The sequence below is a fragment of the Streptomyces sp. NPDC007917 genome (assembly GCF_042959105.1).
In the GTDB taxonomy this organism is placed as follows: domain Bacteria; phylum Actinomycetota; class Actinomycetes; order Streptomycetales; family Streptomycetaceae; genus Streptomyces.
In genome coordinates this window covers 285664-343334 of record NZ_JBIBKK010000002.1, presented here as the reverse complement: position 1 = coordinate 343334, position 57671 = coordinate 285664, and the positions used below count along the sequence as shown (strand labels likewise).

The 57671-nt window shown below is 72.1% G+C and carries 45 protein-coding genes (2 of these 45 only partly in view); 32 read left to right on the top strand and 13 right to left on the bottom strand.

Annotation, left to right across the window (positions count from 1 at the left end; all coding sequences use genetic code 11):
* Both ACFZDL_RS04550 and ACFZDL_RS04545 read right to left on the bottom strand, forming a co-directional pair.
* On the bottom strand, positions 1-55 hold the 5' end (the start) of the coding sequence (locus tag ACFZDL_RS04550; protein ID WP_353591346.1) for a sugar ABC transporter permease. The gene continues 995 nt to the left of window position 1, outside the view; 55 of the gene's 1050 nt are visible here — the first part of the coding sequence; the start codon lies at positions 53-55; the stop codon falls past the left edge of the window.
* A complete protein-coding gene (locus ACFZDL_RS04545) occupies positions 52-1389 on the bottom strand; it encodes an extracellular solute-binding protein (protein ID WP_353591345.1) in 1338 nt (445 codons plus the stop codon). Before ACFZDL_RS04545 ends, ACFZDL_RS04550 begins: the two co-directional genes overlap by 4 nt.
* A 373-nt stretch (positions 1390-1762) precedes the next feature.
* Between ACFZDL_RS04545 and ACFZDL_RS04540 the strand changes: the two genes are divergently transcribed.
* The 7 genes from ACFZDL_RS04540 (at position 1763) to ACFZDL_RS04510 (ending at position 11333) form a co-directional block, all read left to right on the top strand.
* On the top strand, positions 1763-2812 hold the full coding sequence (locus tag ACFZDL_RS04540; RefSeq protein WP_353591344.1) for a LacI family DNA-binding transcriptional regulator: 1050 nt from the start codon (positions 1763-1765) through the stop codon (positions 2810-2812).
* On the top strand, positions 2809-3573 hold the full coding sequence (locus ACFZDL_RS04535; protein ID WP_353591343.1) for an SDR family NAD(P)-dependent oxidoreductase: 765 nt from the start codon (positions 2809-2811) through the stop codon (positions 3571-3573). The genes ACFZDL_RS04540 and ACFZDL_RS04535 overlap by 4 nt, the downstream gene beginning before the upstream one ends.
* Before the next feature lie 110 nt (positions 3574-3683).
* Complete coding sequence (gene dgoD, locus ACFZDL_RS04530; RefSeq protein ID WP_353591342.1) at positions 3684-4829, top strand: galactonate dehydratase; 1146 nt, start codon at positions 3684-3686, stop codon at positions 4827-4829.
* Between the two features lie 117 nt (positions 4830-4946).
* Positions 4947-6464 (top strand): alpha-N-arabinofuranosidase, encoded by a 1518-nt coding sequence (locus ACFZDL_RS04525; RefSeq protein ID WP_353591341.1) that lies wholly within the window; start codon positions 4947-4949, stop codon positions 6462-6464.
* Positions 6465-6508: 44 nt separating this feature from the next.
* On the top strand, positions 6509-8947 hold the full coding sequence (locus tag ACFZDL_RS04520) for an alpha-L-arabinofuranosidase C-terminal domain-containing protein (protein ID WP_353591340.1): 2439 nt from the start codon (positions 6509-6511) through the stop codon (positions 8945-8947).
* Complete coding sequence (locus ACFZDL_RS04515) at positions 8944-10260, top strand: glycoside hydrolase family 27 protein (protein WP_353591339.1); 1317 nt, start codon at positions 8944-8946, stop codon at positions 10258-10260. The genes ACFZDL_RS04520 and ACFZDL_RS04515 overlap by 4 nt, the downstream gene beginning before the upstream one ends.
* 41 nt (positions 10261-10301) lie before the next feature.
* Entirely contained in the window at positions 10302-11333 is a 1032-nt protein-coding gene (locus ACFZDL_RS04510; RefSeq protein WP_353591338.1) for a LacI family DNA-binding transcriptional regulator, read from the top strand.
* 36 nt (positions 11334-11369) lie between these two features.
* On the opposite strand, the gene ACFZDL_RS04505 is transcribed toward ACFZDL_RS04510, so the two are convergent.
* A complete protein-coding gene (locus ACFZDL_RS04505; RefSeq protein ID WP_391190495.1) occupies positions 11370-12668 on the bottom strand; it encodes a DUF5933 domain-containing protein in 1299 nt (432 codons plus the stop codon).
* Between the two features lie 131 nt (positions 12669-12799).
* Between ACFZDL_RS04505 and ACFZDL_RS04500 the strand changes: the two genes are divergently transcribed.
* A complete protein-coding gene (locus ACFZDL_RS04500) occupies positions 12800-12955 on the top strand; it encodes a hypothetical protein (RefSeq protein ID WP_353591337.1) in 156 nt (51 codons plus the stop codon).
* A gap of 47 nt (positions 12956-13002) precedes the next feature.
* Here ACFZDL_RS04500 and ACFZDL_RS04495 read toward each other — a convergent pair whose 3' ends face one another.
* The gene (locus ACFZDL_RS04495; protein ID WP_353591336.1) at positions 13003-13767 is read right to left on the bottom strand and encodes a BTAD domain-containing putative transcriptional regulator; all 765 of its coding nucleotides are present in this window, start codon (positions 13765-13767) and stop codon (positions 13003-13005) included.
* Between the two features lie 279 nt (positions 13768-14046).
* Positions 14047-14244 (bottom strand): hypothetical protein, encoded by a 198-nt coding sequence (locus ACFZDL_RS04490; protein WP_353591335.1) that lies wholly within the window; start codon positions 14242-14244, stop codon positions 14047-14049.
* A gap of 180 nt (positions 14245-14424) precedes the next feature.
* Between ACFZDL_RS04490 and ACFZDL_RS04485 the strand changes: the two genes are divergently transcribed.
* The 21 genes from ACFZDL_RS04485 to ACFZDL_RS04385 are packed head-to-tail and all read left to right on the top strand — an operon-like array spanning position 14425 to position 38930.
* A complete protein-coding gene (locus tag ACFZDL_RS04485; RefSeq protein ID WP_353591334.1) occupies positions 14425-15003 on the top strand; it encodes a DUF4255 domain-containing protein in 579 nt (192 codons plus the stop codon).
* Complete coding sequence (locus ACFZDL_RS04480; protein WP_353591333.1) at positions 15000-15731, top strand: carboxypeptidase-like regulatory domain-containing protein; 732 nt, start codon at positions 15000-15002, stop codon at positions 15729-15731. Before ACFZDL_RS04485 ends, ACFZDL_RS04480 begins: the two co-directional genes overlap by 4 nt.
* A 10-nt stretch (positions 15732-15741) precedes the next feature.
* On the top strand, positions 15742-18006 hold the full coding sequence (locus ACFZDL_RS04475) for a phage tail sheath C-terminal domain-containing protein (protein ID WP_353591332.1): 2265 nt from the start codon (positions 15742-15744) through the stop codon (positions 18004-18006).
* A 20-nt stretch (positions 18007-18026) separates the two neighbouring features.
* Positions 18027-18482, top strand: coding sequence for a phage tail protein (locus ACFZDL_RS04470; RefSeq protein ID WP_014173103.1), 456 nt, complete (start codon positions 18027-18029; stop codon positions 18480-18482).
* Position 18483: 1 nt separating this feature from the next.
* Entirely contained in the window at positions 18484-19977 is a 1494-nt protein-coding gene (locus ACFZDL_RS04465) for a phage tail sheath subtilisin-like domain-containing protein (RefSeq protein WP_353591331.1), read from the top strand.
* The gene (locus tag ACFZDL_RS04460) at positions 19974-20492 is read left to right on the top strand and encodes a phage tail protein (RefSeq protein ID WP_353591330.1); all 519 of its coding nucleotides are present in this window, start codon (positions 19974-19976) and stop codon (positions 20490-20492) included. The genes ACFZDL_RS04465 and ACFZDL_RS04460 overlap by 4 nt, the downstream gene beginning before the upstream one ends.
* Positions 20489-20680 (top strand): putative phage tail protein, encoded by a 192-nt coding sequence (locus ACFZDL_RS04455; protein ID WP_353591329.1) that lies wholly within the window; start codon positions 20489-20491, stop codon positions 20678-20680. Before ACFZDL_RS04460 ends, ACFZDL_RS04455 begins: the two co-directional genes overlap by 4 nt.
* Complete coding sequence (locus tag ACFZDL_RS04450; protein WP_353591328.1) at positions 20677-21348, top strand: LysM peptidoglycan-binding domain-containing protein; 672 nt, start codon at positions 20677-20679, stop codon at positions 21346-21348. Before ACFZDL_RS04455 ends, ACFZDL_RS04450 begins: the two co-directional genes overlap by 4 nt.
* A gap of 8 nt (positions 21349-21356) precedes the next feature.
* Positions 21357-22538, top strand: coding sequence for a contractile injection system protein, VgrG/Pvc8 family (locus ACFZDL_RS04445; RefSeq protein ID WP_353591327.1), 1182 nt, complete (start codon positions 21357-21359; stop codon positions 22536-22538).
* Between the two features lie 2 nt (positions 22539-22540).
* Positions 22541-23236, top strand: coding sequence for a phage baseplate assembly protein V (locus ACFZDL_RS04440; RefSeq protein ID WP_353591326.1), 696 nt, complete (start codon positions 22541-22543; stop codon positions 23234-23236).
* Positions 23233-23646: a GPW/gp25 family protein gene (locus tag ACFZDL_RS04435; RefSeq protein ID WP_353591325.1), complete on the top strand. Its 414-nt coding sequence runs from the start codon at positions 23233-23235 to the stop codon at positions 23644-23646. The genes ACFZDL_RS04440 and ACFZDL_RS04435 overlap by 4 nt, the downstream gene beginning before the upstream one ends.
* Positions 23643-25592 (top strand): putative baseplate assembly protein, encoded by a 1950-nt coding sequence (locus ACFZDL_RS04430; RefSeq protein WP_353591324.1) that lies wholly within the window; start codon positions 23643-23645, stop codon positions 25590-25592. The genes ACFZDL_RS04435 and ACFZDL_RS04430 overlap by 4 nt, the downstream gene beginning before the upstream one ends.
* Positions 25589-27649 carry a putative baseplate assembly protein gene (locus tag ACFZDL_RS04425; RefSeq protein ID WP_353591323.1) on the top strand — a complete coding sequence of 687 codons (2061 nt, stop codon included), beginning with the start codon at positions 25589-25591 and terminating at the stop codon, positions 27647-27649. The genes ACFZDL_RS04430 and ACFZDL_RS04425 overlap by 4 nt, the downstream gene beginning before the upstream one ends.
* Positions 27646-29628, top strand: coding sequence for a phage tail protein (locus tag ACFZDL_RS04420; RefSeq protein WP_353591322.1), 1983 nt, complete (start codon positions 27646-27648; stop codon positions 29626-29628). Before ACFZDL_RS04425 ends, ACFZDL_RS04420 begins: the two co-directional genes overlap by 4 nt.
* An 11-nt stretch (positions 29629-29639) precedes the next feature.
* On the top strand, positions 29640-30899 hold the full coding sequence (locus ACFZDL_RS04415) for a hypothetical protein (protein WP_353591321.1): 1260 nt from the start codon (positions 29640-29642) through the stop codon (positions 30897-30899).
* Positions 30900-30901: 2 nt separating this feature from the next.
* Positions 30902-32938 (top strand): hypothetical protein, encoded by a 2037-nt coding sequence (locus tag ACFZDL_RS04410; protein WP_353591320.1) that lies wholly within the window; start codon positions 30902-30904, stop codon positions 32936-32938.
* Positions 32935-34071 carry a hypothetical protein gene (locus ACFZDL_RS04405; protein ID WP_353591319.1) on the top strand — a complete coding sequence of 379 codons (1137 nt, stop codon included), beginning with the start codon at positions 32935-32937 and terminating at the stop codon, positions 34069-34071. The genes ACFZDL_RS04410 and ACFZDL_RS04405 overlap by 4 nt, the downstream gene beginning before the upstream one ends.
* A 2-nt stretch (positions 34072-34073) precedes the next feature.
* Positions 34074-34604, top strand: a complete 531-nt coding sequence (locus ACFZDL_RS04400; RefSeq protein ID WP_353591318.1) for a hypothetical protein — start codon at positions 34074-34076, stop codon at positions 34602-34604.
* Entirely contained in the window at positions 34601-36460 is a 1860-nt protein-coding gene (locus tag ACFZDL_RS04395) for a hypothetical protein (protein ID WP_353591317.1), read from the top strand. The genes ACFZDL_RS04400 and ACFZDL_RS04395 overlap by 4 nt, the downstream gene beginning before the upstream one ends.
* 5 nt (positions 36461-36465) lie before the next feature.
* A complete protein-coding gene (locus ACFZDL_RS04390; RefSeq protein WP_353591316.1) occupies positions 36466-38631 on the top strand; it encodes an ATP-binding protein in 2166 nt (721 codons plus the stop codon).
* Between the two features lie 5 nt (positions 38632-38636).
* Positions 38637-38930 (top strand): hypothetical protein, encoded by a 294-nt coding sequence (locus ACFZDL_RS04385; protein WP_353591315.1) that lies wholly within the window; start codon positions 38637-38639, stop codon positions 38928-38930.
* A 69-nt stretch (positions 38931-38999) separates the two neighbouring features.
* Here ACFZDL_RS04385 and ACFZDL_RS04380 read toward each other — a convergent pair whose 3' ends face one another.
* From ACFZDL_RS04380 to ACFZDL_RS04370, 3 genes are all read right to left on the bottom strand, one after another.
* Positions 39000-39641, bottom strand: coding sequence for a hypothetical protein (locus tag ACFZDL_RS04380; protein ID WP_353591314.1), 642 nt, complete (start codon positions 39639-39641; stop codon positions 39000-39002).
* Positions 39642-44132, bottom strand: coding sequence for a hypothetical protein (locus ACFZDL_RS04375; protein WP_353591313.1), 4491 nt, complete (start codon positions 44130-44132; stop codon positions 39642-39644). It abuts the gene before it with no gap.
* 229 nt (positions 44133-44361) lie between these two features.
* The gene (locus ACFZDL_RS04370) at positions 44362-46242 is read right to left on the bottom strand and encodes an ABC transporter ATP-binding protein (RefSeq protein ID WP_353591312.1); all 1881 of its coding nucleotides are present in this window, start codon (positions 46240-46242) and stop codon (positions 44362-44364) included.
* A 390-nt stretch (positions 46243-46632) separates the two neighbouring features.
* On the opposite strand from ACFZDL_RS04370, the gene ACFZDL_RS04365 reads away from it, so the two are divergent.
* On the top strand, positions 46633-49341 hold the full coding sequence (locus ACFZDL_RS04365; RefSeq protein WP_353591311.1) for a cation-translocating P-type ATPase: 2709 nt from the start codon (positions 46633-46635) through the stop codon (positions 49339-49341).
* Here the strand turns inward: ACFZDL_RS04365 and ACFZDL_RS04360 are convergent.
* Positions 49332-50561, bottom strand: coding sequence for an Acg family FMN-binding oxidoreductase (locus ACFZDL_RS04360; RefSeq protein WP_391190352.1), 1230 nt, complete (start codon positions 50559-50561; stop codon positions 49332-49334). The two genes, ACFZDL_RS04365 and ACFZDL_RS04360, sit on opposite strands and share 10 nt — an antisense overlap.
* Before the next feature lie 188 nt (positions 50562-50749).
* On the opposite strand from ACFZDL_RS04360, the gene ACFZDL_RS04355 reads away from it, so the two are divergent.
* Positions 50750-51625 (top strand): universal stress protein, encoded by an 876-nt coding sequence (locus ACFZDL_RS04355; RefSeq protein WP_353591377.1) that lies wholly within the window; start codon positions 50750-50752, stop codon positions 51623-51625.
* Between the two features lie 192 nt (positions 51626-51817).
* On the opposite strand, the gene ACFZDL_RS04350 is transcribed toward ACFZDL_RS04355, so the two are convergent.
* Positions 51818-54238, bottom strand: coding sequence for a glycosyl hydrolase family 65 protein (locus ACFZDL_RS04350; protein WP_353591309.1), 2421 nt, complete (start codon positions 54236-54238; stop codon positions 51818-51820).
* A gap of 113 nt (positions 54239-54351) precedes the next feature.
* Here ACFZDL_RS04350 and ppk2 point away from each other — a divergent pair, with 113 nt between their 5' ends.
* A complete protein-coding gene (gene ppk2, locus ACFZDL_RS04345; protein WP_353591308.1) occupies positions 54352-55197 on the top strand; it encodes a polyphosphate kinase 2 in 846 nt (281 codons plus the stop codon).
* A 10-nt stretch (positions 55198-55207) separates the two neighbouring features.
* On the opposite strand, the gene ACFZDL_RS04340 is transcribed toward ppk2, so the two are convergent.
* From ACFZDL_RS04340 to ACFZDL_RS04330, 3 genes are all read right to left on the bottom strand, one after another.
* On the bottom strand, positions 55208-55951 hold the full coding sequence (locus ACFZDL_RS04340) for an OBAP family protein (RefSeq protein WP_353591307.1): 744 nt from the start codon (positions 55949-55951) through the stop codon (positions 55208-55210).
* Positions 55952-56069: 118 nt separating this feature from the next.
* Positions 56070-57059, bottom strand: coding sequence for a BtrH N-terminal domain-containing protein (locus ACFZDL_RS04335; RefSeq protein ID WP_353591306.1), 990 nt, complete (start codon positions 57057-57059; stop codon positions 56070-56072).
* A 97-nt stretch (positions 57060-57156) separates the two neighbouring features.
* Positions 57157-57671, bottom strand: the 3' end of a protein-coding gene (locus ACFZDL_RS04330) for an alpha/beta fold hydrolase (protein ID WP_353591305.1). 985 nt of this gene lie beyond the right edge of the window; only the last 515 of its 1500 coding nucleotides appear in the window; its start codon lies off the right edge, out of view — the gene reads right to left on this strand; it ends in the stop codon at positions 57157-57159.

Sequence of the window (57671 nt, the reverse complement as noted above, 5' to 3'; positions counted from 1 at the left end):
CGGGCGGGGATGGCGCGAGCGACTCGGCGGCGGCCCCGGTGACCTCGACGCTCACCCCAGGACCTTCTTTCCGTTGGCCAGCTGCTTGTTCATGTCCGCGTTGAGCTGGTCGGCCACCTTTCCCGCGGCGGTCTTGGACTTGATCGCGCCCGGAAGGATCTTGTTGAGGGACGCGTCCAGGGCCGTGAGCTGGGCATACGGAGAGAAAGTCAGGACGGACAAATACTTCAGCTCCTGCTGCTGCACTGTGTACGCCTGCTTTTGGAACGGTGTGCTCTGGGGCATCTTCGCGTGCAGTGACTTCAAGGTGGGGATGCCCCAGCCGCCGACCGCCCGGTCCTGGGCCGGCTTGCCGCCGAAGAACCACTCGAAGAACTTCCAGGCCAGATCCTTGTTCTTGGCGTCCTTCGGAATCCAGTAGCCGGTGGCGCCGAAGCAGGGGCTGATGCGGTGGCTGCCGAGTTGGGGGGCGGGCGCGAACCGGGACACCGCGGCCATCTTCTTGTCACCGCCGATCGAGCCGCCGAACCAGTAGCCGTCGCCGGCCATCGCCATGCGGCCGGCCTGGTAGGTGGGCCAGTCCCAGCCATCCGGGTTGGGGTTGGCCACGCTCGGGCCGATGTCGGCCCGGGCGTACTCCAGGTACCAGTTCAGTGCCTTCAGCGCTTCCGGCGAGGAGAAGTCCACCGAGGCCAGGTCCTCGGCGAACAGGCTGCCCCCGGCCGAGGCGGTCATCCCCAAGACCGTACAGAAGGTGCTGAGGCCCGTGGCGTTCAGCCCGTACACCTTGACCTTGCCGAGTCGGCGCTTGACCAGGCGCTTGCCCATGTCCAGCCACTCCTCCTGGGACAGCGGCTCGGTCTCGCTGGGCGCGTCCAGCTTCGCCGCCTCGAGCAGGTCGGTGCGGTACCAGAACATCGAGTCCTGTGAGTAGTCCTTGGCCATGCCGTAGCGGGGGCCGGCGCCCTGCTTCTTCCCGTCGAAACGCCACACGTCATTGACCGGGTCCAGGTCGGAGACCTTGAGCGCCTTGCTCTTGGCGTAGTACGGGTCCAGATCGGTCATCACCCCGCGCGCGGCGAAGTACGGCGTGTCCGTCGCGCCGAGACCGCGCACCACATCCGGCGGGGTCTTGCTGGCCAGCATGGCGTTGAGCTTGGTGGTGTCAAAGAGAACGATCTTGACCTTGCAGCCCAGTGCCGCTTCCGCGGCCTTGGTGTCGATCTCCTTGTCGACAGACATGATCGTGAGTGTCTTGCCACCACCCCCGGAACCGCCGTCGTCGACGGAAGCGGCGCAGCCGGGCAGCGCGGTGGCGGCAAGCGCGGTACCGGCCGAGAGGGTGAGGAAGCGGCGCCGGCCGAGGGGGGCCGTGTCGGGGAAGGACATTTTCGTCCGCCTTTCGTGTGCGGGTGTCCGAGCAGGAAGGGAGGAGGGCAGGCCGCGGTGGCCGAGGAGGAAGAAACCGCTCCGGCAGGGGCAGGGGGCACGTGGCGCAGGGTGCCGCCGCGAGATGCCACCGGCCGGGAAGGTTGCGACACAGCTCCGTTCGCGGGGCGGAGCGGTCGTCGACGAGGTGGTTACGGGGTGAAACCTCCGGCTCCTGGGCTTGTATACAGATTATGTATTTCGCCCTAGGAAACCGGTTGACTTGAGCTGCGGCGAACGTTAGGTTGCGCCTTCGTAACGTGTCAAGGGGTTGAACATCGTTCGATTGGTCGCACATCCAGGGGTGTTGAGCCAACGAGAGGGAGAGCTGGAAATGCCGGAGCCACCCGTCCCCGCGCAGCCGGTCCGGGCGAAACTCGTGGACGTCGCCCAGGCGGCCGGGGTCTCCAAAGCCACCGTGTCCAAGGTGCTCAACGGCCGCGACCTGTCCGTTCGGGAGGAAACCCGGCAGCGTGTCCACGAGGCCGCCCGGACACTCGGCTACCGTCCCCACTCCGGAGCCCGGGCACTGGCCGGCGCCAGCACCCACGCCCTCGCCCTGCTGGTACCCGCCCTGGCCAACCCCACCTACGTCACCATCGCGCGCGGCGCCTACCAACGCGCCCGTGAACTGGGCTACCTCTCCCTGCTCGCCGAGGACTTCGACGGGCAGGAGGCGGACGAGTCCTTCAGTGAACTGGTGCAGGAGGGCCGGGTCGACGGACTGCTCATCGCCTCGGCGCGCCCCGGCCACACCCTGGTGGACACCGTGAGCCGCAGCTCCATCCCCCATGTGTTCCTCAACCGGTCGGTGGAGGGATCGGGCCGCAACGTCACCATGGACGTGGCCCGATCCAGCGTCACCGCCCTCGACCACCTCCACAGCCTGGGCCACCGGGCGATCGGCCACATCGCGGGACCGCCCGGGATCACCCCGAGCGACGCCCGCAAAGAGGCGTTCCTGCTCCGCGCCCAACAACTGGGGCTCCGTGCCGCACCCGTCGCCTGCGGCGACTTCACCGAAGACGGCGGTGTGTCCGCGACCCTGCGGCTGCTGGGCGACGCCCAGGGCGGCCCTCCGCCCGTCACGGCCCTCTACACCAGCTCGCTCGCCCAGGCCATCGGCGCCATGGGGGCGATCCGGTCCCTGGGGCTGCGCATCCCCGAGGACGTGTCCGTGGTCGGCAACGACGACCTCCCCGTCGCCGGCCACCTCTGCCCACCGCTGACCACCGTGGCGATGCCCCTGTACGACCTGGGGACCACGGCCGTGGACGCCCTGGTCGCGGCCATCCGGGGGACACCGATGGGAGACATCGTCGTACCCACCGAGCCGCGGCTGGTGTCGCGCGGTTCCACGGCGGCACCAGGAGCAACGCCATGACCTCCGCAGGACTGTCCCGCTTCTTCGGCCGTACGGCGCTGCTCACCGCGGCGGCCTCCGGAATCGGCGCGGCCACCGCCCATCGGCTGGCCGCCGAAGGCGCGTTGGCCCTGGTCACCGACGTCGACGGCGAGGGCGCGCGCCGCGTGGCCGAGGAAATCCGGGCCAAGGGAGGGCAGGCCCAGCACCGCCGGCTCGATGTCACCTCGCCCGACGAATGGGACCAGGCCATCGAACACGCCCGGTCCTGGACCGGGCGTCTCGACGTCCTCCATCTCAACGCCGGCCGCAATTTTCACGGTGCGGCACACGAGTTGGACGACGAATCCTGGCACCACCAGTTGCGGCTGTGCCTGGATTCGGTGTTCTATGGCGTGCGGGCCGCGGTGCCACAGCTCCAAGCGGCGCGTGGCGCGGTGGTGGTCACCTCGTCCATCCACGCGGCCCTGGGCTTCAAGGGCTACCCCGCGTACGCCGCGGCCAAGGCCGGCATCGGTGGCCTGGTGCGTCAGCTGGCCGTCGAATACGGCGGACAGGTGAGGTTCAACGCCGTCCTCCCCGGTTCCGTGTTCACGGCCCTGTGGGCGGACACACCACCCGAGCAACTTGCCGAGGCGGGCGCGCGGGCGCCGGCCGGACGGCTCGGAACGCCGGAGGACATCGCCGCGGCGGTGGCCTACTTCGCCTCCGACGACTCCTCCTTCGTCACCGGTCAGAGCCTGCTCGTGGACGGTGGCCGCACCATCAGCGCCCAGGAGTAGCCCACCCGAGCACCCCGCACCCCGCCGAGCACAGCCCCTCTTCCGCTCGCTCCCCGCACAGCAGCCGCCGGCCTTCGGGCCGTGCGCCACCAGCACCTGGAGACCCGCACGTGAAGATCACCGGATACGAACTCTTCCTCGTCGAACCGCGCTGGCTCTTCCTGCGCATCGACACCGACGAGGGCATAGCCGGCTGGGGCGAGCCCATCGTCGAAGGCAAGGCGCGCACCGTGGCCCAGTGCGTCGAGGAGATGTTCGACTACCTGATCGGGCAGGACCCCACCCGTATCGAGGAACACTGGCAGGTCCTCGCCAAGAGTGGCTTCTACCGCGGCGGCCCTGTCCTCAACAGCGCCCTGGCCGGCATCGACCAGGCGCTGTGGGACATCGCGGGCAAGGCGCTGGGCGTTCCCGTCCATCAGCTGCTCGGCGGCCATGTGCGCGACAGGGTGCGCATCTACGGCTGGGTGGGCGGGGAAACCTTGCAGGAGCTGGCCGAGTCGGCGGCCGAGCAGGTCGCGAAGGGCCTGACCGCGGTCAAGATGAACCCCTGCGGTCAGCTCGAGCCGCTGGACACGCCGGCCACCATCAACGCCATGGTGGCCCGGGTCGCCGCGGTACGCGAGGCCGTCGGACCCGAGTGCGACGTGGCGCTGGACTTCCACGGCCGCTTCAGCGGGGCCATGTCCCGCCGTGTGCTGCCGCTCCTCGAACCACTGCTGCCGATGTTCGTGGAGGAACCGGTCCTGCCGGAGTTCACCCAGGACCTCGGCGCCGTGGTGCGCTCCACCTCGATCCCCATCGCCACCGGCGAACGGCTCTACTCCCGCTGGGACTTCCGCTCCGTGCTGTCCGACGGCATCGCCGTGGCCCAACCCGACATCAGCCACGCCGGGGGCATCTCCGAGACCCGGCGGATCGCGGCCATGGCGGAAGCCCACGACGTCCTGGTCGCGCCGCACTGCCCGCTCGGCCCCATCGCGCTGGCCGCGAGCCTGCAACTCGACCTCGCCGTCCCCAACTTCCTCATCCAGGAACAGGCACTCGGCATCGGATACGGCGACAGCAGCGGGCTGCTCGACTACCTCCTCGACCCCTCGCCCTTCACCGCCGAGGCCGGTCACATCCCCCGGCTGACCGCGCCCGGCCTCGGTATCACCATCGACGAAGACGCCGTGCGGACCGCGGCCGAGCGCGGACACAGCTGGCGCAACCCCGTCTGGCGCAACGCCGACGGCTCCCTGGCCGCCTGGTAGCGGCGGGCGGCGCGGGCGGCGGCGGCAGGTCACCGCTGTCGCCACCGCCCGTCTTGACACCCCCCACAACGCAGTGCAAATTTTTATCGATACAAACACTCACGCTGGAGTATCCCCGTGCCGAACGCCACCGCGGTCATCAACCTCGACATCGAAGGCCCGAAGATCAGCCGACACCTGTACGGCCACTTCGCCGAACACCTGGGCCGCTGCATCTACGACGGCTTCTGGGTCGGGGAGGACTCGCCGATCCCCAACGAGGGCGGTATCCGCCTGGACGTCGTGCAGGCCCTGCGCGACCTGAACATCCCCAATCTGCGCTGGCCCGGCGGCTGTTTCGCCGACGAGTACCACTGGAAGGACGGCATCGGCCCCAGGGAGCAGCGTCCCAGGATGGTCAACACCCACTGGGGCAACGTGGAGGAGAACAACCACTTCGGAACGCATGAGTTCATGGCGCTGTGCGAACTGCTCGGCGCCGAGCCGTACATCAGCGGCAACGTGGGCAGCGGCACCGTCCAGGAGATGAGCGAGTGGGTCGAGTACCTGACCCGGGACGGCGACAGTCCCATGGTGCGGCAGCGCAAGGCCAACGGACGCGATGAGCCGTGGCGGGTGAAGTTCTGGGGCATCGGCAACGAGACCTGGGGCTGCGGTGGGAACATGCGCGCCGAGTACTTCGCCGACCTGGCCCGGCAGTACTCCACGTACTGCCGGGACCACGGGGACAACAAGCTCTACCGCATCGCCTCGGGCGCGAACGCGGACGACTACAAGTGGACCGAGACGCTGATGCGGCAGATCAGCTGCTTCGGCTGCGAGGCCACCCCGCGCAACTTCTTCCAGGGGATCTCCGTCCACTACTACACGATGGCCGGTCCCTGGGAGGCGAAGGGCAGCGCCACCGTCTTCGACACGGACGACCACTACCGGACGATGCTCTCCGCCCGGAAGATCGACCGCATCCTCACCGGCCACTCCACGGTCATGGACATCTACGACCCCGGCCGGACGGTCGGCCTGGTCCTGGACGAGTGGGGCACCTGGTGGGACGTCGAGCCGGGCACCAACCCCGGCTTCCTGTACCAGCAGAACACCCTGCGCGACGCGCTCGTGGCGAGCACCCACTTCGACATCTTCCACAAGCACGCCGCGCGCCTGTCCATGGCCAACATCGCCCAGACCGTGAACGTGCTCCAGGCGATGGTGCTCACCGACGGCGACGCGCTGGTCCTGACCCCGACCTACCACGTGTTCGAGATGAACAAGGGCCACCAGGACGCCACCTCGCTCCCCGTCCACCTGCGCACCGAGAACGCCCGCCGCCGCGTGGCGGACGCCGAACTGGACACCGTGTCCGCCTCGGCCAGCGTCAAGGACGGGACGGTCCTGATCTCACTGTCCAACCTGGACGCCGAGGAGCCCGCCGAGGTGACGCTCGACCTGCGCGGCGGTTCCGTCGGCGAGCCGGTCGCCCGCCTCCTCGCGGCCGACAAGCTCCAGTCCCACAACACCCCGGGCGCCCCCACCGCCGTCGCTCCGCGCCCGTTCGACGCGGTGACCCCCACCGACCGGGGCCTGACCCTGACGCTGCCACCCCACTCGTTCCTCACCGTCCAGGCCCCACTGGCCTGACCGGCGCGCCACCGCCCCATCCCGGGCCCAAGGAGCAGATGACGATGACTGAACCCACCGGACCCGTCGAGACGGTCGTCGAGGTGGACACGGACGCACCGGGTACCACCATCTCGCCCGATCTGTTCGGAGTGTTCTTCGAGGACATCAACTACGCGGCGGACGGCGGCCTCTACGCCGAACTGGTGCAGAACCGGTCCTTCGCCTACAGCCCCGCCGACCGGCCGGAATGGCACGCCCTGACCGCCTGGGAACTGCTGGAGCAGGACGGCGCCGCCGGGTCGGTCACGGTGTCCACCGACGCACCCCTGCACCCGGCCGCCCCGCACCACGCGGTGCTGCGCACCACCGCCGCCGGTGCGGCGGGCCTCGGGGCCGGGCTGCGCAACGAGGGTTTCGACGGCATCGCCGTCCGGGCGGGCGAACGCTATGACCTCAGCCTCTTCGCCCGCCTGGCGGACGGCGCCGCGGACCGTCTGGTGGCGCGGATCGAGAGCCGGGACGGCAGCCGGGTCCTGGGCCAGGCGCGGCTGGGTCCGCTCCACGGGTCCTGGCAGCAGCACACAGCGGTGATCACCTGCGAAGACACCGACCAGGACGCCAGGCTCGCCGTGGTGGCCTCCGGGACCGGGACCGTCCATCTGGACCTGGTCTCGCTCTTTCCGCAGGCCACCTTCCGCGGCCGGCCCGGCGGCCTGCGCGCCGACCTGGCCCAGGCGATCGCGGACCTGAAGCCGAAGTTCGTGCGGTTCCCCGGCGGCTGTGTCGCGCACGGGCTGGGACTGGCCAACATGTACCGCTGGCCCGCGACCGTCGGACCGCTGCAGGCCCGTCGGCAGCTGCCCAACCTATGGGGCTACCACCAGTCGATGGGCCTGGGTTACTACGAGTACTTCCAGTTCTGCGAGGACATCGGCGCCAAGCCGCTGCCCGTCGTCCCGGCCGGGGTCTGCTGCCAGAACACACGGGAGACCGGCCAGGTCGGCATCCCCGAGGAGGAGATGCCCGACTACATCGCCGAGGTACTGGCCCTGGTGGAGTGGGCCAACGGCCCCGCCGACTCACCGTGGGGCGCCCTGCGCGCCGCCGCCGGGCACCCCGAGCCGTTCGGCCTCGAATACCTGGGCGTCGGCAACGAGGACAGCATCACCGACACCTTCCGCGACCGCTTCTCCCGCGTCCACGAGGCCCTGAGCGAGCACCACCCCGAGATCACGGTCGTCGGCACCGTGGGCCCTTCGCCCTGCGGCGAGGACTGGGAGAAGGGATGGGCGTTCGCGCGCGAGCGGGAAGTTCCGGTCGTCGACGAGCACGCCTACAAATCACCGCGCTGGTTCCTGGAGAACACCCGCCGCTTCGACACGATGGACCGCCAGGGCCCGCACCTGTACATCGGCGAGTACGGGAGCTGGGGAAACGACGGCCGCAGCGCGATCGCCGAAGCGGCCTACATGATCGCCATGGAGCGCAACGGCGATGTCGTCCGGCTGGCCTCCTACGCGCCGCTGCTCGCCAAGCGCGGCCACACCCAGTGGGCGCCCGACCTGATCTACTTCGACAACACCCACGTCTGGCCCACCCTCAACTACCACGTCCAGCGGATGCACTCGGCGAACTCCGGGGACACCGCCCTGCCGCTCACCGTCGCCGGAGCGCCCCAGGCGCCGCCCGCCCCCGACGCCGCCCGGCACGGTGTCCACATCGGGACCAGCGCGGACACCCGCGCCGAGTTCACCGACGCCCGTATCGGCCCCCTGGGCGCCGAGCCCGCACCGGCCCCGGATCTCGCCGGCTGGGACACCGAATCCGGCAGCTGGGAGCCGGACGGCGCGGGCGGCGTCCGGCAGACGGCGAACGGCAGCGGCGCCAGACTGCTGCTCGCGGACGCGGTGGACGGCCCGTCGTACGCCTTCTCGGTGCGGGCCAGGAAGAACGGCGGCGGCGAAGGCTTCGTCATCGGCTTCGCCGTGACCTCGCCCGGCAACTGGTACCAGTGGTCGGTCGGCGGCTGGCAGAACCGCTGGACGCGCCTCCAGCGCGTGGACGACGGCGTGCAGCACGACCTCAACGACCCCGTGGCCGTCCCGGTCGAGACCGGCCGCTGGTACGACCTGCGGGTCGAGGTCGACGGCCGGCGCATCCGCTGCTACCGCGACGGCGAACTCGTCCACGACATCGAGGACGTCCGGCCGGACCCGGAGGTCTTCGCCGTCTCGGCCGTCCGCGACAGCGCCGCCGGTGATGTGATCATCAAGGTCGCCAACGCCACGCCCGAGCCCGTCAGCGTCCGCATCCGGCTGGCCGGCGCGGACGCCGACGCCGGTTTCGCGCGGACCGCCCTCGCCGTCGACCCGGATGCCACCAGCCGGTTCGAGCCCGCCCCGGCCACCCCCGCCGAGGACCGGCTGACCGGGCCGGTCTGCGACATCCCGCCCCACTCCTTCACCGTTCTGCGGACTCGACCAGGAGGCGAGCGGCCGTGACCCGATCCGCACGCCCGATCCCCGAGCGAGGTCTGCGCCCCCCGATGGGCTGGAACAGCTGGGACTGCTACGGCACCACGGTCACCGAGGACGAGGTGCTCGCCAACGCGGCCTTCATGCGCGACCACCTGCTGCCCCACGGCTGGGACACCGTCGTCGTGGACATCCAGTGGTACGAGCCCACGGCCCGCGCCCACGGCTACAACCCGGATGCCCCGCTGGTCCTCGACGACCACGGCCGCCAGATGCCCGCGCCCAACCGATTCCCCTCGGCGGCGGGCGGCGCGGGATTCGGGCCGCTGGCCGACCGGGTGCACCGGCTCGGACTCCGCTTCGGACTGCACATCATGCGCGGCATCCCGCGCCGTGCCGTCGCCGCCCGCCTGCCCGTCCCCGGCACCGACTGGACCGCCGACGAGATCGCCGACACCGGCTCCGTCTGCCCCTGGAACCCCGACAACTACGGCCTGAACCACGCCCACCCCGGCGCCCAGGCGTACTACGACGCCCAGGTCGCCCAGTTCGCCGCGTGGGGCGTCGACTTCATCAAGGCCGACGACATGCTCTTCCCCTACCACGAGCGGGAGATCACCGCGTACGCCCGGGCCATCGCCCGCAGCGGCCGCCCCATCGAGCTGAGTCTGTCCCCCGGCACCGATGTCTCCCTCGCCCACCTCGACCACCTGCGGGACACCGCCACCATGTGGCGGGTCTGCGACGACCTGTGGGACCGGTGGCAGGACGTCGAGGCCCAGTTCGCCCGCATGGCCCGCTGGGCGCCGTGGCAGAGCGAGCGAGGGTGGGCGGACGCCGACATGCTGCCCCTCGGCCGCATCGGCATCCGGGCCGAGCGGGGCGAGGACCGGCTCTGCTCCCTCACCCGCCCCGAGCAGATCAGCCTGCTGACCCTGTGGCTGATCTCCCGCTCCCCGCTGATGATGGGCGGCGACCTGCCCACCAGCCCGCCCGAGACGATCGAACTGCTCACCAACGACGAAGCGCTCGACGTCCTGTGGCACAGCCGGAACAACCGCGAGGTCCTCCGCGAGAAGAACCTCGTCCTGTGGACCGCCGACGACACGGACGGGCGCACCCGCTACGCCGCCGTGTTCTCCCTGGCCGACGGCCCGGAGCGGGTCACGGTGGAGCTCGGCTCCCTCGGCGCCCGGCCCGACGACCACATCCGGGAACTGTGGACCCACACCGACACCCCGCACGACGGCCACCACCTGACCGCCGACCTCCCCGCCCACGGCTCGGCCCTCTACCGCCTCACACCACCGGGCACCGAGGGAGGCCGGGCTGAGGTGTAATGGTGTCGAATGGGCCTGGGACCGCAGACCGGGGGTGAAACGTGGCAACGATCCAGGACGTGGCGAAGGCCGCCGGAGTCTCGGCGATGACCGTCTCCAACGTCATCAACGACCACCCGAACGTGCGCAAGGCGACCCGGGAGAAGGTCCTCGAGGCGATGGCCCGGCTCGACTACCGCGTCAACGTGGCCGCACGGAATCTGCGCAAGGGCCGCACCGGAACCATCGGCCTCGCCGTCCCAGAGGTGAACCGCCCGTACTACGGCCGGCTGGCCGCCGCGATCATCGCGGCGGCCGAGCGGCACGGCCTCCGGGTCAGCATCGAGCAGACCGGCGCCCTCCGGGAGAACGAACTGGAAGCGCTGTCCCTGTCGCGCAACCGGCTGTACGACGGGCTCATCCTCAGCACGGTGGGCATGGGACAGGCCGACGTGGAGTGGCTCAAGGTGGACCACCCGGTGGTCATCCTGGGTGAGCGGATCTTCGGTGGCCCCGTGGACCATGTCGCCATGCCCAACATCGACGCGTCACAGGCGGCCACCCGCCATCTGGTCGAACGGGGCTGTCGGCGCGTCGCGATCCTGTGCGGGGCGGTGGACAAGGAGGTCGACCTCTCCAGCCTGCGCCACACGGGCTACCGGCTGGCCCTGGAGAGCGCCGGGCTGCCCGTGGACCCCGACCTGGTGCAGTGCCTGGACACGCTCACCATGCACGCGGGCGCGCGGCGCGCCCGGGAGATGGCGCGGAGCGGGCTCGACTTCGACGGCGTGTTCTGCGTGACGGACACCGTGGCCATGGGCGTGCTGCGGGGCCTGGCCGACGCCGGTGTCCGGGTGCCGGAGCAGGTCAAGGTGATCGGCTTTGACAACGTCGACGAGAGCGCGTACCTCGTCCCCTCCTTGTCCACCGTCGACCCCGATCACGACACGATGGCCGAGCGAGCGGTGGGGCTGCTGGCCGGACGGATCGCCCGGGCCGAGCCCCGGGCGGACCGGCAGGAGTTCGTCAGCCGCTTCTCCGTGGTGGTCCGGGAGTCGACAGGGGCGGCCGCCCCGGGTGCTCAGGGCCGGTGACGCCCTGTTCGAGCCCGGGGGCGACGTGAACACGGCTCAAGCCAGTTCGGGTTGCGGTTCCGGCTGAGGTACCGGTGCGGCCTTCGGTTCCCACAGTTTGGTGGTCCGTACATAGCCGTAGATCACCGAGGTCATCGCCAGAACGAGAAGGGGCCCGAACACCCACGGGTGCTCGGCCATCTCCACCGGCAGATAGCGATACGACACCAAGAGCGCGGCGAAGACCGTCGTGCCGTAGGCGACCAGCTGGAGCCCTGACCGGTCCCAGCCGCGGTCCAGCGAGCGCAGAGCTGTCTCGATCGTGAGGGTGAACACCACGCCGGCGATGAGGTCCACGCCGTAGTGGTAGCCGAAGCCCAGCGTCGCGCCGAGCGTGGCGGTCAGCCAGAACGCGCCCGCGAATCGCAGCAGCCGTGGGCCCTTGCGGGAATGGATGAAGATCGCGGTGGCCCACGCCGTGTGCAGGCTGGGCATGCAGTTGCGAGGGGTGATGTCGTCGTACAGCACGGGGTGGGGGGCGGTGAGCGGCGGTGGCGTGTGCGGCCACAGGTCGGCCACCGCCCACTGCAGGCCGCCGGTACCGGAGGTGCCCGGGCCGTAGGTGAAGATCGGTCCGACCACCGGGAAGATCATGTAGATGGCCGGCCCGACGAGGCCGATCACCAGAAAGGTGCGCACCAGATGGTGGCGCGGGAAGCGGCGCTCGACCGCCACGCGACGCAGCTGGTACAGGGCGACGACAATCGCGGCCACCGCGAGCTGAGCGTAGACCAGGTCGAGAACGTGGGTGCCGATCGGGGCGGTGGCCCGGAGAATCCGGCCTGCCACCCACGACGGGTTGCCCAGCGCGTGATCGGCGGTTGCCACGTACGGGTCGAGCACCATCGGGCGGGTCTTCGAGGTGATGAGCAGCCAGGTGTCGCCCGCCTTGCGGCCGGCCACCAGCAGCAGGCCGAGCCCGACGCCCTTCAGCAGCAGGACACGTTCCGCGCCGGTGCGGCGCGTGACGGCGATGACCGCACAGCCCAACATCACCCACAGCGCGCCATTGCCGAAGAAATGGTCTTCCGGCACCTCGACGCCGACCGCCCACCGCACCACCACGAAGACGATGTCGATGCCGATCGCGGCACCAGCCGCGATGAACCGTTGCCGCCAGGTGAGCACCACCATCATCAACGCCAGACCGGCGTACAGTGGCCCCGGTTTGGGAGGGAATATCACCTCTCGCGCCTGGTTGGTCAGCGGCCCCGGCTGGCCGGTGTAGCGACGCGCGGCGATCTCCAGCGCGATGAGGAACCCGAGGGTTGCCACCCCCGCCGTGGCCCACAGTATCGCCCGTGGCCCGCGCCACGCGGCGAACTTAATTCTGCAATTTATTCGCGACAACACCCCCGATACTATATGCGTCAATTGTTTGGTTGATTTGTTGGGTTTGGTCAAAGGGGGCATCCTTCGCGCCACAGGTGCCCGGAGCGCGGACCTGGACCGGCTGCGCGACGAGCGGCCGGCGGCCGGGGACGGGCCCGAGGATCCGCAAGGGTGCCGACGGCGCCTGGCGCATCGTGCACCTCCACGAGGACGTGCGGCAGCCGGGCGGGGTGCCGGAGGCCGCCGGCTGAGGGCCCGACTGTGCGGGGCGAGGAGCTGCGGCCCCTGGGCAGGCCGTCTACTGAGGCCGTGAGGACATGGGAGGGCCGGCTCCGGCGCGTCTGGATTTCGGGAGGGGGCGCGGCTCGGCCCGGGAGATCGTCACGCGCTCGGTTTCGTCCGTGCCTTCCCTCAGGGCATCACCCGCCGGCCGGCGGACGACCTGACGCGCCGGGGCCTTGGCGGCGACCGCCTCGGTGTGGGGCGAGACCAGGTTCCGCAGTGTCTGGGAGGGCTCCAGGCCCAGCTCCTCGCGCAGGACGCGGCGGCATTGTTCGTATTGCAGCAGTGCCGCGCCCCGGTTGCCGGCGGCGAGATGCGCGTTCATGAGGGCGCGATGAGCGCTTTCCCGCAGGGGCTCCGCGCGGACGGCGGCGAGCCCGGCGGCGACGGCCTCGCCGTGGCGGCCCGCCGCGGTCAGCCGTTCGGTCATCGCCTCCAGGGCGTACAGCCTGAGTTCGTGGTACTGCTCCTGCTCGATCAGCACCCACTCGTTCTCCGACCACTCGGGCAACAGGTCGGCCGAGAGGTCCGCCCGCGTCTGCGCGGTGAGGATGTCGTCGCACGGGCACGACATGTCGAGCAGCCGCTGCGCGCGCCCCGCCGCCGTGTGGAGGTCCACGGCGATGTGCTTGGAGATCGCCAGTTCCTGCGTGGACGCGTCGATGACCTGATGTCCCGTTCGCGTCGCGCGCCACAGGGACGACCTGAGGTTGGCGTTGGCGCGGGAGGCCGTGACGTCCGGCCACAGCGTGCCGGCCACATACGTTCGGGTCCGCGGCATGTCCTGCAGGGCCAGGAACGCGAGGAGGCGCTGGGCGCTGGAAGAAACCGGAACGCGCTTGTGATCGACCAATAGCGCGAAGCCTTTCAGCAGTCTCAACGTGATGACATGGCCTTCTGCGCTCATCGGCCCCCCGGGGCGATATTGGCTTCAGCGACCCATCCCCTGCCGACAAGCGGGATGCCCGGGAGCCATGTTACGAGCAGAACATGATCGTGTATCCGGCTTTCGGCTGAACGACGTTATATGGCCGGGCATCACCGGAACGTCGCGGGATCGTCACCTGTCCGGCTCGAGTAATTGATCGAGCCACGCCTGTACGGCGCTGAGCACATCGTCGACCGCGCTCACCGCGGTGGGGGGCGCCCGGTGCGGGCCGCCCGGCCGCACGATGCGGGCACGGAAGCCGTCCGGCCTGCCGTCTTCCACCCACACCCGGAGGATCAGAACGCCGGTCCGGTCCGAGGGCATTTCCATAAAGGGGAATATGCCTTGTCCGTGTCACCTCGGCGTTGTCGGCGCGTGTCCGGCTACGTCATAACCGACCGTGAAACGGATCGGTGACGCCCGTGTGATGCGCCAATCGCGATCCGGCCACGCCGGGACCGGCATGCTCCCGGTGCACGCTTTCGAGCGCGGAGCCGGGGGAGGATGTGAATGGGTGACTTCGGCGTCATCGCCGACGTCTCGACGGTCATCGTGGAGACCTTGACCCAGGCCCTGCGCGGGCTCAGCCAGGTGGAACCGCCGATCGCGGAACTCAACGATCTCTCCGAGACGGTACAGACACCCCCGCCGAAACTCACGGTGTTCCTTTATGAGATCGCCGAGGACCCGACGTCGCGCAATCGGCCGCCGGTACGCTCCCAGCCGCCCGACCCGCGACACGTCCGCAAGCCGCCGATGGCCCTGCTGCTGCGGTACCTGGTCACCCCCTGGGGCGGCGACCAGGCGACCCAGCACCGGATGCTCGGGCGGGCCCTGCAGACGTTCTACGACGACGCGATCCTGGACGGCGCGCAGCTCTCCGGCAGCCTGGCGGCGAGCACCGACTCGCTGCACCTCAGCCTGACCCCGCTCACCTTGGACCAGAAGTCCTGGGTCTGGTACGCGATCCAGAAGCCGTACCGGCTGTCGCTGAACTACGAGGTGCGCGTGGTCAACCTGGAATCCGCCGCCGAGACGGCGATCCGCCCCGTCCACAGCCGGGCCATCAGCGGGACGGCGATGCCATGAGCCGCTTCCTGCCGCTGGGAGGTTCGACGCTCTACAGCCCGGCCTGGTTCATACCGTTCGACGACTACGCGCGGCGGGTGCGCAGCGCGGGGGTGGCCGTTCAGCTGGACCGGTTCGACGACGACCGCGGCGACTGGCTGCCGCTGGACGACGTGGCGGTGCGCACCCCCAGCGCAGCCCTCGCCTATCCGGGTCTCGGCAGATGCGGTGAGCCGTGGGCGGCCCGGCCGCGGCGCCACCGCGCCCGCTTCACGGCCGCCGGCTACCAGCCGCTGTACCCGGCCGACGACCGGCCGTACTCGGCCGATCTGGTGGGCGTCGAGTTCCTGGTGTACCCGTACGACGACGCCCACCCGCCGGCGGTGGCGACCGAGCCGCGCCTGGTCCGGCTGCTGCCCAGCGTCTCCTTCCCCTACCCGCCGGGCCTGCGCACGGTGCACGGCGCCGTGGTCGACGCGGCCACGGGGGCGCCGGTCGCCCATGCGCTGGTCGAGGCCCGGGGGCGGACCAGCCGGGATCTGACGCCATGGCATGAGCGCACCCTGTCCGACGCCGCGGGCGCCTTCCGGCTGGCCCTGCGGTGGGAGGGCGAGAAGGCCGACGAGCACGCCGTCGAGGAGACGTTCCGCCTGCAGGCCACCGAACGGCCGGGCCGGCTGGGATCGCTGGTCGTGCGGCTGCCCCAGGACATCGAGCGCCGGCACGTCATAGAGATCCGCGAGCAGTGAGGAGCCGTCCATGGCGGAGTATCTGAGCCCCGGGGTCTACATCGAGGAGATCGATGCGGGCCCACGGCCGATCGCGGGGGTGAGCACCAGTACGGCCGGCATGGCCGGGGTCACCCTGCGCGGTCCGTACACCGGCAAGCCCAAGCTGGTCACCAACTTCCTGGAGTTCCAGAACACGTTCGGCGGGTTCCTCCCCGAGCCGGACGCCCTGACCCGGGACACCTGGGCGAACGACCCCAAGGAAGGCGGCCGCTGGTGGCTGTTCCCGCTGGCGGTCAAGGGCTTCTTCGACAACGGCGGTCAGCGGCTGTACGTCAAGCGGGTCGCCAGCAGGCAGGCGACGCCGGCCTCGGGGGTGCTGGGCCACGGCCTGGTGAGCCCGGTCGCCCGTGACGCGGCAAAGGGCGCGACCCGGCTGGAACTCGGCCACCTGATCGGGTTCGCCGGCGTCGGACAGCAGATCCAGCTCTTCCGCGGCGACGACCAGCAGATCATCCACACCGCCGGTGTCGTCGCCTACGACGCGACCGCCCACCGCGTCGAACTGGACGCCGCGCTGACCGCCGAGGTCAGGGCGGGCCGTGGCGACTATGTGCAGATCGGCGAGCGCAGCGCGGAACAGACACTGGAGTTCTCCGCCGTGAGCCCCGGCGCGTGGGGCGGCGCGGTCCAGGTGCGGATCCAGCCGATGGCCTCGGCCGCGCTGCCGGTGCTGCCGGATCCGCAGGAGGGCGCGCTCTTCGTCACGCAGCTCGCCGCGGACGCCGCCGCGGACAGCGAGACGGTCGAGGTCGCCGCGGTCGCCGGGATCGACCCCGACGACCTGCCGCCCGAGGTCTGGGTGCAGATCGGCTCCGGCCGGTTCAAGGTCGAGGTGAGCCAGCCGGCGGACGGGAAGGTCACGCTGACCCTGCCGTCCGGTGCGGCCCATGAGGCGTGGCGCAGGGGGCTGGTGGTGCGCCGGGTGCGCCGGGGCAACACCTCGGCGGGGCCGACGCTCCGGGTCGGCGGGGCGAGCAGGCTGTACGAGGGCGCCGTCGTCCAGCTCGACGACGGCACCCACCTGACCATCCGCACCGTCCAGGCGATCGCCGCGGACCTCGTCACACTCGACGGGAACGTGCCCGGGACGCTGTTCGAAACCGACCGGCTGCACCTGGTCGAGGCGCAGGTCGACGCCCGGTTCACCGATCCGTCCGGCGCGGTGGTGACGGAGAGCCACCCCAACCTCCGGCTCACCGGCGACGCCCCGGCGAACCTGGCGACCACCCTGGCCGGCCGCTCGCAGCTGGTGCGGGCGACTGCCCTGGGGGCGCTGTCCACCGACCCGGCGAAGTTCCCCGTGCCCGCGGTCGGCTCCTGGCTGACGCTGGCGGACGGCGACGACGCCTACGGGAGCCTGAGCGTGGCCGACTTCGTCGGCGAGGACGGCGGCAGCGGCAAGCGGACCGGGATCGCCGCGCTGGAGGACATCGACGAGGTGGCCGTCTGCGCGGTGCCGGGCGTGTGGTCGGGGACGGTCGAATCGGCCCTGGTCACCCACTGCGAACTGCTCAGGGACCGGTTCGCGATCCTCGACCCGCAGGACGGCCTGGACATCGAGGGCGTCCAGGCGTTCCGTGAGCCGTTCGACACCAAGTACGCGGCGCTCTACCACCCGTGGCTGGTCACCCGCGACCCGGCCACCAACCGCGATGTCGAGGTGCCGCCCTCGGGCCACATGGCCGGGATCTACGCGCGCGTGGACGTGGAGCGGGGGGTGCACAAGGCGCCGGCCAACGCCGTCATCCGGGGCATCCGGCTCACCGATGGCATCGCCCAGGACATCACCAAGCGCCATCAGGACCTCCTCAACCCCAAGGGCATCAACGCGCTGCGGTTCTTCCCCGGGATGGGCCACCGGGTCTGGGGCGCCCGCACGCTCTCCTCGGACAGCTCGTGGAAGTACATCAACGTCCGGCGGCTCTTCCTCTACCTGGAGGAGTCGATCGACGAGGGCACCCAGTGGGTGGTGTTCGAGCCGAACGACGAGGCGCTGTGGGCCCTGGTCCGCCAGACGGTCAGCAACTTCCTCACCACGGTCTGGCGCAGCGGCGCGCTCGCCGGCACCACCCCCGACGAGGCGTTCTTCGTCGCCTGCGACCGCACCACGATGACCGAGGACGACCTCGCCAACGGCCGCCTCATCTGCGTCATCGGTGTCGCGCCGGTCTTCCCGGCGGAGTTCGTGATCTTCCGGATCCAGCAGAAGACCCGCGAGACCCAACTCGCCTGAGCGCCCGAGGAGAGGCCACCATGCCGCCCGTTACCAGGGACGATCCGTACGCGTCCTACAACTTCCAGATCATCGTGACCAACGTCAGCGACGACGGTGTCGCGGTGAGCGGGTCCTTCACCGAGGTGAGCGGTCTTGAGCTGGAGGTTCCGCCGATCGAGTACCGCACCGGGAGCGAGGACATCACCGTCCGCAAGATCCCGGGGCTGAAGAAGTTCACCAACCTCACCTTCAAGCGCGGCATCACCGGCCACGTCGGTTTCTGGAACTGGGTGGTCGAAGCGCTCAACGGCAAGGTACGGCGCACCTCCGGCTCGATCGTGCTGCTCGACGAGAACCGCCAGGAAACGATGCGCTGGAACTTCGACCGCGGCTGGCCGACCAAGTACACCGGTCCGACACTCAGCGCCACCAAGAACGAGATCGCCATGGAGACCCTGGTCCTGGCGGTCGAGAAGCTGGAGATCGACGTCTGACATGGCCGGCGAAGCGCTCCCCGGGGTATCCCTGACGTACCGGCCACGCGGCTCGGACACCGAGCCGCTGCGCACGGACGTGGCGGCGTTCCTGGGCCGGCTCCGCCGGGGCCCGGTCGGCGCCCCGGTGCGCGTGGAGAGCTGGAACGACGTCGTGGGCGCCTTCGGGCCGCCGGACGGCGCCTTCGCCACCCCGTACGCGCTGCGCGGCTTCTTCGAGAACGGCGGCCGCACCGCCTGGGTGCTCCGGGTGTCCGGGCCGGCCACTACGGCCCGGACCCGGTGGACGGCCGGTCCGCTCAGCGGCCTGGGCGCCACCGACTACCAGGTGGCCGCCACCAGCCCCGGGGCCTGGGCCAACGGCGGGCGCGTCGCGATCCGTTACCAGGCCAGCACGGTCGCCGGGCCGGCCGGCGTGGCCGTGCGGGTCATGATGCCCGGCGAGCCGCCCGAAACCTTTGCCGGACTGCCGCTCGCCGACCTGGCCGACCGGCTGACCGCGTCCCGCTACATCCGGCTGATCCCGGACGGGCTGCCACCGCCACCGGGGCGGCCCGGCCCGATCTCGATGTCCTGGGACCTGACCCTCACCGGCGGCGCCGACGCGCCGCCCACCCGCGGCGAGTACGCGGACGCCATGGCGCTCCAGGCCGAACTGCCGGAACCGGCGCTGGTGGCGCTGCCGGACCTGGGTGCGGACCTGTCCGGCACCGAGCACACCGAGGCGGTGCTGGAACTGCTGCGCGGCGTGGCGCCCCTGCACGACCGCCTCGCCGTCCTGGACGTACCGCCCCAGCTGTCCTCCGTGGACGAGGCGGTCGGCTGGGCGGGCACCCTGGCGGCCACGGGCGACAGCGGACTGCTCGGCTGCGCCGCCGTCTACCACCCGCCGCTGCGCACCCCCGACGGGCAGGCCCTGCGGACCGTCCCGGCGTCCGGGCACGTCCTGGGCGTCATCGCCCGCCTCGACGGCGAACGCGGGGCGCACCACACGCCCGCGAACGCCGTGATCCTGGAGGCGGTCGACCTGGCGGCCGAGTACCCCGAGCCGCAGCAGGTCCGGCTGTTCGACGCGGGGATCGACCTGATCCGCTGCACCCGCGGGCGGGGGCTGATGGTGTGGGGCGGGCGCACTCTGTCCAGCGACCCGGGCACCCGCTACATCGCGCACCGCCGGCTGGTGCACCTGCTGGTGCGCGCCATCCGGCGGGTGGCGAGCCCGCTGGTGTTCGACGTCAACTCGCTCGAGCTGCGGCTGACGCTGGTGCGGGCGCTGACCTCCGTGCTCCTGTCGGCCCACCGGGCCGGGGCGCTCGCCGGCGACCGGCCCGAGCAGGCGTTCCGCGTGGTGTGCGACGACACGAACAACCCGCCCGAGCAGGACCCGGGGCAGCTGGTCTGCGAGATCGAGGTCGCCCCGGCCGCCCCCATGGAGTTCATCCGGCTGCGTCTCGTACTCGGCCAGGACCGAGGTCTGGAGGTGATCGAGGCATGACCCTGGATCCGCTGCCCAAATACCGCTTCCTGGTCACCCTCGACCCCGGCGACGCGTATCTGCCGCCCGCGCAGGCGCTGCTGCTGCCCCTGGCCGCCTCCGGCGCGTTCCAGGAGGTCACCGGGCTCGGCGCGCAGCTGGAGGTGGTGAGCTACCCGGAGGGCGGCCGCAATGACTCGGTCCACCAACTGCCGCTGCGCCACTCCTGGAACCGGATCACGCTCAAGCGCGGGGTGGTGCGCGACCCGGGGCTGTGGGCCTGGTACCAGGCCGGGCTCGCCGACGCGCTGGGCGCCCGCCGCGACGGCGCGGTGATCGTGCTCGGCCCGGACGGGACGCCCGGCGCGGCGTGGGCCTTCCATGGCGGGCTCGCCGCCAAGTGGAGCGGCCCGGACCTGCACGCGGAGCAGAACGCGATCGCCGTCGAGTCACTGGAGATCGCACACGAGGGGCTGACGAAGGTCCTGCAGGACGCCGCGGCGAACGCCTTGCCGCGCCTGAGCCAAGGGAGGTGACCGGCGTGCCGAAGGTGACCATTCACCACCTCGAGGTCCGGTTCCAGGTGGACGGCGACGACGGTGCCGTGTTCACCCGCCTGTTCAACAAGCACATCCAGGCATGGGCGAAGTTGTACGAGGACCAGTGCGCGCGCGCCAGGCACACCGAGAGCGAACGGCGCTTCGGCGACCAGGAGGCCTCATGAGTGTGACGCCCGTGTCCTTCGCGCGCCAGGGCTCCGCCCGGGCCCGGCTGGAGATCGTCCGGCCGGTGATCGCCGACGAGCGGCAGCGGCGGATCCCGCTGCGGTTCAACCCGACCGACTACAAGCTGAGCAAGAGCAACACATTCGCCGAGATCACCATCCCGGGCCTGGAGACACCGCCCCTGCAGTACGTCCGCGGCGGCACGGAGACCCTGACGGTCCAGGCGCTGGTGGACACCTCCGACACCCTGGAGAACGTACGGAAGACCTACGTGAACGCGGTGCGCAACCTGCTGCGGCCCGACAGCCGCGAACACGCGCCCCCGGTCGTCCGGTTCGTCTGGGACGAGGAGGTCTTCACCGGGGTGGTGGAGAAGCTGGACGTCAACTACCAGCTGTTCCGCCCGGACGGCGTGCCGCTGCGGGCCATGCTGGACCTGACGCTCAAGGAGTTCCGCCCGGCCGCCGCGCAGGTCGCCGAGACCCCGCGCTCGTCGCCCACGGTGGAGAAGAGCTACGTGGTGCGCCGCGGCGACACGCTCAGCTCCATCTCCGCCGCGCTGTACCGGCGGCCCGACGCCTGGCGGGAGCTGGCGCGGGCCAACGGCATCAGCGATCCGCGGGACCTGCGACCGGGCCGGGTGCTGACCGTGCCCCGGCTGGCGTGAGGAGCGCGATGAGCACCCCCGCGCCCGAGGTGGCGTCGCCCGACCGGTACGCGCCCGAGTTCGACGTGCGCATCGAGGGCCTGGAGATGGACCCGTCCACCAAGAACGACATCATCGACATCAAGGTGAACCGGGACATCGACGAGATGTCCGGCTTCGACCTCACCCTGAACAACTGGGACGACGTGGGCCTGCGGTTCAAGCACAGCGATTCCCCGCGCTTCCGGCTCGGCGGCCGGGTCTCGGTCCGGCTCGGCTACGCGGATCGGCTGCTCACCGTGGCCACCGGGACCATCTCCACGCTCAGCCCGAAGTTCACCGACGGGGCGTCGCCCACCGTCCAGGTCAGCGGAGTGGACGGGCTGCTGCGGCTCAAGGACCGCAAGCCCACCGAGAACGAGACCAAGATCTACCGCAATCTGCCCGACTGGCGCATCGCCGAGCAGATCGCCCAGCGCAACCACCTGCGCATCGAGGTCACCAGGGAAGGTCCCACGTACGACCAGGTGGTGCAGAAGAACCAGGACGACGCGACGTTCCTGCTGGAGCGGGCCAAGCGGCTCGACTTCGACTGCTACATCCTGCCGGACCCGAAGGACGGCGAGGACACGCTGTACTTCATCAAGCCGACCGACGGCCGCGACGGCCGCCCGATCCGGGTGTACCGGCTGGCGTACGCGCCGGGGCTCGCCACCGGCCCCACCGACCAGCCCGAGGGGCTGGTCCCCAACCTGATGGAGTTCACCCCGACACTGACGGTCTCCCAGCAGGTCAGCAAGGTCACCGTGCGCGGCTGGGACCCCCGTACCAAAGCGGCGATCGCGTTCACCGCGACCGCCGAGAACCTGCCGGCCGGGCAGAACACGGCCGACGGGCAGAGCGGGCCGCAGGTCGCCGAGTCCACCCTGCAGGGCCGCCAGGAGGTCGTGGTCGACGCGCCGGTCGGCAGCGACCAGGAGGCCCGGGAACTGGCGATCAGCCTGTTGCGCGAGCGGGCCTACGAGTTCATCACCGCGACCGGCAAGGTGGCGGGCCTGCCCGAGCTGCGGCCCGGCGACAACCTGGAGATCTACGGCCTCGGCCGCCGCTTCTCGGGTACGTACTTCGTCAAACGGGTCGAACACACCCTCAACACCAGTGGCTTCTTCACCCAGTTCACCGCACGGCGGATCCATCAGGGGGACCGGTGACCATGAGGGGCACACCACGCGCCCGCTCCACGGACAAGCGCTACTACGGCGTCGTCGAAGCGCTCGTCGTGGAGAACGAGGGCGATGACGAAGGCCGGGTCAAGCTGAAGTTCCCATGGTTCGACGACACCACGGTCACGGACTGGGTCCGCGTCGGCCAGCTGTACGCCGGAGGCGGCTACGGCTCGGTGTTCGTCCCCGAGAAGGGCGACGAGGTGCTGGTCGCGTTCGTCCACGGGGACATGCGGTACCCGATCGTCCTGGGCGGCCTCTACAACGGCGAGGACAAGCCGCCGACCGCCCGCACCGAAGGCCGCGACCAGAAGGTCGTCCGGACCCGGCACGGCCATGAAGTGCTGTTGGACGACACACAGTCCAAGGCCGCGGTGAAGATCACGTCCGCCGCCGGACACGTGGTGGAACTGGACGACCAGGGCAAGGCGATCCGGATCACCGCGGCCGAGGGCGGCAGCGTCACCGTGACCGCACAGGGCGAGATCACCCTCAAGGCGCCGAAGGTGACGCTCGACTCCCCCTCCATCGACCTCGGCGGCGGCGCCACCGAACCGCTCGTGCTCGGCAACGCGCTGCTCCAGGCGTTCAACACGCACACCCACCCCTCCGCCGCCGGGCCGACCGGCCCGCCGACCCCGCCGCTGACCCCCGCCGTGCTGGCCAAGAAGGCGAGGACGGCATGAGCGAGGAGTTCCTGGGGACCGGCTGGCGGTTCCCGATCCTGCCCGACGCGTCCGGGCGGCTCGGGTACGCCGTCGGCGAGGAGAGCATCGAGCACTGTCTGCGGGCGCTGCTGCTCACCGGCGTCGGCGAGCGGGTCATGCGGCCCGACCTGGGCACCCGCGCCCACGAGCTGCTGTTCGCGCCCGGCAGCGTGCAGAACCTGCGCGACCTGGAGCAGTCGATCGCCACCGCGGTCCGTGACCACGAGCCGCGGGTGGAACTGGAGGAGGTGCGCGCGGAGGCCGACCCGGCCGACGAGTCACGCATCACCGTCTCGGTCGTCTACCGCATCCGGCGCAGCAACACCAAGGCCAACCTGGTGTTCCCGTTCTACACCGGCCTCACGGACCTCACCGGGGGCCCGTCGTGACGCTGCCCGCGCCGAAGCTGGATGACCTCACCTGGGCCGACATGATGGCGGCCATCCGCCGGCGGATCCCCGCCGAGTCGGACGGCACCTGGACCCTGCACGCCCCCGTCGACCCCGGCATCACCCTCCTCGAACTCCTCGCCCACCTCCTCGAGCAGCGGCTGTACTGGCTCGACCAGGTGCCGGACGCGCTCGTGGTCGCCGTACTGCGGCTGCTCGGCCTCGAACCGCCGCGCCCCGCCCGCCCCGCCGCCACCGTGCTGCGCCTCGACGCCCGCCAGGCGGACACCGCCGTCCCGGTCGTCCCCGCCGGGACGGAGCTGACCCGGGACCCCACGGGGCAGGTCGTCTTCACCCTCGAGGACGGCGTGGCCGTCTTCCCGCTCGCCGAGGACGGCGAGATCACCGTGTGGACCGACCGCGACCGTACGGCGGACCTGCGGGCCCGCCGCGGTGTCGCGCTGCTGGCGGGCGACGGCGCCCCGGCCCAGGCCCGGTTCACCCTGCCGCTCACCGGGGCGCACCCCGCGCCCGGCCCGCTCTGCCTGCTCGTCGAACTCGACGCGCCCGCCGCGTCCGCGCCGTCGTGGCTGCCGGGGGCGGTCGACGGTGTGCCGCCTCCCGCGGAGCTGACCTGGTCCTGGTTCCGGCCGGGCACGGACGTCTCCGGTGGGTTCGCATACGTCGAGGACGGCACGGCCGGGCTCAGACGGTCCGGAGTCGTCCGGCTGCACCCCCCGGCCGGCTGGACCACGCGGGACACCGGGATCCTGGTGTCGACCCCGGCCGCCACCTACGCGGCCCCGCCCCGCCTCCTCCAGCTCGCCGTCAACGTCAGCGCCGCACACCACCTCAGGCGGCGCACCGCGAGCGGCGCCGACCTCCGGGACCAGATCGACGCGTGGCTCAAACTGCCCGGCCAGCATCTGGTCCTGCCGGACGCCGCCGACCGCCTCCTGGAGGCGACCGTGCACCTCGCGGGTCAGCAGTGGCAGCCGGTGCCGGACTTCACCTTCGGCGCGCCCGCCGACCGGATCTTCGTGCTCGACCGGACCGAGGGCGCGGTGGTCTTCGGCGACGGACTCACCGGGCGCGTCCCCCGCCCCGACCCGGACGCGCGGATCGCGTATGTGACCGGCGGCGGCCGGGGCGGCAACGGCGGTATGACCGGCAACTGGTCTCCCACCGTGGACGATCCGGCCGGGCACGGCGCGGTCTCGGCCGCCAACCTCGTACGGGCCGAAGGCGGCGCGGACCCGGAGACGATCACCGAGGCGCGCCGGCGCGCGGCCGCGTCCCTGGGGGAGGTGACCCGCGCGGTCACCGCCGCCGACTTCGCCACCCTGGCCCGCACCACACCGGGCGTCGCCGTCGCCCGCGCGTACCCGTCCCCCGGCGACCACCCCGGCTTCCCGTGCGCCACGGTGCCCGGCGCGGTGACCGTCCACATCGTCCCGGCGGCGCCCCGGGACGACCTCGACCGCGAGGACTTCGTCGCCGCGCCGCTCCCCGACCCGGGCATGGTGTGCGCGGTCGCCGCCCGCCTGGCGCAGGCGCGGCTGCTCACCTCCGAGGTCTTCGTCCGCCCGCCCCGCTATCGCGAGGTGACGCTGCGCGTCGACCTGTCGGGCGACCCGGCCGACCGCCCCCGCGTGTCCACCGTGCTCACCGCGGCGCTGCGCCGCTTCCTCGACCCGCTCGTGGGCGGTGAGGACCACGACGGCTGGCCGTTCGGACAGCCGCTGCGCCCCTCGGCCCTGCTGCGGGCCGCGCAGCGGGCGCTGGGCGACCTCGGGGACATCGCCGCGGTGGCGATCGGCCTGGACGGGGCCGACGCGTCCGAGGCCTGCGACGAGGTGCCGCTCGGTGCCGGGGCACTTCCCGTCCTGCGGACGGTCCGCACCCGGATCGTGCCCGCCGTCGAACCGGGGGAGGGGCTGGTATGAGCGGCGACGTGTGGTGGGAGAGGGACGCGCGGGAAGAGGAGAGGGACGAGGGGCGGATCGTGCCCGGTCCCGGGCCGGCCGGCGGCCGGCCCGAACTGGTCGACGCCACCCGTGAGGCGGTCCGCGCCGAGGTGCGCGGCCGGATCGCGGGCTACACCCCGGACTGGACCGACCCCGACCGCCAGGACGCCGGCGTCGCGCTCGTCCGCCTCTTCGGCACCCAGACCGAACCCGTGCTCGGCCGCGTCAACCGGCTGCCGGAGAAGGCGCTGGCCGAACACCTGGCGATCGCGGGCGTGCGGCGCCGCCCGGCCGGCGCGGCGGCGGCGCTCCTGGAGTTCACCGTGAACCCGCCGGACGGCTCCTCCGTGCTCGTCCCGGCCGGGTTCCAGAGCGCGGCGCAGACCCCGGCGGGGCAGGTCGTCTACGAAACGGACCAGGACCTGTACGCCACCCCGGCCACCCTCGGCGACCTGGCTGTCCAGGAGGCCGGAACGCTGGAGCCCCTGCCGCTGGGTCCGTCCGGGCCCAGCCGCCCCTTCGCGCCCTTCGGCCGGGACCCGGAGCCCGGCAACGGGCTGTGGATCGGGCTCGCCGGGCCGGCTGCCCCCTACCCGCGGCTGTCCCTGGGGATCGTGGTCGTGGCCGCTCCGCCCGCGCCCACGGCCTCGGGCGGGGCGCTGCCCCTCCCGCTGCCGCCCGCGCCGCTGCTGCGCTGGGACGTGCTGGACGGCACCCGGCTCGTCCCCGCCGAGCTGATGCGCGACTCCACGGCCGGGCTCGGCGCCAGTGGGACCGTCGAGCTGAGGGTCCCGCGCTCCTGGGAGCCGGGCGCCCCGTCCACCAGGCGGCCCCGGCTGCGCTGGCTGCGCGTGCGGATCGCGCACGGCGCGTTCGCCGGACCGGCGCCGGTGCTGTCCGGACTGCGGCTGAACGTGGTCGCGGCCACCGCCGCCCGCACCATCCGCGACGAGCCGCTGCAGCCCGTCCAGGACCCCGCGACGACCGGGCGGCGCCGCATGAGACTCAGCCAGGTGCCCATCCTCGCCGGATCGGTGGTCATCGAGGTCGACGACGACACGGGCGGCGATGTGTTCGGCACCACCGCCGGAACCGCGTCCCGGTGGCGCGAGGTGGAGAGCCTGGCCGGGTACGGCGCCGACGACCGGGTGTTCACCGTGGACCACGAAAGCGGCGAAGTGACCTTCGGGGACGGTGTCAACGGCGCGGCCGTCCCACCGGGCTTCCGCAACGTCCGCGCCGTGCGCTACCGCGTCGGCGGCGGCAGCGCCGGCGCCGTACGGGCGGGCGCGGTGGGCGCGGTGGTGACCGCGCTGCCGTTCGTCACCGGCGTCAACAACCCCTTCCCGGCCTCCGGCGGAACGGACGCCGAGCCCGACGCCGACGCCATGCGCCGCGGCGTCGGCGAACTGCGGGCCCGCGGCCGGGCCGTGGCCCCGGCCGACTACGGCCTGCTCGCCACCCGCGCCCCCGGCGCGTCGGTGGCCCGCGCCCAGGGCGTGCCGGGCCTGCACCCCGACTTCGCCGGGGTGCCGATCCCCGGCGTCGTGGGAGTGCTTGTCGTGCCGTCGGCGCCGCCCGTGGCGCCGGGCGCCGACCCCGGCGAACCGCCCGTGCCCACCGCCGCGACCCTGCGGGCCGTCGCCGACTTCCTGTCGCGCGAGGCCGCCCCCGCCGGGGTCACGGTGGTCGCCGCCCCCGCTCCGTACCACCGCGTCGCGGTGGAGTCCTGGGTCACCCTCGACCCGGACCTCGACCGGGCCGCGGTCCTGGCGCGGGCAGGCGACGCGGTGCGCACCTACCTGGATCCGCTGCGCGGCGGAGAGGACGGCGCGGGCTGGCCGTTCGGCGGCGCACTGCTCCACACGGCCCTGGTCCGGCGGCTGCTGGCGGTCGACGGGGTGCTGGCCGTCACCCGGCTCTCGCTCACCGTCGACGGGGTGCGCCGGCCGCCCTGCACCGACCACGCCCTCCCGCCCCACACCCTCGTCTGGCCGGAGCGCCCGCTGCTGATCCCGGTAGGTGACCAGTCATGACATGCGCACCCCACCCCGCGACCTTCCGTCTCCTCGACGCCTACGTCGGCTGGGACGAGTCGACCGGTGACGGCCCGGGTGTGGACGGCATCGTCGGCTTCGACGACCCGGCCGGCCTCCGGCTCGCCTACCGCGGCGACGCGCCGGAAGGCCCCACCAGGAGCCGCCTGCTGCCCTGGTTCCCCGACCCGCGGCTCGCGCCGGGCTGCGGGCCGTGCGCCTGGTACCTGCTCGTCCCGGGCGAGCGGCGGCTGCTGCGCCGCGACGCGTGCAGCGGTGCCTTCACGTCCGTCTGGCCGCGGGGCTGCGACCCCGCCCCGCTGCGCGAGCCGGTCTCCGTCGCCGCACACGGCCACCGGCTGGCCGTGATGGAGTCCGACCGGGTCCTGGTGTGGCGCCGCGAGGGCGAGCAACTCGCCGGGGTGATCCGGGCCGAGCGGCCGCGGTGGGCCGCCCCGGCCCCCGGCGACGAGGTCATGGTGGCCTGTCAGGGCAGTACGGACCTGCGGCGGTTCGACTCCACGGGCGGCTTCCGCGGCGTGCTGCGCACCGGCGCGCGGGGCGAGGTCATCGGCCTGCGCACCGGACCGCGGCGCACCGTGTGGCTGCTCACCGACGACGGCGGACGGCTCACGATCCACCGGGGCACCCGCCGCAGCCCCTTCCAACCCGTCACCGTGGACGAACTGGCCGCGGCCCTGCCACCGTCCGCGCTCACCTCGGCCGACGAGGACGGCTTCTGCCTGGGCGAGAAGGGCCCGGACACCCCCGCGACCACGTGCTTCACCTGGCAGGGCCTGCCCCGGGACCCCGCGCCGCCGGCCACCGACGCGTATGTGACCAGCGGGTCGTATGCCACCACCCTGATCGACAGCGGCATCTCGCGGTGCCGCTGGCACCGCGTACGCGTGGACGCCGACGTGCCCGCCGGGACGGCGGTCGGCGTCGCGATCGTGGTGAGCGAGGACGGCCGGTACGAGGAGAGCGACTGGCAGGTGTCGGCTCCCGGCGCCACGGACTTCCTCGTCGACCAGCCGCCCGGCCGCTTCCTGCGACTGAGGCTGCGGCTGTCGGGCGACGGCGGTACCACTCCGGTCGTCCGCCGCATCCGGCTGGACTTCCCCCGGGCCACCAGCGCCGACCTGCTGCCTCCCGCCTTCCGCCAGGACCCCGCGGCCGACGACTTCACCGAGCGTTTCCTGTCGCTGTTCGACGCGACGCTCGCGCAGCTCGACCGGGTGATCGAGCGGTATCCGGCGCTCCTGGACCCGGCGGGCGTCCCGGACCGGGTGCTGCCGTGGCTGGCCGGTCTGCTGGGCCTGTCGTTCGAGGCGGGCTGGGACGCCCCCACCCGGCGCGCGCTGCTGGCCGCGGCCCCGGAGCTGTACCGGCGCCGGGGCACGCCGTGGGCGCTGCGGGAGGCGGTGCGGATCGTGTTCGGGGTGGCCCCGGTCATCGACGAGCTGGCGGCCGACCGCCGCTGGGCGCAGCTGCGCGAAGCCGTCGGCGGCGGTGGAACAGGAGAGGGACACGGGCCGGAGCAAGGGCTCGGCGCGGTACGGCTGTTCGGCCGGTCGGCGAGCCGGTTCCGGGTCGGCGGCTCGGCGCTCGGCTCGGCGCCGCTGCGGGCGTTCGGCGCGCCGGACAGCGATCCGTTCACCGCGCACGCGCACCGGTTCCGGGTGCTCCTGCCCGCCGGATCGGCGGACAGGGAGGCGCTGCGGCGGCTGGTGGAGCGGCAGGCGCCCGCGCACACGGTGGGGTCGGTGCGCACCGGCGGTGCGGGGTTCGTGGTCGGTTCGCGGTCCACGGTCGGCGTGGACACCGCGTTCGTCCCGCTGCCGGCGCCCGTACTGGGCGGCGCGCATCCCGTGCGGCTGAACCGCGACGGGGTGCTCAGGGCGGGGCCGAGAGGGATGCGGCGAGGGGTGGGCGTCGGAGTGGTCTCCGCCGTCGGTGTGCATACGCGAGTGTCGTGAGAGGACGGGCGATGACGGAGACAGGGACATCGAGGAGCAAGGAGTTCGACGCGCCACCGCTGCGCCGGCTGCGGTACTTCCACGGCCAGATGCTCGGCGCGCGGGACTTCCAGCGCGAACAGGAGTACCACCGCGAGAAGTTGAGACTGCGGATGCGCTGTCTGCTCGGCTACGGAGTGGTGTGCGGCCTGCACGTGGAACCGGCGCCGCGGGACGATGACGACTGCCCGCCACCGGCCGGGGAATCCGCGCCGAGAGAGCAGGGTGACGAGAGCGGCGCCGAGGCGGAGCGCACCCGGCGCAGGGCCAAGGTGAAGATCACTCCCGGTCTGGCCGTGGACTGCGACGGCAACGAGGTCGTGGTGCGGGGCGGCTGCGTGGTCGACCTGTGGAAGGCGCTGCCCCCCGACGAACGGGACACCGACACCGTCTGGGTCGGCGTCGAGTACGCCGAGCGGCCGGTCGAGCCCACCCGCGCCGTCTACAACGACGCCTGCGCCGACACCTCCGACTGCGAGTTCGGCTGGACGGAGGAGTGCCACAGGGTACGGGTCACCGGATGCGAGCCACCGGCGGACGAGCGCTGTGACACCTGCTGCTCGCCGTGCGGGCACAAGGTGCTGTGGCTGGCCAGGATCGACTGCGTGGACCGGTACGAGCCGGTGCGCCGCGACCAGATCCACATGAACGTACGCCGTCCTTTCGGCCGCCACCTGCCCACGGTGATCACCGGTATCAACTGGATCCACGGACACACCTACACCATCGACGAGGCCAAGGACCTCCTCGGCACCCATGACGAGGGCGGCGGGCTCGTGGTGCGGTTCTCCGCCGATGTGCGGTCCGACACCCTGCGGCCCGGCGTGGTGGATCTCCAGGTGATCGAGGGCGGCAGCGGCCGCAACGCCTCCACCTGGTACATGGGCGGCGCGTTCGCCGAGCCGGACCCCGAATCCGGCGAATCCGACGAATCCGACGAGTGCGACGAGTTCACCCGGGGGTTCCGCTACCGCCAGACCACGCGCGAGACGCTGCAGGACGGCGACCGGGTGCTGATCACCGTCCGCGCCGCGTTCATCCTCGACCGCTGCTGCCGCCCGGTCGACGGCACCCACGTCGGCGGACGCGTACCGACCATCGACGCCGAGGCCACCCCGGCGGCGGCGCACGGCGGCTGCAACCTCCCGCCCTCGGGCATCGGCCCCTGGACGTCCGGCACCGGGGCGGGCGGGGACGTGTTCGAGAGCTGGTTCTTCGTGAAGGAGCGCTGATCATGCGAACAGACTGCGGATGCGGCTGCGGTGGCGACGCCACCTCGACCTCCGCCTTCGTACGTCCTCGCTTCTTCGCAGGGCAACTGCTGACCGAGGACGACCTCAGCCTGCTGGTCGAGTACACGACGGCGAAGCGCAGACTGCACAACCGGTCCCTGTACGGGCCGGGCGTCATCTGCGGCCTCGGCGTCACCTGCGACCCGTGCGGCGGCGGAACCGTGGCGGTCCACCCCGGACACGCGCTGGACTGCGCCGGAAACGACATCGTGGTGCCCTGCACCGAACGGGTCGACGTACGGGCACTGGTGCGGGAGCGGCGCATCAGTGCCCTCGGCGTGGACTGTGGGGAGAACTGCGGCGACGAGGGCGGGCGCCACTACGGGCTCTACGTGCGCTACCAGGAGCTCCCCGTCGAACCGGTGGCACCGTACGCCACGGAGGAGCCGTGCCCCGCACCGGGATGCGTACCCTCCAGGGTCCAGGAGGGGTACAGCTTCGTCGTCCGGTGCGACGACTTCGAGGACCACCGCCACAACCCCGGCACCCGACTCCTGGCGAGCCTCGGCGACCTGGCCCGGGCCGACCGGGCCCGCACCCGCGACCGGCGGCTCGGGTACTACACCGACGCCCTGTCCGTCGCCGCCCTCGGCACCGGCCGGACCTTCCGCTTCGACGCCGCCGACGCGCAGCGGTACGCCACCGCACTGGCCTGGCTGCGTGAGAACGCGGGTGGCGAGGGCCCGCCGCCCCCGCCGACGGTCCGTGAGATGACCGAGCACGTCCGCGCGCTGGCCGCCGCCGTCGCCCGGTTCGACACCTACGACCCGGCCGGGCAGGACCAGCTCAGGAGGGACCACCCGGACCTCGCCACCGTGCAGGAGGCCCGCGGCGTCCTGGGCACGGCGTGCGAACGGCTCAGGGGCGCCGACATGGAAGCGGCCTGGCCCGACCCGCTGCGCCGTACGATCGCCCGCGCCGTCGTCACCGAGACCGCGGCCCGGGTCGTACCGGAGAGGGGCGACCCGGACGCGCCGCTGGAAGTGCGCATGCTGGCCCAGGGCACACCGCTCGGTCACGCGCTGCGGGTGGAGTTCCGCGCCGACATCGCGCTGATCCGGGAGTGGCTGCTGTGCCGGCTGGACCAGGCCGACGGCCTCGCCGACTGCGCGCTGCGCCACGACGTCGCCACCGCCGACGTACCGCCGCTGCTCCCGGCCCCGCCGCCGGACAGCACCGAGAAGGCGACCGTCGCCGAGGTGCAGCAGATCGCGGAAGCGGCCGCGGCGCTGGGCACCGCGCTGCGCCGGTTCCTGACCGACGCGGCCTGCGCCACGCTGAACCCGCCGTGCGGCGACTGCGCCGACACCGACGTCCTGCTCGCCCACCTGGAACTGGACGGCTGCGACGTCGTACGGGTCTGCTCCGCCACCCGCGAGCAGGTGCTGCCGGGCGGCTCGGCGTACGGCGAGTGGCTGCCCAAGCTCTACCGGCTGCGCGAACTCGCCGAGCGCGTGTGCTGCGCACCCCTGCCGCCGCACCACAAGCCGACCCTCCCGGCCGAGGGCCCGGTGGCGCGCCCGTACACCGAGGGACTGCTCGGCGACTGGCCGCGCACGGGGGACCTGGAGGAGATGCTGTCCCTGCTGGTCACCCCCGCCCCTGGGGAGACACCGCCCAAGGCGCTGCACGAGCAGGTCTACACCACGCCCAGCGAAGTCACCGACAGCATCCAGGAACTGGCCCGGCTCAGGACACAGGTCGCCGACCTCACCGCCGCCGTGGAGGGCCTGCGCGCCCACATGGGCAGCACACGGACGCAGCTGACGCACGTGGAGGAACGCCTCGCGGACCGCGAAGGCACACCGGGCCCGTCTCCGGACCCGTCATCGGACCACGACCAGGACCCAGGCGCGGACGGGGGAGCGGACCAGACGTCCGACCAGGCGCCGGACGGTGCGACCGAACCGCCCAAGGCCCCGGCCAAACGCACCCGGTCATCCCGCTCCCGTACCCAGAAGCCCGGTGAGACGCCATGACGGGCCCGCTGCGCCCCGCCTTCCACGAGGGCCAGGTACTGGCGGCCGCCGACCTGTCGGCCACGGTGGAGTACGCGCGCGGCCCGGCCGCCCGCCACGCCCGGCACCTCCACGAATGGGGCATCGCCGAAGGGCTCGGCCTCGTCACCCAGCCCCGTACCGACCCGGCCACGGGCGCCCGTTACGTCGAGGTCAGCGTGTCGCCGGGGATCGCCGTCGACGGGACCGGCCGCGAGGTGGTCGTCACCGAGCCGGTGGTGCTGCGCGAGGGCGACTTCGACGAGGTCAACGGCGCGGACCAGCTGACGGTCGAGCCCTACCCGGTCTTCCTCACCGCCGCCGACCGGGAACCGGACCGGTCCTCCGCCCCGGTCTCCTGTTCGGGCAGTGCCACGAAGACCCGGGTGGAGGAGTCGTATCAGATCCTCTTCGGGCGCCTCGGCGACGAGCGGCTGGTCGGGGAGCAGCAGCCGCCCGCGATCGGTGCCCCACCGGCCGATCCGCCCGTCCGCTGGCTCATCCTGCTGGGCTACGTCCAGTGGACGGACGGCCACTTCAGCGGCGTCGTGACCGAGGCGCGCGGCGTCGCGGCGCGGTTCGTGGGCGTACGCGCGGACAGCGTCTCGGCCGCGTCCGGCGCGCTGACCCTGCGCACGGCCCCGGAGGCCCAGGAGGGCAAGCCGGCGCTCGTCCTGTCCGGCGGCGAAACGCCGAACCTGGTCTTCGGCCTGTACCAGGGCGGCGGCACGGTCGCCCCGCTGATGACCGTGGCGGCCAACGGCAACCTCACGATCGAGGGCAGCTTCAGCGGCGGGACGCAGGCCGGCAGCACGCTGGTCGTGTCCGGGACCGCCACCGACGGGATGCTGCTGCCGCTGCCGTCCGGCGTCATCCCGGAACAGGTCGCCGACGGACGGGTCGTGCTCCACGTCCATCTGACCCCGCGCACACCGCCCTTGGCCGACACGGAGCTGTACAGCCCGGTGGAGGCCACCGTGGACGCCGACCGGCGGCTCCGGTGCCGGGTGCGCCGGTACAACCCCCTGGCGACCCCGGCCAAGGTCGTCGAACAACCCGGGGCGGCCGACTTCCTGGTGGTGGCGACGGTCGCGGCAACGAACGGCGGTGGCTGACGATGGCTCTTCACGTGGTGTACGCGATCGGCACCGGCCACGTCGTGGGCGCCCTGGCCCAGACCGGCGCCGGCGCCCCGGCCGACGCGGCCGCACTCGTCGGACGCGCGCTGCCGTTGCGTGTCTCCCTGGGCGACGGCCGCATCGCGACCCTGCCGCTGAGCGCCGGAAAGCTCGGCGTGGCGGCCGTGGACGACGAACCCGGGGCCCTCGCCGATCCGTTGGCCTTCGGCGTCGAGCTGACCTCCGAGGACAAACCCAAACCTGAGCTGGTGCGCCTGGCGGGGTGGGACGACGATGTGGTGCTGGCCAAGAACGGGATCACCATCACGGTGCAGGTCCCGGTGAACCGCACCACCCCCGTGGTCGCGCTGATCTCCGACGAGCAGGACACTCATGTGCTCACCGGGGAGATCCCCGCCCAGCAGACCCAAGTGAAGCTACCGGTGACCCTCACCGCGGGCAGCGAGCACGGTGTACTGGTGCTCGCGGCGGGCTGGGCGGGCTACCTGGGAATGGGGAAGGTGACGTGAGCGCGCCCACCGCGCCGGCCGCCGTCGAGCCTGGCGAGATCACGGTCCACCGGTGCACCGTGACGGTGGTCCGGAGCGGTGGGTGGAGCTGGGGCCCCGATCCACGCGGCCTGGTCCGCCAGGTGGTCGATGCCCTGCCCGAGTTGCTGGCCGACCACTTCGCCGAGCGGCTGGCCGGAGACGGACCGGATGTGGAGATCACCGAGCCGCTGACCGTCACCGTCCGGCAGGGCCGGCCCGTGGGCGGCGTCCCGCCCGTCGAGGTGCACTTCGCGCCCGTGCCGATGGTGGAGCTGCCCGCCGACACGCCGGGCGGCGGCACCGATGCCGTCTCCCTCGGGGAGTCCTTCGCGGCGGCGCCGGACCCGTGGACCGTCCCGAGCGCCGCCGCGCTCTTCGCCGAACTCGCCGAGCGCGGGGAACTGGACGCGCTGCTGGCACTGTTGCCCGACGAGTCGGTGCGGGCGTATCTGCCCGCCCTGCTCGGCGACGACGACGCGACGGCCGCACGGCTGCTCGCCGAGCTCGTCGGGCGCGCCCTGGTGGCGGCCCCTCCTCCCGCCGGCCCGCACGGCGAGGCCGCCGCCCGGCCTTGGCCCGTCGAGGCACTGCCCCCGCGGCTGCGCGCCGCGGTCGAGGGCGCCGAAGCCGCTGACCTGCCCCGGCTGCTCGCCGGCTTCCTGGCGTCGGCGGACCGCGAGGAGGCGGTACGGGTGGCGCGGTCCCTGGCAGGCCCGTACGACCGCGCCGCCGACGAGCCGCAGGGGGAGGCGGGCGGCGGCGAGGCGCGCACCACCGCCGGGGCAGGTACCACCGCCGCGGCGCGCACCACCGATGCGGCGCACGCCACCGGCGAGGTACGGGTGTGGTCCGCGCTGCCCTTCCTGCTCGCCGGGCCACTGGCGCGCATCGGGTACCTCGACGCCATCGGACCCGCCCTGGCCGGCGTCGAACTGGCCGAGCAGGCACCGCTGTTCGCGGCGGCCCTGGGCTACAAGGCGCTGGGCGTGACCGCACGCGGCTGGCGCCGCGCCGACCGGGACAGCGAGGCCGCGGCCGCCTTCGCCGGCCTGACGCCCCCCGTCGCCGAGGAGCGGCTGGCCGACTTCGCCCGACAGGTGCGCCCCGCGCTCCCGGTCCTCGACGGCGTCCTGGCGCTGTCGGTGTGCCGCGGCCACGACCCCGCCGACCCGCTCCTGATCACGGGGACTGGCCAAGTCGACGGGGAGTTGCTCCTCGTCGACGCCCACGGCATGTTCCCGATCGCCTGGGCCGCGCGAGCCACCGGTCTGTTGCCGTGCTGGCAGGCGTGCGGGCGGCCGCCCGTGCTGCTCTGCGATGGCCCCCTGCCCTCCGGCACCCTGCCCGAACTGGCCGCGGCCGGTGTGCCGTTCCTCACCGGCGTACGGCCGCTGCGCGGCGACCCGGTGGCGCGGCTGCCCTGGCGCACACCGCTGTGGACCGCCGCGGGCACCGCACCGGACCCGCGCCTCGCCGCGGAACTCCCCGCCCACGCACAGCGCTTCGCGCATCTGGTCACCGCGCTGGTCACCGAGCGCCGGGCGGTACCACTGGCGCGGGACGGCGGGCTGGAGCGCACCGTCACCCTGGCCGCGGCACTCGGCCTGGCCACGATCGCCTGGACGCTCTGGCGCGACCGCGAGACCCCGGATCCGCTCCTGGCCCTGAGCCGCTTCGCCGACCTGGAGGCCACGGTGCGCTACGAGTCCGCGGCCGTTCGGGTACGCGTCCCGATGGGACGGCGCCATGCGGACCTCCTGCGCGGCGGTCTGCTCGCCGACGTGCCCGACGTGGTCTGGCTGGGCGGCCGGACCCTGACCTTCTCGGCCGGGTGAGAGCCATGGGCGAACCAGCGGTCGAGCACCTGCGGATCAGGCTCGCGGGCCTGCACCGGGCGCTCCGGGCCGCCGTCGAACGCCAGGCCGGGCTCGCCGCCCGGCTCACCCGGCCGGACCTCACCCCGTACTGTGTGACCGACGAACAGGTCGATGTGCTGCTCGGCGAGGTGCAGGCCTTCACCGACACCATGGCCGAGCCGTACCTGCCCCGACCGACGGAGCCGGAAGCCGAACGGGACCTGAGGCGGCGCGCTTCCGCCGAGGGCACCACCCTGCCGCTGGACGCGCTCGCCACCCGCTTCGGCCTGACCCGCCCCGAGCAGGACGCGCTGCTCCTGGCCGCGGCGGTCGAACTGGACCGCGGCTACGAACGGATCTACGCCTACATCGTGGACAACCTGAACCGGCGGCTGCCGAGCGTGGAGCTGCTGGTGAGCGTGGGCGCGCTGAGCGCGGAGAGCACCGCGGGAACCGAGGGGGAGAACCACGAGTACGAGGCGAGCGCGGCGGCCCGCCTCGCCCTGCGCCGCGCCCTCGGCCCGACCGGGCCGCTGCGCCGCTACGGTCTGCTGCGCCCGCACGGCGAGGCCGCCGTCGAACTCGCCCAGGAACTGGTCCTCGGCCCCGGGGTGCTGGACTACCTGCTGGGCTGGGGCGGCGACGTCGGCCTGCTGGGCCACGACCCCGGCGAGGTCGCGCCGCCGGAGCCGCGCGTGCTGTCCCCGTACCTCTCCTCGGACCGGCTCGCGCGGCTCGGCCGTGCGCTGGGCCGCGGCGACATCGACCTGGCCGGGCTGTGGGGCTGCCCGCCCGACGGCCAGCTCGACGCCGTACAGGCGCTGGCCAAAGCCGCGGGAGCGCCGCTGCGGACCCTGACCGCCGATCCCGAGGCCGACCCCCAGGCAGATCTGCGGACGGCCGCCGCGCTGGGCGCGGTGCTGTGGATTCCCACCGACGATCTGCACGGCGAGCCACAGCGGCAGCGCGCCGCCGCGGTGTCCGCCGCGCTGCCGCGCTCGCGGGTGCCGGTGTGCCTGACCGGCCTGAAGCCCTGGCGCCCCGCGGGCCTGCTCGCCTCGCGCGCGTACGCCGAGCTCACCGTCCCCGTCCCCGGCTTCACCGACCGCCGGGCGATGTGGTCGGCCGCCCTCCCGGAGCTGGACACAACCCTCCTCGAAGACCTCGCCGTCCGCTACCGGATGAGCGGCGGCGAACTGCGCGCCGTCGCCTCGGTCGCCGACGCCGGAGCACGTCTGGCCGGCAACGGACACCCGCAGCCGGTCGCCGCCCACGTCGAACCCGCCATCGCCACCGTCACCCGCGGCCGCGGCGGCAGCGCCGTCCACTCGATCGTGCCCCGGCGCACCGCGGGCGACCTGGTCCTGCCCGACGTCCAGTTCCGCCAGATCCTGGAGATCGCGTCCGCCTTCCACGCCTGGCCCCGGATCGCCGAGAGCTGGGGCTTCGCCCGCCGCGCGGGCCACGGCGGGGTCAAGGCACTCTTCACCGGCGAGCCGGGAACCGGCAAGACCATGTCCGCCGAGATCGTCGCCGGCATGCTCGGCCTGGAACTGCTCAAGGTGGACCTCGCCCAGGTCGTCTCCAAATGGGTGGGGGAGACGGAGAAGAACATGGAGACAGCGTTCCGGCAGGCCGAGGAGAGCCACGCGGTGCTGCTCTTCGACGAGGCCGACGCCCTGTTCGGCAAGCGCGGCGAGGTGAAGCACGGCACCGACCGGTACGCCAACCTGGAAGTGGGCTATCTGCTGCAACGCCTGGAGGCCAGCGACGGGCTGGTGATCCTCACCAGCAATCTCAAGGACAACATCGACCCGGCGTTCACCCGGCGCTTCCACTTCGTCGTCCACTTCCCCCGCCCGGCCGCCGCCGAACGCCGCAGACTGTGGCGCCTCGCCTTCCCCGAGGAGGCCCCGCTCGCGCCCGACGTGGACCTGGACGCCCTGGCCCGCCTGGACATGACGGGTGCCGGCATCACCGCGGCGGCCCGCGCGGCGGCCCTGGGCGCGGCGGACAGCGGCGGCGCTACGATCGAGATGCGTCACATCGTCCGCGGCGTGGCCCGCCAGTTCCAGCGCGAGGCCCGCCTCCTCCGCCCGACCGAACTAGGCCCGCACGCCCATCTGCTCGACGACGGAACCCCGGGGTGACACCGATGCTGCCCACCGAACCCCCGCTCTCCCTGCACCGCCTACTGGCCCCGGTCCCGCCGGCCCGCACCCATGAGACGGCGACGGCCACCCGCCAGGCGCCGGCTCCGGCGCCGGTGCCGGTGAGCAACGCGACGATGGCCCACAGCATGCACGCGCTGGCCAAGATGTCACCGCCCGCTGCCCAGGACCAGCTCGGCAACGCGGCCACGACCAAAGCGGCCGCGCAGGCGGCCCCGGGTGTACGGCTGTTCTTCGTGCCGGTGAAGTCGCCTTGGGAGGACGCGTCGAATCGGTGAGACCGCAACCGGCTCCACGGCGCTTCCCACCTTGCGCCGCACACCTGCTGGACCCCCGCTCGACGGCGCTCAGTCGTACGACGTGACCTCGTTCCGGAGCCTGTCGATCCGTTCGAGCATCGCGCGAGCGCCGTCCAGATGCTCCTCCTGTACGGCGCCGATGCCCCAGTCGTCCTGATCGTCGTACTGCCGCTCCAGCTCGCGCAGGTCCTCGGCCTGGAAGTCCCGAAGGATCGCCAGCAGCGAGTCACCCCGCCGCGTCACCTCATCGCGGTGGGTGGCCGTCCCCGGGACACTTAAGACAGTTGTCCGCCGCTCCTGGAGTTCGGAGAGCCGGTAACAGAGCACGGGCAGCTCCTCCATCGGCGCCTCGTCGTCCACGGGCAGATGCAGGAGGGGCAGCAGATCGGGATCGAGGGCGAAGAGGCGGCGCTCGACCGGGTCCAATGAGGTCGGCTCGGGGTGCGGTCCTCCTCGCTCCAAGGGGAAGGCCAGGCTCCACGGTTGGTTGGTGGTCATCAGTCCCAAATGCCAGGGGCCGTCCTCGGCGAGGGCGAAAAACTCCCGGGGCAGGTCGACGCCGTAGCACTCGCGCAGGACCTGGCGGGCGCTCAGGCCGGTCTCGAACAGGGCGCCCGCCAGCCGCACCATCGAGGCGTAGTCATCGCGCGACGCCTCGGCCCGCAGCTGTGGGAGCGTACCGTCGTCCACTTACCCCGTCCCCTTGGCTTGGCTTTTCCGCTCGGCCTTCTCCGCCCGGATCTCCTGCGTCAGCTTGTTCAGTTTTCTCCAGGTGCGCTTGAGGTCGGACGCCGTCAGCGCGCCGATGATCTCATGCGCGACGCTTTCCACCAGACCCATGGCGTCGTGGGTACGCTGTGCGTCAGGAGTGCCACCCCCCGCCTGAAGAAGCCTCTTTCGTGCGTCCTTGAGCAGGGTCTTCACCGCGTCCACGTGCTCTTGGACGCCTGGATCCTCCATGGTCAGTTCCGGCGCGTCGGTCAGCAATCTGATGACGGCCTCGACGTGCCGGAAGACTCGGGAGACCGTCGTCTGCTCGGGTCGGCCCAGCCCGGGGACCATTCCTCCGGTGAGTTCCAGCGTGATGGTGTAGGCGTTCGCCATCGACTGGGCCTGCTTGATGACCGGGTTCGCCGGGTGCTGACTGTCCTCGATGCTCTTCTCGGACACCTCGAACCCGCGGTCGGTGCCCAGCCGCGGATCCGACGGGATCGCCGCGCTCGGTGCATACGCCATCGAGAAGGCGCCGCCGAGAAGCCGCCGCGCCCAGTTCCTGAATCGGCGGCCCTCACCTCCGCCGACCCCATACGGTCGGCGGTCTCTGGCTTTGGCCTGCTGGAGCCGCTGGAAGATGTCGTACACGCGCTTCTCGTCACGCGCGTCCCAGAGCTTGATGAGCGTGTTCGGCTCGGCGGGGTACAGCGCCTGTGGTACGTGCAGGCCGAAGGCGGCCCGGATCGCCCGGTCGATCTCGTTGGCCAGTTGGGTCAACTGGACCGTACGGGGACTGGCGTTCGAGCCCCAGTCGAAACCCTCGAAGTGGTAGCCGCCGGTGATCATCGTCCGATCGCCCGCGATGTCCCGGAGGATCGCGTCGTACTCGGCGAGCAAACCCTTCCCCCCGAGGGTCCGCAGACCGCCGTCGGCGTCCTGGCTCAGGCCGTAGACCTGCCGGTTCACCTGCGCGAGGAGGCTCTTCGCCCGATTGACGTGGGAGACGAAGATATGTCCACGGATGAGCCCGTAGGGAATGGCCTTGGTCTTCCTGTCCCGCAGGCCCTCGTCCTCGGCGGTCCGCGCGGCCTTCTGCTGGTCGGGGGAAGCGGCGAGTTCCAGGTAGGCCTTGCGTACCTTGCTGAAGGCGACCTTCTTGCCCGTCTCGGTGTCGACCCAGGTAGGGGTCCACAGGAACCCGAACGCGAGCATGCGCAACTCGTTCGGGGCCGCGATGCTGTGGACCGCTTTCCGGACCGGCTCGGCGCCGCGCTTGGGGGTGGCCGCTGGGTCGAGGGGTTCAGCGGCGTTGACGCCGATGATGACGGCCGTCCTCGCTGCGGCCACCCGCTGCTCCGTCGATCCCGCCCACGCGTCGGTGAGATACCGGGCGGCGATCTGCGGGTTGCCGGCCACCTCGCTCGGGATCGCGGCCATGGTGATGACGAAGCCCACCGGGTGCGGTTCCTTCATGGGGTGAGGGATGGGGAGCAGCCGGTCGACCGGGTTGCCCACGGGGATGATTTCGATGGCCGCCGCTGAGGTCGCCCCGGCGATCTTGTAGCGGAAGCCGAGATTCTCCGGCTGGGTCTCTGCCTCCGGATTGACGGCGACCTCGATGCGGTAGTTCTCCTTGGCCACCTTCTTGAGCCGGATCCTGGTGAGGCGGTGCCGCCGCTTGATGGCCGGCAATCCGCGCCGCACGGACTTGACCGTCGCCGACTCCTCGTTGAGCAGGCGCGTCGCGTCACGGATGGCGGCGTCCAGGGCACGCTTCTTGTCCGCCGGGGAGCGTTTGTCGGGGCGCTTCTTCTTCGGGTCGCGCCGGTCCTTCCGCTTCGGCCTCCGCCGGTCCGGACGGCGCCGCTGGTCGGGGCGCCTGCGCCGGCGCGGCCTGCCCGGCCGCTTCCGGTCCGGGCGGCGCTTCGGCTTCGGCTTGGGCTTCTTCTTCTCGAACGTGACCTTGATCTTGGACCAGAGCTTCTTCACCAGGCCCACGATCTTGTCGATCACCCAGTCCACCGCCCGGTCGACCGGCTTGGACATCGCCTGGACGATCTGCTTGACCTTCGCGGCGATACCGCCCACGCCCAGGATCGCGGCGAGGACACCCAGCAGGACCGGGATGGAGCGGGCCAGAGCGCGCTCGATGAGGCCCGGGACGCCGCCGCTGCCGCCCCTCGCGATCGCGATGACCGCGTCGAGCACGGCGCCCACGAACTCGATGATCTGACGTGCCTGGGTGACGATGAAGCGCACGATGTCGATGATCAGCTTCACCGCCCGGACGAACGCCGACGCGGGGTTGAGCAGCGAGATCACCCACATGATCCCGGCGACGACGATCGTCGGTGTGACGTAGGCGATGACCTTGTCCAGCAGGTCCTTCTTCAGGTCGCCCACGCGCGCCTTGAGGTCGTCCCACATCCCCGCCACGCCCCGCTTGCGGACCTCCGCGACCAGCGGCACCGCGGTCTCGGCCGCCGCGACCGCCGGTTCCATCTTCGGGACCTTGCGGACGATCCGGGAGCGGATGTTCTGCCAGGTCAGCCCCAGCAGGGAGGCGAGCATCCTCAGGACGCCCTGCGCGTCGAACTTCGACGGCAGCTCGATGCCCGCCTCGGCCGTCTTGCCCAACAGCCACGACAGGATGCCCTGTTGCAGATGGTGGCCGATGTTCGCCAGGAACTGCCGCAGACCGGCGCCGACCGCCGAGACCAGGTTGCGCAGGAAGCCGATCGGGTCCTTGAGGATCAGCATGACCGCCGACGCGGCCTTGGCGAGGACCGACAGCAGCAGCCGCTTCAGCTCCAGGATGGTGTTGATGACGGACTTGACCGCGTCCACGGCCTTGGCGACGAGGCCCTTGTTCTTCTCCTTCTCCGCGGCGATCTCGTCGTCGACGGACTTGAGCGCGTCGGTGTACTTGGTGGCGAGCGTGTCGACGAGCTGGGTGCCCTTGTCGTCCACGGACTGCGTGAGTTCGTCGAACTTGTCGGTGAACTCGGCGGCCGCCTGCTGCCCGATGGACCGCAGGTCGGCCGGAAGCCTCCGCACCGCGTCCTGCATCTCGGTCCGGCCCTGGGCGATGCGGCGCTTCGCCCGGTTCAGCTCGCCGCCGATGGTGTCGGCGACGTCGGAGATGACCTGCCGCATCCGGCGGACGTAGTTGTCGCGGGCCTCCTCGAAGATCTTGTCGGCCTCGGCGGGCAGCCCGGCGAACAGGTCCCGGACCCAGCGCGCCTTGCCCGTCCAGCCCGAGTACCGCCGGTCCTTGTACTCCTCCATCTTCCGCTTGTGCTCGGCGGTGAACGCGTCCCGCGCCGCCTTCTCTTCCCTGCCGAACTGCTCGTCGACGAGCTTGTCGAGGCCGTCGAGGATCGCCTCGACTTCCTTCTTCATGGTGTCGAAGACGCCCTGCAGGATCGCCGTGACCTGGGCCCGCTTCTCCTCGTCCCGGCCCTTGGCACCGGTCTTGCCCGCGCCGACCTGCTGCCCGGTCCGCACCCGCTGGGCGCCCATCGCGCCCATGGCGGCGGCGCCGAGCCGCTGGGCCTGCGCGGTGGCGGCGCGCAGCTCCTTCTTCTCGTGCCCGCGCATCCGGCCGGGGGCCACGTCGGAGTGGTGCTCGGCGGCCTTCTTCTCGCCCAGGGCGGTCTTGAACGCCGGCTCGTTGGACTTCTGCAACTGCGTCTCGGTGACCTGCGCGTCCGCCATCTGCCGATCGACCTGGGCAGGACCGGCGGACAAGTCGGTGGCCGACGGCGGCAGCTTGTCCGGGACGGCGTTCGCCGGATTCGGCGTGCCCGGGGTCCCCGGGGGCCGGTCCGGGGTCATCGGTACGACCTTTTTGGGCACGGCCGCCGAGGTGTCCGGGGGAGCGGCGGTCGTCGTGGCGATCTGCTGGGCCGAATCCGCCTTGCCCTCGCCGACCTTGCCGTGCACCTCGGCCCGTACCTCGTCGGCCTTGCCGGAGTCGGCGAACTTGTCCGCCTCGTCGAGGTTCTTCGGCGCCTTCTCGGCGATCGCCTTCTCGACCGCCCTGATGAACGCGTCCTTGTCGAACTCCTTCGGCCGGGCCTCGTTCATCTTCTCGGCGTTGGCGGTCTTGCCCTGCGCCTCTTCGTCGTCCTTGGGCGGCCGGGCCGCGTCCTGCGCGGCCGCCGCTTCCGTCCTCGGGGGCGGGTGCGAGCTCGCCATCGAGCGCTTCTTGCGCTGTACGTCCTTCTTCAGCGTCGCGAACTTCGGATCCGCTCCCGGACCGGGGCGTGCCTTCGCCTCCGGCGCGGTGCCGGAGGCCGCGGCCGCGGGCGCCGCCTCCGGTGTGTCCGCCGCTGTCGGTTCGGCCGCGGGCGGCCGCTGAGGGCCGGGCTCGGCCCGGCGAGCCGCCGCGATCGCGCCATTGCCGACCATGTCCTGCCCGGCGGGCGGCGCGGGTCGGGGCCCGCCGGCCAAAGCGGCCGTCACCGCCGCGTTGGACGGAGGGAACTCGGGGCGTACGGGGCGGGTGGAGTCGCGTACTTCCGGCCGATCCTGTGCCGGGACAGGCGCCGTCTTCGCCGCCCTTGGCCGCAACGCGAGAGCCTTTGGCGGTGGCATCGGACGGAACCCTCCCACGGCATGTCGGTGCCGACAGGGACTCGGTGTCCCCTCGACACCCCCGATGAAGGGTGGCAGCACGGGCGTGACGGGACCGTCACCCCCGTGTTCCCGAACCGTCTCCCAACGGAGCACGGCGACGGCCTGGATCACTCCCCACGTGGTGATGCAGGTCGGCCGGTGCGGGGCTGTCATCGAGGAAGCCGCCCACCTGGTGCTGCCACAGCTTCGCGTAGGCGCCGTCCGACGCGAGCAGTTCCTGGTGCGTGCCCTGCTCGAGGATGCGTCCGCGGTCGAGGACGACGATCCGGTCCATGGCGGCGACCGTGCTCAGCCGGTGGGCCACCACCAGCGCCGTACGCCCCTCCATGAGCCGCCACAGCGCCTCCTGGACGAGGATCTCGCTCTCGGAGTCCAGGGCGCTGGTCGCCTCGTCGAGCAGCAGGATCGGCGCGTCACGCAGGATCGCCCTGGCAAGAGCGACCCGCTGGCGCTGTCCGCCGGACAGCTTGACACCGCGCTCGCCCACCATGGTGTGGAAGCCGTCCGGCAGCGCGTCGGCGAACTCCGTGACGTGCGCCGCCTCGGCCGCACGGCGGATCTCGGCGTCGGTGGCGTCCGGCCGGGCGAACGCGATGTTGTCCCGCAGTGTGCGGTGGAACATCGCCGGGTCCTGTGGCACGTAGGAGATCAGGCCGCGCAGGTCGGCCTGGCGCAGCCTGCTGATGTCCTGCCCGCCGATCAGGATCCGGCCGGCGTCGATGTCCGTCATCCGCAGCAGCAGTCGGGTGAGCGTCGTCTTGCCCCCGCCGGACCGGCCGACGAGACCGACCTTCGCCCCGCTGGGCACGGCCAGGTCGAGCCCGTCGAAAAGTGGCTCCGCGCCCCCGTGGGCGAAGGTCACTTGCTCGAAGCGGACATCGGCGGCCTGGGACAGCAGCGGCTCCGGCGACACCGGGTCGAGCACCGTCGGCGGCGCCAGGAGCAGTTCGGTGAACTGCGCGGCCTCCGTCATCGAGCTCTCCAGACGGCGGTAGATCTGGTTGAACTCGAACATGATCCGTGTCGCGTTGGTGTAGTACGTGAAGGCGACCACGACCGCCTCCACACTGTGACTGCCCCCGCTGAGCGCGACCGCGAGCAGCAGGCCCAGCGTGTTGGTCAGCACGGACATCGGCGCGACCAGCGTGTCGATGCGCAGATTGCCGTAGTCCCACGACCTCAGCGAGAGCCGCCGGGACTCCGCGACCCGGGACCGATGCTCCGCGGCCTCCCGTTCCTCGGCGGCGAACGCCCGGACCGTGTCCATGTTCATCAGGCTGTCCGCGACGTGGCCCGCCACCCGGGCGATCGCGTCCTCGCGCTGATCGACGAGCCTCTGGCGGCGACGGATGAGAGGCGTCGCACACAGCGCCGTCAGCGCGATCATCACCAAGAGCCCGACGACGAGCAGCGGTTCGTAGGTCCAGAGCACCACTGACCCGAACACCAGTGGCACGAAGTTGGCCACGACCGAGAACGCCAGCGTGTCGATGAACTGTTCGAACCGGGAGGCGAAGCTCAGGACCCGCTTGGTCAGCGACCCGGCGAAGTTGTCGTGGAAGAACGCCGCGTCCTTGGCGAACAACTCGTCCATGCCGACCACGTACAGGTGCTCGATGCCATATGCGTCAAGACGGTTCAGACAGTGCAGGCCGATGCGCCACAGCGCCTCCGCCAGCAGCAGGACGCCGATGAAGCCGAGAACGTAGGGCAGCGTGGAGCCGGTCGAGACACCGGTGTCGTCGGCGATGCGGCCCACGAGCTTCGCGACGACCAGCGGCGCGACGTAGTTGATGCCGATGTTGCCCAGCGCCGGCAGGAGCATCGCGGGCACCGCCACCCGCCGCAGCCGGGACAACTCCCGTCCGTAGTAACGAAGCGCGAGGTGCACCGAGCCCCTGCCCGGCGGCACCTCGCGCGATTCAGGCGTTCCCATCCCACCCCTGCGTTGTCGTCTGGCAGCCCATCACATGCCTCGCCGGACTCGCCGCTCCCTCCCTCGTTCGGGTCGTCCCCCGCCGGACGCGACACGGCGACGGAGCCCCCGCGAAGCGCGCGGCAACGCCGCTGTGCGAGTACGGACAGGCCCCGGAAGCGCAGTGTCCCGTGACGGCGCCCATGGCGTCCAAGCGTTTTTCTCAGCCATCACCCCGCACCCGGCCCGGGCGTCTCGGCTGACCTTCGCCCCGCGCGGATGGCCCACACGGGCGGTGGGCGAACGGTGCCCTCGGCCCGTCGTTCATCGGCGGGTGACCTCGGCGGTGGCACGCTGAAAGACGGCTCCCGTTTTCGGGGGCGCCGGTCGGAGGAACGACGGGAGCGGTTGATGGCATGCGGCGAGCAGCCCGGTCAGGACGCTCCTGGCCGGGGGACGAGCACGCCCGCCCCGGAAAGGGGCCTGTCGCCGGCCGAGGCGGCGCGGCGACTGGAGCGCTTCGGGCCCAACGAGGTCCCGGCCGAGCGGCGGACCCCCGCGCGGCGGCGGGTCCTGCAGCAGCTGCGCGACCCGCTGATCCTGGTGCTGCTCGCGGCCGCCATGCTGACGATCGCCACCGGCGATCTGTCCGACGCCGCCGTGATCCTGCTGGTGATCACCGTGAACACCGTGGCCGGCGTGGTGCAGGAGGTACGGGCGGAAGCGGCGGTGATGGCCCTTTCAGCCATGAGCGCCCCCGCGGCCAGGGTGGTGCGGGACGGTGCGGAGCGATCCGTACCGGCTGCCGAGGTGGTGCCCGGTGATCTGGTCCTCATGGCCGAGGGGGACATCGTTCCCGCGGACGGAGAGGTGCTGGCCGCGGCGTTGCTGCTGGCGGATGAGTCCTCGCTGACGGGCGAGTCCGTTCCGGTGGAGAAGGCCCCTGACGGCGAGTCGTCGCGCGGCAGGGTGTCGGCGGGTACGGTCATCGTGCGCGGCCGCGGCCGCGTCCGGGTCACCGCCACCGGAGCCGACAGCGCGCTCGGCCGGATCGCCTCCCTGATGGGCACCGCGCCCGGCCTGACCCCGCTGCAGCGCCGGCTGGCGGGATTCGGCAGGGTTCTGGCAGCTGTCACCGTGGCGCTGTGCGCGGTGGTCCTCGCGCTCGGGTTGGTGCGCGGACAGCCCGTGGAGCTGATGGTGGTGGCGGCGATCAGCCTCGCCGTGGCCGCCGTGCCGGAGTCGCTTCCCGCTGTCGTGACGCTCGCTCTCGCGCTGGGGGCGCGGCGGATGGCGGACCGTCACGCCATCGTCCGCAGGCTGCCCGCGGTGGAGACCCTGGGCTCGGTGACCGTGATCGCCACGGACAAGACCGGCACCCTGACCGAGGGCCGGATGGCCGCCGAGCGACTGTGGACGCCGCGCGGCGAGGCCACGGTCGTGGGCACGGGCTACGAACCCGAGGGGCGGGTCGTGCGCGACGGCGCGCCGGTGACCGCGGGCGACGCGCCCGACCTGGCGGCGCTGCTGCGGGCCGCGATGATGTGCAATGACGCGGAGCTGGAACCTCCGGCGGACGGCTCCACGCAGTGGCGCGCGCTGGGCGATCCCACGGAGGCCGCCCTCCTCGTGGCCGGGGCCCGTCTCGGCCTTGACCGGGCGGCGCTGGACCGCGAGCTGCCGCGCGTGGAGGAGGTCCCGTTCGACAGCGGCCGCAAGCGCATGACGACCGTCCACCGCAGACCGGAGGGCGGCCTGCGGATCGCGTGCAAAGGGGCGCCGGAAAAGCTGCTCGGGCCGCGGATCCTGGCCGATGCCCCTGACACGCTCGCCCGCGCGGCGGCACAGGCTCAGGCGCTGGCACGCGGCGGGTACCGCGTACTCGCCGTCGCCTCGGCCGACCTGGAGGAAACGGCGGAGCGGCCTCCGACATGGGAGTCGGGACTGTCGCTCCTCGGGCTCGTGGGCATCCTGGACCCGCCCCGGAGCGCGTCGCGGACGACCGTGGCCGCCTGCGAACGGGCCGGCATCGTCCCCGTACTCGTCACCGGCGATCACCCGCTGACCGCACGGGCCGTGGCCGAGCGCCTCGGCATCGCCTCCCGCGAGGAGGAGGTCACCACCGGCGAGCGGATCAGGGAAGGCACAGCGGGGGACCTGACGGGCGTGCGCGTCTACGCCCGGACCACGCCCGAGCAGAAGCTGGACATCGTCCAGGCGTGGCGTGGGGCGGGACACGTGGTGGCGATGACGGGAGACGGAGTCAACGACGGCCCGGCTCTGCGCCGGGCCGACATCGGCGTGGCCATGGGGCGGCGCGGCACCGAGGTGGCACGCCAGGCGGCCGGCCTGGTGCTCGCCGACGACAACCCGGCCACGATCGTGTCGGCCGTCGAGGAGGGGCGCCGCGTCTATGCGAACGTGCGCCGGTTCCTCCTCTACGCCCTCGCCGGAGGCACCGCGGAGATCCTGGTCATGCTCCTCGGCCCCTTCCTGGGGATGCCGCTGCCGCTGCTGCCCGCGCAGATCCTGTGGATCAACCTGCTCACCCATGGCCTGCCCGGTGTCGCGCTCGGCGCCGAGCCCGTCGCCCCGGGAACGATGCGCCACCCGCCCCGGCCCCCCGAGGAGAGCGTCCTGGGCGCCGGCCTGTGGCCGCGGATCCTGTTCATGGGGGCTTTCGTCGCCACCGTGACCCTCGCGGCCGGGCTCTGGGCCCGGGAGACCGGCCATCCCTGGCAGTCCATGATGTTCTTGATCCTCGGCGCCACGCAGCTCGGCGTGGCGCTCGGGTCCCGGGCTCGTCCTGGCACCCTGGCCAACCCCTTCCTGCTGGTCGCCGTGGGCGCGGCACTGGGCCTCCAGGCGGCCGGTGTCTATCTGCCCGCCCTGCGGGACCTGCTGGGTACGGAGCCGCTTCCGCCCACCGACCTGGCGATCGCCTGTGTGCTGTCCGGCCTCGGCCATGTCGTCATGCGCCTGCAGACGCGGCTGAAACCGGAGCGCCCACCGCACGCCGGCCCACCGCACGCGGGCCCATCGACGCCAGGAGGCCGTCGCCACCCGCGCCGACGCGGCCATGGACGGACTTCCGCGTGGCGTACCCGTGGTCAGGGCTGAATGTCGAGTGTGTGGAGGGTCGGGCGACGTGGTGTTCTGGGGCCCGGTGGGCCGTAGCCGAGGCGCAGCACCATCTGTACGTGTCCCGCCCCCGCCACCGGGTCGCGGAGCGGCCAGCGCAGGTCCGGCCACTCGAGGGCCTGGGCGATGAAGGAACTGGACAGTCCCCCGAGAGTGGCGGTCAGCAGGACACGCTCCATGGCCTGGCCCGCGCGCAGCCAGTCCTCCGTACCGTCGCCCGGGGTGGTCAGCAGCGCCAGTTGAGGGGAGCTTTCGAAATCGGCCGTCTCGCGGCCGGGTACGGGCCGGCCGCCCGCGAAGTCCCGTACGGGGGCCTTGCCGCCGCGCCGGCGGGGGCCGAAGGCGTACGGCGGTACCCCTTCGGCGGCGGAGCGTGGCGTCTGGTCGGAGAGCCGGGTCCAGTGGGTGAGGTCCTCGGTGCTGCCACGGTCGGTGACGTTGCGCGCCTCGGCTTCCAGGGCCAGGTCCAGGACCGTCTGCAGATGCCAACCGGAGGCGAAGGACAACGAGACGCCTTCCGCCCCGGCCGCCTCCCGGAGGGCGGTGCGCAGGGACTGGGGTATCTCGGTGTCGGCGAACGGGGATCGGCTGGTGTGCCGGGCGTGGACGGCCGGGTACAGGTCGCCCAGGTCGTCCTCCTCGCCGAGAGGGCTCGTCAGCGAGACGGCGGCGAGCAGCATGGGGTCGTCCGGATCGGGCAGTAGCCGGGTGGCCGGTTGCCGGCCCGTGTGAGCGGCGGCGACGCGGAGGTTCATCAGGGCGGCGCCACATCCCAGGTGGAGGGCGCGGAGGTCCGCGTCGGCGTGCGGCAGGGTTCTCGTCAGATCCGCGGACAGGTGGAACAGGCGCTTGCCGCGGAAGTACCGGAACCGCCAGGGCTGGGCGTTGTGCATCGACGGGGCGGCCGAGGCATCACGCGCCAGCGCCGCCACCTCCGCGTCGGAGAGCGGTTGCGCACCCGGCCGCGCCGCTGTTCCGCGGGCGGAGGCCGCCGGTGCCGTTTCGGACGGGTGCCCGGTGGGGTGAATATGGGCGTCCGGTCCGGGGAACACAAGGGAAACCCGTCCGGAATCCGACCAGCGCACGTCGTACGGCGGCGTCCCGTCACGGTGGTGGACTCCGACGATCTCGCCGTCGCGCCTGGTCGCACCCGTGGTCGGGCTTTCGACAATCAAGTGGTCGCCGACATGAGCACGCATCGGCATCCCCGCCTCTCTGCCCGTCTTCCTCCATCCAGCGTTTCACGGTCGTCGGGCGATGGCATGGGCGGAAGGTCCTCGCCCGGGTACCCGATGGACCTCGCGTCGGACCACCCAGGGGCCCGCCATCCCCACATGGGAGGCGGGCGGCCGGTATCGAGAGGTGACGCGTGAGACGGAGCGACGCCATGGAGGAACAGGTCGTCACGGTGGGCCTCGACGGATCACAGGAGAGCCTTGCCGCCGCCCGCTGGGCGGCCGGTGAGGCGGAGCGGCGGGAGCTCGGCCTGCGTCTGCTGCACGCGTGGGTCCTGCTGTCCCCGCCCACTCCCGACAGCCCCGCGGCGGATGACCAGAATTACTGGGCCGAGCGGATCGTGCACGACGCGCACACGGAACTCTCCCGTCGCCACCCGGATCTGCCCATCGAGGAGGAGCTGGTCGCGGGGGAGGCCGAGACAGCCTTGCTCGACGCGGCGGGGCGGTCCCGGATGCTGGTGCTCGGATCGCGGGGCATGGAGCCGTTGGCGAGCTTCTTCTTCGGCGACATCGGCCTCTATGTGGTCGGGCGGGCCGAGCGGCCGGTGGTCCTGGTGCGCGCGGGTGAGCCGGGCGGAGGAGGGACGTCCGAGGTCCGTGAGCGGGATGTAGTGGTCGGACTGAGTCTGCACGGTCCCCAGGACAACCTGCTGGAATTCGCCTACGTCACCGCGTTCACCCGCGGTGTCCCGCTGCGCGCCGTCCACGGGAGGAGCCTGCCCGTCCACGCGCACGTCCCGTGGGGTGTGGACGCCGGCATCGCCAGGGACGTCGCCGAGCAGGCGCAGCGGGAGCTGGACGAGGTGCTGCGGCCGTGGCGGAAGAAGTTTCCCCGTGTGGAGGTGGTCGACGAGGTCCGGCTGGAGAGCCCGGCGCAAGCCGTCGTACGGGCGGCCGCGGGCAGTGGCCTGTTGATGATCGGCCGCCGCAAGCACCGGGCCGCCCTGGCGCCCCGGCTCGGCCCCGTGGCGCAGGCGGCCGTGCACCACGGCACATGTCCGGTCGCCGTGATCCCCCACGAATGACGTGCGCCTGAGGGGCCCGTACGGCCCCCGGCCCTGGCGCTCCGGGCTGCGTGGTGGTGTCATGGAAGTGGCACCGAGGGCGAGAACAGACACGGAGAAGCGGCGTGAAGCCGCGCACCGTGCAATCCGGGCCCACGAGAAGCGGGCAGCCCTCGGCGCTTCATGCGTTCCGCGCTCGCGGGGCCTCCTCCTTCACTCGCGTGGCAGGGGCAGCAGGCAGGTTTCGCCCGGGGCGATGGAGATGGTGCGGTCGGCCAGGGCCACGGTGATCGGTTCGCGGTCGGAGGCGGGTACGGTGATCCGCAGCTGCCCGGTGCTCAGCTGCAGGCGCACCCCCCAGTGGCCCCGGTAGCGGATGGAGAGTCCGTAGCGGGACAGCTCGGGCAGCGGCGCGGGGTCCAGCCGCAGGACCCCGCCGTGGGGTTCGAGGCCGGTCAGGCCGCGCTGCACGAGGTCGAGGGTGCCGGCCATGGCGCCGAGGTGGATGCCCTCGCCGGTGGTGCCGCCCTGCAGATCGGCGATGTCGCCGATGAGCGCCTCCTGGCAGTAGCGCCATGCCTCCGCCCGCCGCACCCGGGGCAGGACCCAGGCGTGGACGAGGCTGCTGAGGGTGGAGCCGTGGCTGGTGCGGCGCAGGTAGTAGTCGACGGTGCGCTTCCAGGCGGTGTCGTCCAGCTCGTAGCCGAGGCGGCGGAAGAGCCGGTGCAGCTCGGCGGGCGCGAAGAGGTAGCCGAGCATCAGCACGTCGGCCTGTTTGGACACCTGGTAGCGGTTGACGGTGTCGCCTTCGGCCTCCAGGATCCGGTCGAGGCGGCGGATGTCGCCGTAAGCCTCGCGATAGCGGTCCCAGTCGAGTTCGGCGAGTTCGCCGTACCCGTCGAACTGGCTGACGACCCCGCGGTGCCAGGGCACCAGCAGCCTGCGGGACACGTCCTGCCAGGCGTCGAGTTCCGTGCCGGCGAGCGCGGTGCGTTCGAACAGATCCCGGCGGCGCGGCTCGGGCAGGGAGCGCAGCAGGCCGAGGGCGCGGGCGAGCACCCACGCGGCGGTGACATTGGTGTACGTGTTGTCGTCGATGCCGGGGCGCGAGGCGCCGGGGTAGGCGTCGTGATACTCGTCGGGGCCGACCACGCCGAGGATCCGGTACCGGCCCCGGGCGCCGTCCCAGGAGGCCGCGTCGGCCCAGAACCGGGCGATCTCCAGCAGCATCTCCGCGCCCTTGGTGTGCATGAACTCCGCGTCGCCGGTGGCCTCGCCGTACTGCCACACGTTGTACGCGATGGCCGACCCGACGTGGTGCTGGAGGTGGGAGTGATCGGGCAGCCAGCGACCCGAGAGCGGATTGAGATGCAGCCGCTGGGTCTCCTCGCGGCCGTCGCTGCCGCTCTGCCACGGGTACATCGCGCCGGCCCGCCCGGCGTCACGAGCCGCGGAACAGGCCCGCTCCAGCCTTCGGTGGCGGTAGTCCAGCAGGGCCCGGGAGACCTCGGGCAGGTGCAGGTTCACATAGGGCAGGACGAACAGCTCGTCCCAGAACACATGGCCCCGGTACGCCTCGCCGTGCAGCCCGCGCGCGGGCACCCCGACGTCCAGGTCCGCGGTGTGCGGGGAGAGGGTTTGCAGCAGATGGAACAGATGGAGCCGCAGGATCCGCCCCGCTCGGCCGGGGACGTCCATCTCGCACCCGTGCCACAGCTGCTCCCACGCCGTACGGTGGGCGTCGGCCAGTGCCGTAAAGCCCGGCGCGCGGGATACACGGTCCACGGCGGCGTGCAGGGGGTCGCTGATGGCCGGGTCGCGCGAGGTGTGGAGGGCGACGCACTTGTCGACGGTCACCGTCCGGCCGGGCTCCAGGAGCGGCCGCAGCAGGAGGCAGGCGCGTTCCGGCGGGTGGGTGGTGGTCGTGCCGGTGCCGGTGTCGGTGGCAGTGGTGCGGGCGGCGATGCCGACGCGGATGTCCGAGGCGGTGGTGCGGCAGCGCAGCCAGACCGTGTCACCGCCGGGCGCGGTGCCGGTGTGCACATGGGTCAGGTGCCGGTTGGCCAGCTGCCGGTACCGCGCGACGCCGGTGTTGGCCACCGTGCCGTCCAGCGCCGACTCCACATCCAGGTGCCCCGACCAGTCCTGTGCGGTGAACTCGGTCCGCAGCGCCGCCAGATGGGGGTCGCCCATGTGGACCAGGCGTAGCTGCCGCACGGCCAGGTGCCGTCCGGTGTCGTCGACGTACCGCGTGGTGCGTTCCAGGATGCCCGCCCGCAGGTCGAGGGTCAGCCGGTGGTCGAGCGGAGGGTGGGTGTCCGGACCGAACCACGGAGTCGGGGCCTCGTCGGCGGTGTCCCCGCCGCTGTGCCGGAAACGCAGCGGCAGCCAGTTGGGCAGGTTGACCAGGTCCTCGTTCTCCACGCGCCGGCCCGCCACCTGTGACTCCAGCCGGTTGTAACACCCGGCCGCGTAGGTGCCGGGGCCGTGAACGGTGTCCGCGCCGCACTCCGGCAGGGCGCCCCGGGTGGCGAAGTAACCGTTGCCGAGGGCACACAGGGACTCCCTCAGCCGCTCCTCGGCCGGGTCGTAACCCTCGTACACCCAGGTCCATCCGGGTGGCGTCGACCCCACGGTCACCCCCTCCGGGTGGTGTCGTGTTTCCACCCTGCCCCCGCCTTCGCCCGGTGTCAGCCGGGGCGCGGTGGCGGGCGGCGGAGCGGCCGGTCCGATGAGACACTGCCCATATGGGCGACCGCGGCTTTCGCCGACTGCCCCGGGCCCGCTACGAGCAGGAGCTGCGCCGTCTGCAGATCGAGCTGGTGAGGCTCCAGGAGTGGGTGCGGGCCGAGGGGCGGCGGCTGCTCGTGGTCTTCGAGGGGCGGGACGCGGCCGGCAAGGGCGGTGCGATCAAACGGGTCACCGAGCGCCTGAACCCGCGTGTCGCGCGGATCGTCGCCCTCCCGGTCCCCACCGAGCGGGAACGCACCCAGTGGTACTTCCAGCGCTATGTCGAGCAGCTTCCCGCCGCGGGTGAGATCGTGCTCTTCGACCGCAGCTGGTACAACCGGGCCGGTGTCGAGCACGTCATGGGTTTTTGCACCGAGGAGGAGCACCAGCGATTCCTGCGCCAGTGCCCGGTCTTCGAACGGATGCTGGTCGAGGACGGGATCCTGCTGCGCAAGTACTGGTTCTCGGTGAGCGACGACGAGCAGGAGCGGCGGTTCCGCAGACGCCTGGGCGATCCCACCCGGCGCTGGAAGATCTCGGCATTGGACCTGGAGTCCATCACGCGCTGGGAGGCGTACTCCCAGGCCAAGGACGAGATGTTCGCGCGCACCGACATCCCCGAGGCCCCCTGGTACGTCGTCGAGGCCGACGACAAACGCGCGGCCCGCGTCAACATGATCGCCCACCTGCTGTCCACCGTGCCCTACGGCGACGTCCGGCTGCCGGACCTGCGGCTGCCGCCCCGCCCCGCGCCCACCGGGTACGAGCGACCGCCCCGGGGGCTGCAGACCTACGTGCCCGACCACGCCGCCTCGCTCCTGGCACCCGATCGCGAAACCCGCGGCGAAAAGGCTCGCGGATGACGGCGGGCGCTCAGCCCTGTGCTTCCGGGCCGGCCGCGTGGACGTCCCTCACCCCCGGGATCGGGGTGGCGCCGACGAAGTCGTCCCTCATGTCGTCGACGCCCCACTGCGGCCGCACCAGGCTCAGGAACGACTGCCGGTCGGCCCGCTTGGCATCGGTGTCCAGGCCCATGGCCCGGTCGCGGTCGCGGCGCAGGTCCTCGTCGCACTCACCGTCCCGGTTGAAGGACCACATCAGCTTCGGGTCGCCGTAGGGCAGGTCCATGCCCGGATGCCCGTCGCGGCTGTTGGTGTGCCAGGTGTGCCAGGTCTTGCCGTAGGAGTTGACCAGCAGCTTGAAGAACGCCTTCTCGGCCGCCTCGGGCAGCCCGGGGGCGATCAGCTGCCCGGACAGGAGCTCGAAGTTGTGCGGGTGCCAGTACGGCTTCTCCTGGTCGGGCATGCCGTCGAACAGGCGGCCCGAGATGATGTACTCGATGCCGATCAGATTGGCGTCCTTGGTGTTGCCGTCGAACAGCACGCACTGCAGCAGGTCGGCGTTGACCACGCGGCAGAAGTGGTGGGCTTCCATCTGGAAGTCCGGCTCGCCTTTCGCGCAGTGGAACCCGACCACATACACGTCGAAGCCCTTCAGCGGCGTCGCCGTCTGGAGCAGGTTGGCACCCTGCTCCAAGGTGGCCAGCCAACGGCCCTTGCCCTGCCCGGCCGGGGTGGTGTCACTCCTGCGGTCCTTGATCATCGGATTGACGGCCATCACTCCTCCTTCCCCGGGTCCGCGCCGCGGGCGCGTTGCCCGGACCCGGCGGGTACCCCGGCGAGGCCGGAGCACCCAGGCTGCGCCGGCCCGGCCACGCCTTGACGGCCTGGCGTCGTCACCTCCGCAGGCAGCTCAGCGCCTGCATGGCCTCGCGCTCTATGCGTGAGAGATCGCGGAGGACGGTGCCCGCCTGGACGAGGCACTCCGCATTGCCCGATTCACCGGCTTGTGTGATCAGCGCCGCGACCTCCGTCCACAGGGTGGCTGCCTCGGTGTACAGCTCGTGGCCGGTGCGCAGGTGGCTGCTGTCGAGTTGCTGGGTGCATTCGGCGAGGAAGTCGCGGTAGAGGTTGCGGAACAGGGCGCCGCCGGTGCCGGCCTTCTCCATCAAGAGGGCGGCCTGCGGAAGGTCCCGCCGCGGGTTGTCGGTGCGCTGGAGCCATGTGCCGACCAGCTTGCCGGCCTTCTCGATGCCTCGGTGGCCGAGGTTGGCGATGGGCGGGTGGAGGAAGGCGTCGGCGCAGGCGGTGATGGCGGGAATGATCTGGCCCTGGGGGGAGGGCAGGTTCCTCGGGGCGGTGAGGGTGAAGGACCGGTGCTTGGCGGTCATCGGGCCGCGTGCGGCCCTGGCCTGGGCGAGGCTGGTCAGGCTGGTGGACACCGCTCCGCCTTGCTGGTCGGTGTCCACCAGGTGGGCGTCGCGGTCGTCGTAGCCGTACATGGCGACGACATGGCCGCCGAAGTGCACCTTCGAGGTGAAGTAGTCCAGGTAGTAGCTGTCGAGTTGCAGTCCGACGGGGTGGCCGGCGTCGATGGCGGCCACTACGTTCCCCCATCCCCTGCGCGGGGAGGTGGTCTCCTGGACCAGGAGCTCAAGACCGAGTGTGGTGGCCAGGTTCCTGGTGAGGTCGAAAGGCCTGACCCGTCCCCCGAGGAAGGGGAAGCCCATGTTCTTGCTGTCCCAGTAGACGAAGGACAGACCGGAACCGAGGCCGAAGAGCATGGGCTCGGACAGATCGAGTCCCTGGTGCCGCAACAGCACCCCCACAGCCGTCGTCTCGCAGTGCCGCGTACCGCGCGCATCAATGTCTATTACCGTGGCCATGCCGTGCTTTCCTGGGTGGGGAGGCGCTTCGTCGTGCATGCCGTCATCGTGGACTCTCCCACGGTGGGAGAGTCCAACGGAGCGTGGGGCGGGACGGTCAGGTCCGGCTCCGGTCGGGCCGGATGAGGGCCTCGGCGCCGATGGGGGTGAACCCGGCGGCGAGGAACGCGCGCAGGGAGCGGGCGTTGCCCGGGGAGACGGCGGCGAAGAGGGGTTGGTCCTCGGGGACCAGGGTGAGCGCGTCAGCCAGCAGCGATCTGCCGTGTCCGCGGCCGCCGTCCTCGGGGCGGCGCAGTTCGATGCTCAGCTCCGTGCGGCCGGCGAGTCCCGCCGAGAGGGTGACCAGTCCCCGGTCGTCGCCGAAGACCCGGATACCGGTGCGCACATGTCGGGCGTAGCGCACCCGGGGGTGGTCGTCGGCGTCGGTGAGCGGCTGCAGGCGGGGTGTGCCGCCGGTGCCGCGCCGTACCAGGGTGGCGTCGACGTCCCCGATCCAGCCTGCGGGGCCGGCGAGGGCGCGCAGGAAGTCCGGAGTCAGGGAGCCACCGAAGCCGTCGGGCCGGTAGGGGTGGACCCGCGCGGCGGGCAGCGCGGTGGCGACGACGGCGTGGC

Excerpts from the sequence above, each read along its gene's own strand:
- ACFZDL_RS04385 (WP_353591315.1), top strand. The coding sequence starts at position 38,637 with ATGCTGCCCACCGAACCCCCGCTCTCCCTGCACCGCCTACTGGCCCCG.
- ACFZDL_RS04540 (WP_353591344.1), top strand. The coding sequence starts at position 1,763 with ATGCCGGAGCCACCCGTCCCCGCGCAGCCGGTCCGGGCGAAACTCGTG.
- ACFZDL_RS04370 (WP_353591312.1), bottom strand. The coding sequence starts at position 46,242 with ATGGGAACGCCTGAATCGCGCGAGGTGCCGCCGGGCAGGGGCTCGGTG.
- ACFZDL_RS04390 (WP_353591316.1), top strand. The coding sequence starts at position 36,466 with ATGGGCGAACCAGCGGTCGAGCACCTGCGGATCAGGCTCGCGGGCCTG.
- ACFZDL_RS04490 (WP_353591335.1), bottom strand. The coding sequence starts at position 14,244 with ATGGAAATGCCCTCGGACCGGACCGGCGTTCTGATCCTCCGGGTGTGG.
- ACFZDL_RS04520 (WP_353591340.1), top strand. The coding sequence starts at position 6,509 with ATGACTGAACCCACCGGACCCGTCGAGACGGTCGTCGAGGTGGACACG.
- ACFZDL_RS04495 (WP_353591336.1), bottom strand. The coding sequence starts at position 13,767 with ATGCCGCGGACCCGAACGTATGTGGCCGGCACGCTGTGGCCGGACGTC.
- ACFZDL_RS04460 (WP_353591330.1), top strand. The coding sequence starts at position 19,974 with ATGACCCTGGATCCGCTGCCCAAATACCGCTTCCTGGTCACCCTCGAC.
- ACFZDL_RS04415 (WP_353591321.1), top strand. The coding sequence starts at position 29,640 with ATGACGGAGACAGGGACATCGAGGAGCAAGGAGTTCGACGCGCCACCG.
- ppk2 (WP_353591308.1), top strand. The coding sequence starts at position 54,352 with ATGGGCGACCGCGGCTTTCGCCGACTGCCCCGGGCCCGCTACGAGCAG.
- ACFZDL_RS04435 (WP_353591325.1), top strand. The coding sequence starts at position 23,233 with ATGAGCGAGGAGTTCCTGGGGACCGGCTGGCGGTTCCCGATCCTGCCC.
- ACFZDL_RS04470 (WP_014173103.1), top strand. The coding sequence starts at position 18,027 with ATGCCGCCCGTTACCAGGGACGATCCGTACGCGTCCTACAACTTCCAG.
- ACFZDL_RS04465 (WP_353591331.1), top strand. The coding sequence starts at position 18,484 with ATGGCCGGCGAAGCGCTCCCCGGGGTATCCCTGACGTACCGGCCACGC.
- ACFZDL_RS04535 (WP_353591343.1), top strand. The coding sequence starts at position 2,809 with ATGACCTCCGCAGGACTGTCCCGCTTCTTCGGCCGTACGGCGCTGCTC.
- ACFZDL_RS04410 (WP_353591320.1), top strand. The coding sequence starts at position 30,902 with ATGCGAACAGACTGCGGATGCGGCTGCGGTGGCGACGCCACCTCGACC.
- ACFZDL_RS04545 (WP_353591345.1), bottom strand. The coding sequence starts at position 1,389 with ATGTCCTTCCCCGACACGGCCCCCCTCGGCCGGCGCCGCTTCCTCACC.
- ACFZDL_RS04340 (WP_353591307.1), bottom strand. The coding sequence starts at position 55,951 with ATGGCCGTCAATCCGATGATCAAGGACCGCAGGAGTGACACCACCCCG.
- ACFZDL_RS04445 (WP_353591327.1), top strand. The coding sequence starts at position 21,357 with ATGAGCACCCCCGCGCCCGAGGTGGCGTCGCCCGACCGGTACGCGCCC.
- ACFZDL_RS04475 (WP_353591332.1), top strand. The coding sequence starts at position 15,742 with ATGGCGGAGTATCTGAGCCCCGGGGTCTACATCGAGGAGATCGATGCG.
- ACFZDL_RS04335 (WP_353591306.1), bottom strand. The coding sequence starts at position 57,059 with ATGGCCACGGTAATAGACATTGATGCGCGCGGTACGCGGCACTGCGAG.
- ACFZDL_RS04355 (WP_353591377.1), top strand. The coding sequence starts at position 50,750 with ATGGAGGAACAGGTCGTCACGGTGGGCCTCGACGGATCACAGGAGAGC.
- ACFZDL_RS04480 (WP_353591333.1), top strand. The coding sequence starts at position 15,000 with ATGAGCCGCTTCCTGCCGCTGGGAGGTTCGACGCTCTACAGCCCGGCC.
- ACFZDL_RS04365 (WP_353591311.1), top strand. The coding sequence starts at position 46,633 with ATGGCATGCGGCGAGCAGCCCGGTCAGGACGCTCCTGGCCGGGGGACG.
- ACFZDL_RS04440 (WP_353591326.1), top strand. The coding sequence starts at position 22,541 with ATGAGGGGCACACCACGCGCCCGCTCCACGGACAAGCGCTACTACGGC.
- ACFZDL_RS04360 (WP_391190352.1), bottom strand. The coding sequence starts at position 50,561 with ATGCGTGCTCATGTCGGCGACCACTTGATTGTCGAAAGCCCGACCACG.
- ACFZDL_RS04485 (WP_353591334.1), top strand. The coding sequence starts at position 14,425 with ATGGGTGACTTCGGCGTCATCGCCGACGTCTCGACGGTCATCGTGGAG.
- ACFZDL_RS04400 (WP_353591318.1), top strand. The coding sequence starts at position 34,074 with ATGGCTCTTCACGTGGTGTACGCGATCGGCACCGGCCACGTCGTGGGC.
- ACFZDL_RS04425 (WP_353591323.1), top strand. The coding sequence starts at position 25,589 with ATGAGCGGCGACGTGTGGTGGGAGAGGGACGCGCGGGAAGAGGAGAGG.
- ACFZDL_RS04450 (WP_353591328.1), top strand. The coding sequence starts at position 20,677 with ATGAGTGTGACGCCCGTGTCCTTCGCGCGCCAGGGCTCCGCCCGGGCC.
- ACFZDL_RS04420 (WP_353591322.1), top strand. The coding sequence starts at position 27,646 with ATGACATGCGCACCCCACCCCGCGACCTTCCGTCTCCTCGACGCCTAC.
- ACFZDL_RS04405 (WP_353591319.1), top strand. The coding sequence starts at position 32,935 with ATGACGGGCCCGCTGCGCCCCGCCTTCCACGAGGGCCAGGTACTGGCG.